This is a genomic window from Streptomyces sp. NPDC005811, from assembly GCF_040630405.1.
In the GTDB taxonomy this organism is placed as follows: Bacteria; Actinomycetota; Actinomycetes; order Streptomycetales; family Streptomycetaceae; genus Streptomyces.
The window spans coordinates 1-50,501 of record NZ_JBEXXK010000074.1; the positions used below are offsets into that span (position 1 = coordinate 1).

At 72.2% G+C, this 50,501-nt stretch carries 40 protein-coding genes and 1 pseudogene; 24 read left to right on the forward strand and 17 right to left on the reverse strand.

Annotated elements, in window-relative coordinates; all coding sequences use genetic code 11:
- Positions 1 to 161 (reverse strand): annotated as a pseudogene (locus tag ABZ490_RS46540) (glycine/betaine ABC transporter ATP-binding protein); the annotation flags it as partial.
- A 328-nt stretch (positions 162 to 489) separates the two neighbouring features.
- Between ABZ490_RS46540 and ABZ490_RS46545 the strand changes: the two are divergent.
- Entirely contained in the window at positions 490 to 978 is a 489-nt protein-coding gene (locus ABZ490_RS46545; protein ID WP_359005049.1) for a lamin tail domain-containing protein, read from the forward strand.
- Between the two features lie 62 nt (positions 979 to 1,040).
- On the opposite strand, the gene ABZ490_RS46550 is transcribed toward ABZ490_RS46545, so the two are convergent.
- Positions 1,041 to 2,075, reverse strand: a complete 1,035-nt coding sequence (locus tag ABZ490_RS46550; RefSeq protein ID WP_359005052.1) for a glycoside hydrolase family 5 protein — start codon at positions 2,073 to 2,075, stop codon at positions 1,041 to 1,043.
- Positions 2,076 to 2,575: 500 nt separating this feature from the next.
- Between ABZ490_RS46550 and ABZ490_RS46555 the strand changes: the two genes are divergently transcribed.
- The 3 genes from ABZ490_RS46555 to rsgA all read left to right on the forward strand — a co-directional run bounded on the left by ABZ490_RS46555 (position 2,576) and on the right by rsgA (position 6,925).
- On the forward strand, positions 2,576 to 4,051 hold the full coding sequence (locus ABZ490_RS46555) for a glycosyltransferase family 2 protein (protein WP_359005163.1): 1,476 nt from the start codon (positions 2,576 to 2,578) through the stop codon (positions 4,049 to 4,051).
- A 173-nt stretch (positions 4,052 to 4,224) separates the two neighbouring features.
- Positions 4,225 to 5,757 carry an APC family permease gene (locus ABZ490_RS46560; protein ID WP_359005055.1) on the forward strand — a complete coding sequence of 511 codons (1,533 nt, stop codon included), beginning with the start codon at positions 4,225 to 4,227 and terminating at the stop codon, positions 5,755 to 5,757.
- A gap of 58 nt (positions 5,758 to 5,815) precedes the next feature.
- Positions 5,816 to 6,925 carry a ribosome small subunit-dependent GTPase A gene (gene rsgA, locus ABZ490_RS46565; protein WP_359005058.1) on the forward strand — a complete coding sequence of 370 codons (1,110 nt, stop codon included), beginning with the start codon at positions 5,816 to 5,818 and terminating at the stop codon, positions 6,923 to 6,925.
- 21 nt (positions 6,926 to 6,946) lie between these two features.
- Here rsgA and ABZ490_RS46570 read toward each other — a convergent pair whose 3' ends face one another.
- Positions 6,947 to 7,591 carry a histidine phosphatase family protein gene (locus tag ABZ490_RS46570; protein ID WP_359005061.1) on the reverse strand — a complete coding sequence of 215 codons (645 nt, stop codon included), beginning with the start codon at positions 7,589 to 7,591 and terminating at the stop codon, positions 6,947 to 6,949.
- 37 nt (positions 7,592 to 7,628) lie between these two features.
- Positions 7,629 to 8,381, reverse strand: coding sequence for an SDR family oxidoreductase (locus ABZ490_RS46575; RefSeq protein ID WP_359005064.1), 753 nt, complete (start codon positions 8,379 to 8,381; stop codon positions 7,629 to 7,631).
- A 176-nt stretch (positions 8,382 to 8,557) separates the two neighbouring features.
- On the opposite strand from ABZ490_RS46575, the gene ABZ490_RS46580 reads away from it, so the two are divergent.
- From ABZ490_RS46580 to ABZ490_RS46600, 5 genes are read left to right on the forward strand one after another with little or no spacing between them, the layout of a single operon-like run.
- A complete protein-coding gene (locus ABZ490_RS46580; protein WP_359005067.1) occupies positions 8,558 to 9,874 on the forward strand; it encodes an aminotransferase class III-fold pyridoxal phosphate-dependent enzyme in 1,317 nt (438 codons plus the stop codon).
- Positions 9,871 to 11,370 (forward strand): class I adenylate-forming enzyme family protein, encoded by a 1,500-nt coding sequence (locus ABZ490_RS46585; RefSeq protein ID WP_359005070.1) that lies wholly within the window; start codon positions 9,871 to 9,873, stop codon positions 11,368 to 11,370. Before ABZ490_RS46580 ends, ABZ490_RS46585 begins: the two co-directional genes overlap by 4 nt.
- On the forward strand, positions 11,367 to 12,419 hold the full coding sequence (locus tag ABZ490_RS46590) for a ketoacyl-ACP synthase III family protein (protein ID WP_359005073.1): 1,053 nt from the start codon (positions 11,367 to 11,369) through the stop codon (positions 12,417 to 12,419). Before ABZ490_RS46585 ends, ABZ490_RS46590 begins: the two co-directional genes overlap by 4 nt.
- On the forward strand, positions 12,416 to 17,662 hold the full coding sequence (locus tag ABZ490_RS46595; protein ID WP_359005075.1) for a beta-ketoacyl synthase N-terminal-like domain-containing protein: 5,247 nt from the start codon (positions 12,416 to 12,418) through the stop codon (positions 17,660 to 17,662). The genes ABZ490_RS46590 and ABZ490_RS46595 overlap by 4 nt, the downstream gene beginning before the upstream one ends.
- Positions 17,649 to 18,392, forward strand: a complete 744-nt coding sequence (locus tag ABZ490_RS46600) for an alpha/beta hydrolase (protein WP_359005078.1) — start codon at positions 17,649 to 17,651, stop codon at positions 18,390 to 18,392. The genes ABZ490_RS46595 and ABZ490_RS46600 overlap by 14 nt, the downstream gene beginning before the upstream one ends.
- Here the strand turns inward: ABZ490_RS46600 and ABZ490_RS46605 are convergent.
- The 7 genes from ABZ490_RS46605 to ABZ490_RS46635 are packed head-to-tail and all read right to left on the reverse strand — an operon-like array spanning position 18,359 to position 28,028.
- Positions 18,359 to 19,327 carry a Gfo/Idh/MocA family oxidoreductase gene (locus ABZ490_RS46605; protein ID WP_359005081.1) on the reverse strand — a complete coding sequence of 323 codons (969 nt, stop codon included), beginning with the start codon at positions 19,325 to 19,327 and terminating at the stop codon, positions 18,359 to 18,361. The genes ABZ490_RS46600 and ABZ490_RS46605 overlap by 34 nt on opposite strands.
- Positions 19,328 to 19,331: 4 nt before the next feature.
- Positions 19,332 to 21,068: a radical SAM protein gene (locus ABZ490_RS46610; protein ID WP_359005084.1), complete on the reverse strand. Its 1,737-nt coding sequence runs from the start codon at positions 21,066 to 21,068 to the stop codon at positions 19,332 to 19,334.
- A 50-nt stretch (positions 21,069 to 21,118) separates the two neighbouring features.
- The gene (locus tag ABZ490_RS46615) at positions 21,119 to 22,846 is read right to left on the reverse strand and encodes a radical SAM protein (protein ID WP_359005087.1); all 1,728 of its coding nucleotides are present in this window, start codon (positions 22,844 to 22,846) and stop codon (positions 21,119 to 21,121) included.
- The gene (locus ABZ490_RS46620) at positions 22,839 to 24,521 is read right to left on the reverse strand and encodes a beta-ketoacyl synthase N-terminal-like domain-containing protein (protein WP_359005090.1); all 1,683 of its coding nucleotides are present in this window, start codon (positions 24,519 to 24,521) and stop codon (positions 22,839 to 22,841) included. Before ABZ490_RS46620 ends, ABZ490_RS46615 begins: the two co-directional genes overlap by 8 nt.
- The gene (locus tag ABZ490_RS46625) at positions 24,518 to 25,879 is read right to left on the reverse strand and encodes a glycosyltransferase (protein WP_359005093.1); all 1,362 of its coding nucleotides are present in this window, start codon (positions 25,877 to 25,879) and stop codon (positions 24,518 to 24,520) included. The genes ABZ490_RS46620 and ABZ490_RS46625 overlap by 4 nt, the downstream gene beginning before the upstream one ends.
- Entirely contained in the window at positions 25,876 to 26,151 is a 276-nt protein-coding gene (locus ABZ490_RS46630) for an acyl carrier protein (protein WP_359005096.1), read from the reverse strand. Before ABZ490_RS46630 ends, ABZ490_RS46625 begins: the two co-directional genes overlap by 4 nt.
- Positions 26,152 to 26,183: 32 nt before the next feature.
- A complete protein-coding gene (locus ABZ490_RS46635) occupies positions 26,184 to 28,028 on the reverse strand; it encodes a KedN5 family methylcobalamin-dependent radical SAM C-methyltransferase (protein WP_359005099.1) in 1,845 nt (614 codons plus the stop codon).
- Between the two features lie 544 nt (positions 28,029 to 28,572).
- Here ABZ490_RS46635 and ABZ490_RS46640 point away from each other — a divergent pair.
- The 3 genes from ABZ490_RS46640 to ABZ490_RS46650 are packed head-to-tail and all read left to right on the forward strand — an operon-like array spanning position 28,573 to position 30,743.
- Positions 28,573 to 29,544, forward strand: coding sequence for a PIG-L family deacetylase (locus ABZ490_RS46640; RefSeq protein ID WP_359005102.1), 972 nt, complete (start codon positions 28,573 to 28,575; stop codon positions 29,542 to 29,544).
- Positions 29,545 to 29,580: 36 nt separating this feature from the next.
- The gene (locus tag ABZ490_RS46645) at positions 29,581 to 30,216 is read left to right on the forward strand and encodes a hypothetical protein (RefSeq protein WP_359005104.1); all 636 of its coding nucleotides are present in this window, start codon (positions 29,581 to 29,583) and stop codon (positions 30,214 to 30,216) included.
- On the forward strand, positions 30,216 to 30,743 hold the full coding sequence (locus ABZ490_RS46650; protein WP_359005107.1) for a hypothetical protein: 528 nt from the start codon (positions 30,216 to 30,218) through the stop codon (positions 30,741 to 30,743). The genes ABZ490_RS46645 and ABZ490_RS46650 overlap by 1 nt, the downstream gene beginning before the upstream one ends.
- A 62-nt stretch (positions 30,744 to 30,805) precedes the next feature.
- Here the strand turns inward: ABZ490_RS46650 and ABZ490_RS46655 are convergent, their stop codons facing one another.
- Entirely contained in the window at positions 30,806 to 31,885 is a 1,080-nt protein-coding gene (locus ABZ490_RS46655) for a methyltransferase (protein WP_359005110.1), read from the reverse strand.
- Positions 31,885 to 32,964, reverse strand: a complete 1,080-nt coding sequence (locus ABZ490_RS46660; RefSeq protein ID WP_359005113.1) for a radical SAM protein — start codon at positions 32,962 to 32,964, stop codon at positions 31,885 to 31,887. Before ABZ490_RS46660 ends, ABZ490_RS46655 begins: the two co-directional genes overlap by 1 nt.
- Before the next feature lie 270 nt (positions 32,965 to 33,234).
- Between ABZ490_RS46660 and ABZ490_RS46665 the strand changes: the two genes are divergently transcribed.
- The 4 genes from ABZ490_RS46665 (at position 33,235) to ABZ490_RS46680 (ending at position 38,079) form a co-directional block, all read left to right on the forward strand.
- Positions 33,235 to 34,941: a carbamoyltransferase C-terminal domain-containing protein gene (locus ABZ490_RS46665; RefSeq protein ID WP_359005116.1), complete on the forward strand. Its 1,707-nt coding sequence runs from the start codon at positions 33,235 to 33,237 to the stop codon at positions 34,939 to 34,941.
- Positions 34,938 to 36,131 carry a DegT/DnrJ/EryC1/StrS family aminotransferase gene (locus tag ABZ490_RS46670; protein ID WP_359005119.1) on the forward strand — a complete coding sequence of 398 codons (1,194 nt, stop codon included), beginning with the start codon at positions 34,938 to 34,940 and terminating at the stop codon, positions 36,129 to 36,131. The genes ABZ490_RS46665 and ABZ490_RS46670 overlap by 4 nt, the downstream gene beginning before the upstream one ends.
- Positions 36,128 to 36,616, forward strand: coding sequence for a glutathione peroxidase (locus ABZ490_RS46675; RefSeq protein WP_359005122.1), 489 nt, complete (start codon positions 36,128 to 36,130; stop codon positions 36,614 to 36,616). Before ABZ490_RS46670 ends, ABZ490_RS46675 begins: the two co-directional genes overlap by 4 nt.
- A gap of 221 nt (positions 36,617 to 36,837) precedes the next feature.
- Positions 36,838 to 38,079 (forward strand): MFS transporter, encoded by a 1,242-nt coding sequence (locus ABZ490_RS46680; RefSeq protein ID WP_359005125.1) that lies wholly within the window; start codon positions 36,838 to 36,840, stop codon positions 38,077 to 38,079.
- Between the two features lie 65 nt (positions 38,080 to 38,144).
- Here the strand turns inward: ABZ490_RS46680 and ABZ490_RS46685 are convergent, their stop codons facing one another.
- Positions 38,145 to 39,053 (reverse strand): LysR family transcriptional regulator, encoded by a 909-nt coding sequence (locus ABZ490_RS46685; protein ID WP_359005128.1) that lies wholly within the window; start codon positions 39,051 to 39,053, stop codon positions 38,145 to 38,147.
- A 135-nt stretch (positions 39,054 to 39,188) separates the two neighbouring features.
- Between ABZ490_RS46685 and ABZ490_RS46690 the strand changes: the two genes are divergently transcribed.
- The 5 genes from ABZ490_RS46690 to ABZ490_RS46710 all read left to right on the forward strand — a co-directional run bounded on the left by ABZ490_RS46690 (position 39,189) and on the right by ABZ490_RS46710 (position 44,366).
- Entirely contained in the window at positions 39,189 to 40,193 is a 1,005-nt protein-coding gene (locus ABZ490_RS46690; RefSeq protein WP_359005131.1) for a fumarylacetoacetate hydrolase family protein, read from the forward strand.
- On the forward strand, positions 40,190 to 41,152 hold the full coding sequence (locus ABZ490_RS46695; RefSeq protein ID WP_359005134.1) for a cyclase family protein: 963 nt from the start codon (positions 40,190 to 40,192) through the stop codon (positions 41,150 to 41,152). Before ABZ490_RS46690 ends, ABZ490_RS46695 begins: the two co-directional genes overlap by 4 nt.
- 86 nt (positions 41,153 to 41,238) lie before the next feature.
- Positions 41,239 to 42,387: an FAD-dependent monooxygenase gene (locus ABZ490_RS46700; RefSeq protein ID WP_359005137.1), complete on the forward strand. Its 1,149-nt coding sequence runs from the start codon at positions 41,239 to 41,241 to the stop codon at positions 42,385 to 42,387.
- A complete protein-coding gene (locus ABZ490_RS46705) occupies positions 42,384 to 43,415 on the forward strand; it encodes an amidohydrolase family protein (RefSeq protein WP_359005140.1) in 1,032 nt (343 codons plus the stop codon). Before ABZ490_RS46700 ends, ABZ490_RS46705 begins: the two co-directional genes overlap by 4 nt.
- Before the next feature lie 12 nt (positions 43,416 to 43,427).
- Entirely contained in the window at positions 43,428 to 44,366 is a 939-nt protein-coding gene (locus ABZ490_RS46710) for a VOC family protein (RefSeq protein WP_359005143.1), read from the forward strand.
- Between the two features lie 10 nt (positions 44,367 to 44,376).
- On the opposite strand, the gene ABZ490_RS46715 is transcribed toward ABZ490_RS46710, so the two are convergent.
- The 3 genes from ABZ490_RS46715 to ABZ490_RS46725 all read right to left on the reverse strand — a co-directional run bounded on the left by ABZ490_RS46715 (position 44,377) and on the right by ABZ490_RS46725 (position 47,201).
- Positions 44,377 to 44,790 carry a DUF6069 family protein gene (locus tag ABZ490_RS46715; protein ID WP_359005145.1) on the reverse strand — a complete coding sequence of 138 codons (414 nt, stop codon included), beginning with the start codon at positions 44,788 to 44,790 and terminating at the stop codon, positions 44,377 to 44,379.
- Positions 44,791 to 44,971: 181 nt separating this feature from the next.
- A complete protein-coding gene (locus tag ABZ490_RS46720; RefSeq protein WP_359005148.1) occupies positions 44,972 to 46,075 on the reverse strand; it encodes an FAD-dependent oxidoreductase in 1,104 nt (367 codons plus the stop codon).
- 55 nt (positions 46,076 to 46,130) lie between these two features.
- Positions 46,131 to 47,201 (reverse strand): LacI family DNA-binding transcriptional regulator, encoded by a 1,071-nt coding sequence (locus tag ABZ490_RS46725; protein ID WP_359005151.1) that lies wholly within the window; start codon positions 47,199 to 47,201, stop codon positions 46,131 to 46,133.
- 245 nt (positions 47,202 to 47,446) lie between these two features.
- On the opposite strand from ABZ490_RS46725, the gene ABZ490_RS46730 reads away from it, so the two are divergent.
- From ABZ490_RS46730 to ABZ490_RS46740, 3 genes are all read left to right on the forward strand, one after another.
- Positions 47,447 to 48,397, forward strand: coding sequence for a TIM barrel protein (locus tag ABZ490_RS46730; RefSeq protein WP_359005154.1), 951 nt, complete (start codon positions 47,447 to 47,449; stop codon positions 48,395 to 48,397).
- 11 nt (positions 48,398 to 48,408) lie between these two features.
- On the forward strand, positions 48,409 to 49,836 hold the full coding sequence (locus ABZ490_RS46735) for a sugar porter family MFS transporter (RefSeq protein ID WP_359005157.1): 1,428 nt from the start codon (positions 48,409 to 48,411) through the stop codon (positions 49,834 to 49,836).
- An 18-nt stretch (positions 49,837 to 49,854) separates the two neighbouring features.
- Positions 49,855 to 50,501: Gfo/Idh/MocA family oxidoreductase (locus tag ABZ490_RS46740; RefSeq protein ID WP_359005160.1), on the forward strand; the 647-nt coding region annotated here is incomplete at its 3' end.

Sequence of the window (50,501 nt, forward strand, 5' to 3'; positions counted from 1 at the left end):
AGCTCACGCCGGGTCAGGCCGCACAGCTCCGCATCACCCGGCACCCGCTCGGCCTTCGGCCCGAACACCTTCCACAGATTGCGCACGGAGATGACCGGAGCGCCGTCGGCGTCTTCGGGCGCACCCCGCCGCTGGGGTACCTCGGTCTGTGTGGGGGTCACGATCGACCTCTTTTCGGCGTTCAGCCGCGGACCCAGTGCTGCGGCCGAGATGGATTCCACCTGTTGCGCATCGCGCATTGAATTGCTTGTGGTGGAACACCCTGGCCGCCCCGGGGACGGGCGTCAAGAGGTTGGCCGATGACGATTCGACACTGGGTCGATCAGGGTTTCCCTGTTGCGTATTACTGATCGCGGCGCGCAATGCGCAACTCACACCCGTCGGGGCTCTTCACGGAATGAACACGTACCACGCACACCCCGATCACATTCGGTATGCTCCACGCGCTCCAATCGCACCATTGAGGGGGGATTCCTCATGCCCACGCGCATGCGTCACGTTCTGGCGGCCGCGTCCCTGGCGGGCGCGCTCGCCGTGTCGACCGCCGGTCCGGCCCAGGCCACCGAGTACACGTCCGCACTGAAGCTCAAGGGCGTGCAGTACGACGCGCCCGGCGCCGACTCGAACCGCTGCTCCGGCGGCAACACCAAGGACGAGTACCTGACGATCAAGAACTACTCCCGGACCGCGACGGTCGATCTGCGGGGGTACGTCGTCAAGGACGCCACGGGCAACAAGTTCACCTTTCCCGCGAGCCACCGCCTCGAGCCGGGTGACTACGTGAAGCTGCGGGGCGGCCGGGGCACCGACTCCGACGCCGGCAACGTCGTCTACCGCCAGAACTGCAACTTCATCTGGAACAACGACAAGGACACCATCTACCTGGTGAAGCCCAGCGGCTCACGGGCCGACGTCCACTCCTACACCAAGCGCGCGAACGACGCGGACGGCAACGGCTACATCTCCTTCCACGGCTGACGCACGGGGGTCCCCGGAGCCGGGTCGGTGCGGCTCGGGGGACCCTTTCGCGGCGCGGGGGATCAGCCTCTGATCCGGTCGCGGACCCAGACGCCGTTGGGCGAGAGCGCGGCCGTGTCGAACTTGCCCGTGCTGCACGCGCCCTTCTTGAACACCGACAGGTCCTTGTGGTTGTCGGAGAGGCTCCAGTTCGTCCAGCTGATCTTCTTCTTGGCCATGAGGTCGACGAACTTCTGGGCCATCGGGTAGTCGGTGCCCCAGCCGTTCCAGGAGGCGACGGCCCACTCGGTGACGAAGATGGGAAGCTTGTCCGAGGCGCGGTCGAGCAGCTTCAGGAACTGCTCCCGCCCGGCCGTGGCGTAGAAGTGGTACGTGTACATGACGTTCTTGTCGCGTACGGGGTCGGCGATGATGGTCTTCTCGTTGGTCGCCTCGGCGGCGCCGAGCGTGGACCAGCCGCGCGTCGGGACGAGGATGACGCTGCCGGGGGTGCGGGAGCGGATCACCGGCATGATCTTGGCGGCGTAGTCCTTGATGACCGACCAGCTCACGCCGTGGGGCTCGTTGGCGATCTCGTAGATCACGTTGTTCTTGTTCTTGTGCTTCTCGGCGATCGCCTTGAAGAACGCACGGGCGTTGTCGAGGTCCTCGTGGGGATCGCCCGGGTGGATGGTGTGCCAGTCGACGATGACGTACATGCCGCGGGCGCTCGCCATGTCGACGAGTCTGCTCGCCAGCTCGGTGTATTTCTTCGGATCCGCGCGATAGGCGCCCTCGCGGGCGTACGTCGAGACCCGCAGGACGCTCGCCTTCCAGTCCTGGGCCACGGCGTCGAGCGCGGCACCGGTGAGGCACTGCGGATACCACTGGGTGCCGTGCGTGCTCATGCCGCGCAGCTGGACCGGCGAGCCGGACTCGCCGCACAACTGGGTGCCGCAGACATGGAGCTTGCCGTAGGTCTGCACCGGGGTCTTGGCCTTGGGTGCCGCTCCGGACCCGGCCGCGTGCGCCGGGTTCGCGGGGAGGAAACCGACCGCCGCCGCGAGGGCCAGCGAGGTCCAGGCGACGCGACGGGTCCGGGAATGCGTGGTGGGCATGGGTGCCTCCGGTTCCTGAAGAGTGGGGGACCAAAGGCAAATATGACGATAGGACAGCTGATAGGTGACGAACCGTCACCGCGATTCGTCCGCGCTCCCGTCAAGGTTCACCCGAGTGCAGAGAGCGTGTTCCACCGCACCCGCCGCGCCCGCAGGACCCCCGATCGCCGCGCCGCTCGCGGGGTGCCACTCCGGCGCATCCTTCCTTCGAGCGACCGGTGCAGCAATCAGCCCAGCGGAAGGCGCAGGTCACACCCTGCCTGGCTATCGGTTGGAGGTGACCGCCCCCCTTCGAGGAGCACGCCTTCGAGGAGCACGCCTTGAGCCTGGATTCCTTTGACCTGACCCTGGAGACCGACCGACGACAGTCCATCCCGCGGATAACCCCCCGGTCCGGGCAGCAAGCCGGCACCGTGCTGCCCCAGCCCCCGGACGACGAGGAGAAGTACTCCTATGCCCGACGTCGTCTCTGGGTGCTCACCGGCGCCTCGATCATCAGCATGGGCTGTCTCGTCTACAGCCAGTTCCGGCTGATCCAGTCCTCCCCCTGGCTGTTCGTCCTGCTGCCGTGCCTGGCCTTCAGCATCCTCTACTACCTGGCCTCGCTGCGGGTGAACGGCCTCACCCCCGACTTCGACCTGGCGGCCCACCGCGACCTGGTCCGGGACTGGCGCCCCGGGACCTATCCGACGGTCGCCGTCTTCCTCCCGGTGTGCGGAGAACCCGTCGACGTCCTGGAGAACACCTGGCGGCATGTGCGCCGGCTCGCCGACCGCTATCCGGGCCGGGCCACCGCCTATGTACTCGACGACTCCGCCTCGGCCGAGCTCGCCGCCATGGCGAAGGAGTTCGGCTTCGAGTACGGGAGCCGGCCCAACCGGGGCTGGTTCAAGAAGGCGGGCAATCTGCACTACGGGCTGGGCATCTCCGACGAGGAGTACGTCCTCATCCTCGACGCCGACTTCGCCCCGCGGGCGGATCTGCTGGAGGAACTCCTGCCGTACATGGACCACGACCCGAGGACCGGCATCGTCCAGTCACCGCAGTACTTCCGCGTGGCCCGGCGGCAGACCTGGATCGAGCGCGGCGCGGGCTCCGTGCAGGAGCTGTTCTACCGGGCCGTCCAGGTGTCCCGGCAGCGCCACGGCGGCGCCATCTGCGTGGGCAGCTGCGCGGTGTACCGGCGGACGGCCCTGGAGGCCAACGGCGGTACGACGCTGATCGAGCACTCGGAGGACGTGCACACGGGCTTCGACCTGGGGCGCCTGGGCTGGACGCTGCGCTATGTGCCGATCCCCCTCGCGACCGGCAACTGCCCCGACAACGTCAGCGCGTTCTACCACCAGCAGTACCGCTGGTGCTCGGGGTCCATGAGCCTGCTGGGCAGCCGGAAGTTCTGGAGCACCAAGCTCCGGCTCACCACCCGGCTCTGCTACTTCTCCGGCTTCCTCTACTACCTCCACACGGCGGTCTTCACGTTCGTGGCGCCCCTGCTGCCGATCGTGCTGCTGGTGGCCATGCCGGAGAAACTCCAGGTCGACTACATGCTGCTGGTGCTGCCCAGCATCGTCTACACCCTGCTGGTCTTCCCGTTGTGGCACCGCTGCCCCTACCGGATCGATGCCTGGGCCGTCCGGCTCCTGTACGGCTGGGCCCATCTGTTCGCCATCTGGGACATCGTCCGGGGCCGGCGCCAGTCCTGGCGGCCCACCGGCTCGGCGTCCGCGGGCCGCACCGCCAATCTGCGCTTCCACCTCGGCGTCCGGGTCTGGAACGGCGGTACGGCGGTGCTGTGGGTGGGCGCCGCCGCCTGGCGCATGATCACTCTGTACCCGCCGGACTTCGCCCTGGTCATGGCCTCCGGGCTGTTCTACGCCACGGTCGTCGGCCGGGTCCTCGTACCGCAACGATCCCCCCGGAAGGAACCCGTCACCACGGCCGCGCGCAGACGGCTGAGACCCGCGGCGGGCCACTGAGGCCCGCGCGACACCCGAACGAGGTCCTCGCAGCCCGGCCGACGCGGCTGCGGGGACCTCGTTCGCTCCGTAAGCAACAGGCAAGACTTGCGCGCGAACGCTTGTGGCCATTTGGGGCGACGGCTCATCATTGGCCGGATCCCGCCCGTACCACGAGCATCCAGGAGCCCCCGGTGGCCGCTGGCCAGATCCTCTCCGAGCCGGCCGGCGTGCCGGCGGCAGCCCAGGCCGAGCGGCGGAAACTGCGCAAGCACTTCGGCCGCTTCGACATCCTCTTCTTCCTCCTGTGCACCATCGTCGGCGTGGACACCATCGGCACGGTGGCCTCCTCCGGCGCCGAGGCCTTCACCTGGCTGATCGTGCTGGCCGTGGTGTTCTTCGTGCCGTCCGCGCTGCTGATCGCCGAGCTGGGCGCCGCGTTCCCCGACGAGGGCGGCCCCTACATCTGGACCAGCCGGGCCTTCGGGCGTCTGGCGGGCGCCGTCAACAACTTCCTCTACTGGATCACCAATCCGGTGTGGCTCGGCGGCACGCTGTCGGTGTCCGCGGTCACCGCCTTCACCGCCTTCTTCCACGACGGCAAGGACCTGAGCACCCCGGCCTTCTACGTCTTCACCCTCGCGTTCGTCTGGGTGGGCGTGCTCGCCGCGATCCTCTCCTTCGACGTCGGCAAGTGGATCCCCACCATCGGCGCCTGGAGCCGGTTCGTCCTGCTCGGCCTGTTCACCGTCACCGTCGTGCTCTACGGCGTCCGGCACGGCCTGCACGGCTTCGGACTCGGCGACTTCTCCCCGACGTACGCCGGATTCGTCGGCCTGGTCCCCGTCCTGATGTTCAACTACGTCGGCTTCGAGCTGCCGAACACCGCCGGCGAGGAGATGACGGACGCCCAGCGGGACGTGCCCTTCGCCATCTTCCGCAGCGCCCTCCTCGCGGTCCTGCTCTACGCGCTGCCGATCCTCGGCATCCTGCTCGTCCTGCCGGTCAAGGCCGTCACCGGCCTCGGCGGGTTCATCGACGCGATCCGCCAGGTCTTCACCGTCTACGGCGGCTCCGTCGCCGGCGACGGCACCGCCACGCTCAGCGGCGCGGGCAGCCTGCTCGGGGATCTCGCCGCGATCCTGTTCATCCTGACCGTGCTGTCCTCCGGCGTCACCTGGGTCATGGGCTCCGACCGCGCCCTCGCCGTCTCCGGCTACGACGGCGCGGCTCCCCGCTTCCTCGGCGTCATCTCCAGCCGGTTCGGCACCCCGGTACGGGTCAACATCCTCAGCGGACTGGTCTCCACCGTCGTCCTGGTCCTCGCCCACCAGCTCACCGGCGGCAGCGCCGCCAAGCTCTTCGGTGCCGTCCTCGGCCTCGCCGTCTCCACCACCCTGGTCAGCTACCTGGGCATCTTCCCGGCCCTGGCGGTCCTGCGCCGCAAGGCCCCCGACACCCCCCGCCCCTACCGAGCGCCCCTCCCCCGCACGATCAGCGCCGTGCTGACCCTGCTCGTGCTGTTCGCGAGCGTGCAGCTCATCGCCCCCGGCCTCGGCGACCACTGGTTCGGCCCGGCCTACGCCCCGGACGGCTGGACACACGCCGAACGCTGGCAGTACCTGCTGACCGAGGCCGTCCCGCTGGCCGGCTTCATGCTCCTCGGCGTCCTCTTCTGGGCCCTGGGCGCACCGACCCGCGCCGCGGCGGCCACCACCAGGACCTGACCCACCCGGCGCGGCAAGTCCCCGCCGTGCGGGACCGGTTGGCCGGTACACTGGTGGCTTGTCCTCCTCCCCCGGCACCCCGCATCCGCTCCTCCCGTACGGCTGGAGCGACGCCGTCGCGGCCGGCTTCGCCGCGGCGGGGGCGCACGGGCTGAGCCCCGGGCGGGTGGTGCGGGTCGATCGCGGGTCGTGCGAGGTGGTGACCGTCGACCGGAGCGGGCGGGCGGTATCGGTGCGGGCGGGTACCGGGGCGCCGGCGTCCGCCGATCCCACAGGGCATCCCTGCACCGGTGACTGGGTGACGGTCGACGGGGAGCAGCGCGTCGTACGGGCGGTGCTGCCGCGGCGTACGGCGTTCGTGCGGGCCGTCTCCTCGCAGCGGTCCGACGGACAGGTGCTGGCCGCCAACATCGACCAGGTGCTGATCGCGGTGTCGCTGGCGGACGAGCTGGACCTCGGGCGCGTCGAGCGGTTCCTGTCGCTGGCGTGGGAGAGCGGCGGGCAGCCGGTGGTGGTGCTGACCAAGGCCGATCTGGTGCCCGACGCGACGACCCTGTCGTATCTCGTGGAGGACACCGAGCGGGTCGCCCCCGGGGCGCGGGTGCTGCCGGTCAGCGCGGCCACCGGGCAGGGGATGGACCTGCTCGCGGACCTGGTCCGCGGCGGCGCGGCCGCGCTGCTCGGCATGTCCGGTGCCGGGAAGTCCACGCTGGCCAACGCGCTCACCGGGACGGACGCGCAGCGGGTGGACGCCACCCGGGACGCCGACGGCAAGGGGCGGCACACGACCACGACCCGTGATCTGCTGCCGCTGCCGGGCGGCGGGGTCCTCATCGACACCCCGGGGCTGCGCGGGGTGGGGCTGTGGGACGCGGACGGCGGTCTCGCGCAGGCCTTCACCGATGTCGAGGCCCTCGCCCGGGACTGCCGCTTCCACGACTGCTCGCACCGGACGGAACCCGGCTGCGCCGTGCTCGCCGCCGCCGACGACGGGACGCTGCCGCTGCGGCGGCTGGAGAACTACCACAAGCTGGTCCGGGAGAACGAGCGGATCGCCGCCCGCAGCGACGCGCGCCTGAGCGCGGAGCTGCTGCGGGACTGGAAGCGGAAGAAGGCGCTGGGCCGCCACATGATGGAGCGCAAGCGGGGGCCCCGGCAGGACGGTTGAGGCGGGCGCGGCCCGGCTTCGTCAGGCGTCGTCGAGGTGCCGGGCGTCGTCGAAGCGGCCCAGGGTCCACCGGGTGCCGTCGTGGACGAACTCGTTGATCGAGGTCACCGCCGGGGTGGCGTCGGTGAACAGGGTCTTCGGCACCCGGTCCAGCAGCGCGGACATCACCGCGACGATGAGACCGGCGTGGCAGACCACGACGGCGGTGCCGCCCCGGTGCCGGGACAGCAGCGCGTCGGCGGCGCGGCCGGCCCGGACCCGGAACTGGTTCCAGGTCTCCCCGCCGGGCGCGAAGGGCCGGTCGGGATCGGCCGTCATGTCGAACGAGCCGTGCCGGCGCAGGTGTTCCTCGACGGACAGTCCGTCGGCGTCCCCGAAGTCGAGTTCCCGCAGCTCCCGTTCGACGTCCGGCGTCCCGACGCGCAGGCCCCCGGCGAGGATGTCGGCGGTCTCCCGGGCCCTGCGGACGGGGCTGGTCAGGAGGGCGTGCGGCCGCAGCCGTTCCGCCGCCAGCCGGGCCGTCAGGCGGGCGGCCTGGTCCCGGCCCCGCTCGGTGAGTCCGCGGCAGTTCCGGGAGCCCGCGAGCAGCTTCTTCACGCTGGCGTGCGACTGCGCGTGGCGCACCAGCAGGACATGGGTGGAGGAGCCGTGGGAGCTGTGTTCCATGCGTGTCGTGGTCCTTCAATCGGCCTGCCCGAGCAGGTCAGTCGAGATCCCAGCCGCCGTCGACGGTCAGGCTCTGGCCCGTGATGAATCCGGCTTCCGGGGAAACCAGGAACGCCACGGCCGCCGCCACGTCCTCGGGGCGCCCATGCCGTTTGATGCATTGGCGGGCGAATTCCCGTTCGCGCCAGGCCGGGTAATCCGGATGAGTCCGTTGCTCCGCACTGAGTTCGATCGGCCCCGGTCTCACGGAATTCACTGTAATCCCATACGGGCCGAGTTCACGGGACAGGGCGCGCACGAATGCCTCGAGACCGCCTTTCGCGGCGATGTAGGGGGCGAGTTCCACGCGTCCGATCCGGGTGAGGACGGTGGATACGGCAACGATCCGGCCAGAGCCGCGCGCCACCAAATGCGGGGTGGCGGCCCGTGCGCAGGCGATATGCGCGAGGAGATTGATGTCGACGGCCGATCTGACCTCGTCCCAGGTGGTTTTCTGCCATGGCGCATATGTGTATGCGCCGGCATTGCAGACAAGGACGTCGAGTCTTTCCCGGTACCGCGCCATGACCTCTCCGAGCCGTTCCACTGTCTCCTCACGCGTGAGGTCCCCGGGCACGGTGGCGACCACGTCCGCACCCGCCGCCGTCACCCGCTCGACCGTCCTGACCAGGCCGGAGTCCTCGATCAGATGGGTCAGCACCAGGTCATGGGTGGCGGCCAGGCGTACGGCGACGGCGGCGCCGAGGCCCGAACCCGCCCCCGTGACCACGGCGACGCCCCGAGAAGACATCACATTCCCCCTCCGCAACGCGGCCTGATCACCCGTCCGATCCTGCCACCCAAGACTGGCCGATCACCCCCCGTGATCCGGCCATTCCGGCAACGGCCGCTGTCGGCCTCCAAAGCTCTGCGGCATTCTGTGGTTTCGGATCAGGCCGACGAAGCTGGAGGTTTTCAGTGGGTGCCATGGACGCCGAACGTCGGACGAATACTGATTACCTGAAAAGCATCAAGGAGGTCATCGCCGGGGGCGTCAGCAGCAGCATGCGCGCCACCGCGGTACCCGTCCCGCTCGTCGTACGGCGCGCCCACGGCTGTTCGATCCGGGATGTCGAGGACAGCGAGCTCGTGGACTTCAACATGGGCTACGGTCCCCATCTCTTCGGCTACGCGGACCCCGATGTCGCGGAGGCCGTGGCCGATCAGTTCACGCAAGGCCATATGACCGGTCTGCCGCATGCGCTGGACGCCGAGGCCGGCGGTCTCGTCGCCGAACTGGTGCCCGGTGTGGAGCAGGTCAGGTTCGCCAATTCCGGCACCGAGGCGGTCGCCTCCGTCCTGCGCCTCGCCCGTACCGTCACGGGCCGCTCCCTGGTCGTCACCTTCGAGGGGCACTACCACGGCTGGAGCGAGACCGTGCTGCGCGCCGGCAAGACCACGCTCCAGGTCGCCGGCACCCGGCCGACGGACGTCGTCCCCGGCGCGCCCGGGATGATCCCCGAGGCGCTCGCGCACACCGCGCAGCTGCCGTGGAACGACGCCGACGCCGTACGGGAGTTCTTCGCCCGGGACGGCGACCGCACGGCCGCCGTCATCCTGGAGCCGGTGCTGGCCAACGCCGGGGTGATCCCCCCGGCCCCGGGCTTCCTGGACCTGCTGCGCGACCTGACCGCGCGCAGCGGGGCGCTGCTCGTCTTCGACGAGGTGATCACCGGCTTCCGGGTCGCCCGCGGCGGCGCGCAGGAGAGGTACGGCGTCGAGCCCGACCTGACCGTGCTGTCCAAGGTGATGGGCGGCGGCTTCCCCGTCGCCGCGTTCGGCGGCCGCAAGGAGGCGATGCGGCTGCTCGCCACGAACGAGGCGCACCACGCCGGTGTCTACGCCGGGAACCACGCCGCCCTGCGCGCGGTCGTCGCCATGCTCACCAAGATCCGTTCCCGGCCGGGGCTGTACGACGAGCTGGAGGCGATCGGCGCCGACGCGGAGGCGGCGCTGCGCGAGGTGTTCGCCGCCGAGAAGCGGCCCGTGCACATCGGCCGGGTCGGCACCCTGATGTGCGTGGCGCTGCTGCGCAGGCCGCCCGAGCGGCACGGCACCCTGCGCGACCTCGCCGACGCCGTCGACTTCTCCCGGCACCGCCGCCTGCAGACCCTGGCCCAGCGCGAGGGCGTCTACTTCCACCCCAACGCGCTGGAACCGTGGTTCCTGAGCACCGCGCACACCGGCGAGGTGCTCGACAAGGCGGCGGGGGCGCTGCACCGCGCGCTGACCGAGCTCGGATGACGGCCGCACGCACGGAACTTCTGTCCCTGCTGCGCGAGCGGGCGGCCCGGCTCGGGGACACACCGCTGATCAGCGACGAGACCGGCAGCACCGGTGCGGGCGAGCTGGTCGAGCGGGTCGACGCGAAGGCGCGGGCGCTGCGGGCGGCGGGCGCGGGTCCCGGGGTCCTGGTGGGGACCCTGGGCGGGCCCGCGGCCGAGTTCGTCGGCGAGGTGTTCGCGATCCTGGCCACCGGCGCGGTCGCCGTGCCGCTCTCGCGCCGGCTGACCCCGTGGGAGCTGGGGCGGCTGCGCGAGCGCCTGCCGCTCGACCTCCTGTGGACCCCCCGGGACTCGGCATCGACGCTCCCCTTCCCGGCCGGGGACTGCGGGGCGCGCCGACTGACGGGCCACCGCGATCCGTCGCGCCGGTCGCCGGAGCCGGGGGAACTCCCGCGCCGGCCCGCGTTCGAGGCGGCGGCGACGGCCCAGCTCACCTCGGGCACCACCGGGCATCCGCGGGTCGCGCTGCGGTCCGCCGCCGCGCTGCTCGCCGAGGTGGAGAACTACCGTGCGGCCCTCGGACTGGGCCCGGACAGCAGGCTGTTGTGTCCGGTGCCGCTCCAGCACGCGTACGGCTTCGGGCTGTGCGCCCTCGCCGCGCCCCTGGCGGGCGCCCACGTCCGCTGTACCTCCCCGGACCGGCCACGCATGCTGCTGCGCGAGATCGCCGACGACGGGGTGACGCTGTTCGTCGGGGTGCCCCCGTTGCTGCGGCTGCTCGCCCGCTCCGCCCGCTCGCGGCCCCGGGAGGGGCGCGCGGTGGGGTACCTGTCCGCCGGGATGGCACTGGACGCGCACACCGCCGAACTGGTCGCGACCCGGCTCTCGGGGCACGTCGGCCAGGTCTACGGGACCACCGAGACCGGGCCGATCTGTGTGACCCGTCCGGCCCCGTGGCGCCCGGACGTCACCGGCCCCGGCGCGCCCCTGCCCGGGGTGCAGGTCCGGCTCTCCCCCGTCCCGGACCCCGGGGCGGCCGCCGGATCGGGACTGGTCACCGTCGTGTCGCGGTCGGCGATGTTCGGATACGCCGAGCGGGACACCGTCGACACGGCACCGCTGCGAGGCGGGTTCACCACGGGTGATCTGGCCCGCTGGGAGGAAGGGCGGCTCGTCCTCACCGGGCGGCTGTCCACCTGCATCAACGTCGCGGGCGTCAAGATCGGCCCGGAGGAGATCGAGGCCGTCCTCCTCGCCTTCCCGGAGGTGGCCTCCTGTCTCGTCTCCGGCGCCGACGACCCGGTCCTCGGGCAGCGGATCGTGGCGACGGTGACACCCGGGACGGTCGACCTGGAGAAGCTGGAGCGCTTCTGCCGGGAGCGGCTGTCGCCCTCCTGGGTCCCGCACACCTTCGCCTCCGTGGCGCACCTGCCCACCACCGAGACCGGGAAGGTCATCCGACCGAGGACCGGACCGCCGGGACAGCCCGGACGTCCGGACAGTAAGGACACGTGAGCGTGCGAACAGAGAACCTCTTCCTGGCAGGCACCGGCGCGTACATCCCGCCCCGGGCGAGCGTGGCCGAGGCGGTGCGGCGCGGGGCGTACGACAGGGAGCGGATGGACTCCTGCGGGTGGCGCAACATCGCCGTGTCCGACGGGGTCTCCGCGCCGGACATGGCGGTGGCGGCCGTACGGCAGGCGGTGCGCCGCTCGGGCCTCGGCCCGGAGGACATCGACCTCCTCGTCCACTCCTGCGCCTACCACCAGGGGCCCGACGGCTGGTCGGCGCCGCACTACATCCTGCGGTCCACCCTCGGCTCCACCGTGCCGGCGCTGACGGTGGAGCAGGGCTGCAACGCGTTCCTCGCCGCCCTGGAGATGGCCGCGCAGTACCTGCTCTGCGCGTCCTCGCGCACCGGGGCCGTGGTGAGCGCGGCGGACAACTTCGGCGCCCCGTCGGTCGACCGGTGGTACGCGCACCGGGACGCGGTGCTGGCCGACGCGGCGACGGCGGTGGTGCTGTCGAAGCAGTCCGGCTTCGCCGCGCTGCGCTCGGTGGAGTCGGTCTCCCTCCCGCACTTCGAGATCCTCAACCGCGGCCATGAGCCGATCTTCCCGCCGGCCGTCACCACCGGGCGGCCGCTCGACATGAACGAGCATCTGGAGGCGATGGTCGAGGAGTTGGGGCCGAAGGCCTCGGAGATCGTGCAGGAGTACGGGGCGAGCGGGACGAAGCTGGTCGAGCAGGTGACGGCCGAGGCGGGGATCGGCGTGGCGGACGTGTCACGGGTGCTCCATCTCGGCGCCGCCACGGCGGACTTCCTGGACAGTCATCTGCGGCCGATGGGGCTGGACGCCGCGCTGGGCGCCGTCGACTTCTTCCGTGACGTGGGGCACGCGGGCGCCACCGACGTGGGACTCCAGCTCAACCACCATGTGGAGGCCGGTGATCTGAGCGCGGGCGACCATCTGCTCCTGCTGAGCGCCGGACCCGGGCTGATGATCACCGCCGCGGTCGTCACCGTGCTGGAGACGCCGGGTTCCGAGGGGTGGGCCGCGTGACGCGGGCGGCGCGGGGCCACGTCCCCCCGGCGGCCGGGTCCGAGGAGCCCGTCGCGGTCGTCGGGCTGAGCTGCCGGTACCCGGGCGGCGCCGACTCCCCCGCCGCGTTCTGGGACCTCCTCGTCGAGGGCCGGGACGGCATCGGTGACGGAGCGGAGCGCTGGGCGCCGTACGCGCAGGCCGGGCCCGAGCAGGAGGCCGTCGTACGGGCCACCACGAGCCGGGGCGGTTTCCTCGACGACATCGCCGGTTTCGACGCGGAGTTCTTCGGGATCGCGCCGCGCGAGGCCGAGCTGATGGACCCGCAGCAGCGGCTGCTGCTCGAACTGGCCTGGGAGGCCCTGGAGGACGCGGGGATCCCGCCGCTGGGCCTCGGCGGCGGCGACTGCGGGGTCTTCGTCGGCGTCGGCTCGGACGACTACGGGCGGCGGCTGCTGGAGGACCTCCCCGGCATCGAGGCGTGGACCGGGATCGGCGCGGCGCTGTGCGCCACCGCGAACCGTGTCTCCCACAGCCTCGATCTGCGGGGCCCGAGCCTCGCCGTGGACACCGCCTGTTCGGCCTCGCTGGTCGGTGTCCATCTGGCCCGCCGCAGCCTGCTGTCCGGGGACTGCGACCTGGCGCTGGCGGCCGGGGTGAACCTCATGGTCGCGCCCGGGCTGTCGGTGACCCTGGACCGGGCGGGCGCCACCTCGCCGGACGGCCGCAGCAAACCCTTCGACGCCTCGGCGGACGGCTACGGCCGGGGTGAGGGCGCGGGCGTCCTCGTCCTGAAGCGGCTGGCGGACGCCGAGCGGGCGGGCGACCGGGTGCTGGCGGTGATCCGGGGCAGCGGGGTGAGCCAGGACGGGCGTACCGCCGGCATCATGGCGCCCAGCGGCGAGGCCCAGGCGGACCTGCTGCGCAGGACGTACGACCGGTGCGGGATCGCGCCCGCCGGGGTGGACTACGTGGAGGCGCACGGGACCGGCACCGTGGCCGGCGACCCGCTGGAGGCGGGGGCGCTCGCGGCGGTCCTCGGCGCGGGCCGGCCGGCGGACCGCCCCTGTCTGATCGGGTCGGTGAAGGGCAACATCGGGCATCTGGAGGCCGGTTCCGGGATCGCCGGGATGATCAAGACGATCCTCGCCCTCGTGCACGAGGAGATCCCGCCCAGTGGGCGGTTCTCCGTGCCCAGCCCGCGGATCCCGTGGGAGGAGTCGCGGCTGCGGGTGGCACGGGAGCGCACCCCGTGGCCACGCGGGGAGCGGCCACGGCGGGCGGGTGTCTCCAGCTTCGGCTACGGCGGCACGATCGCCCACGTGGTCCTGGAGGAGGCGCCGGCCCGGCCTGTGCCGTCCCCCGACGGGCACGACGGGCACGACGTGCAGGACGCGCCGCCCCGGCTGTTCCCGCTCTCCGGCCGGTCCGGGGCGGCCCTGCGGGAGGACGCGGCGCGGCTCGCCGACTGGCTGGGCGGGCCCGGCGCGGACGTGCCGCTCGGCTCTCTCGCGCGGGACCTCGGGGCGCGGCGCAGCCATCTGGAGCGCCGGGTCGCCGTCGTCGCCGCCGGTCCCGGGGAACTGGCGGACGGGCTGCGCCGGTTCGCGGCGGGCGAGTCGGCTCCCGGGGTCGTCGAGGGTCCCTCGGCGGGCGGGGGCGACGGAGTGGTGTGGGTGTTCTCCGGCACCGGCGCCCAGTGGCCCGGCATGGGCCGTGAACTGCTCGCCACGGAGCCCGTGTTCGCCGAGGCGATCGACCGCGTCGGGCCGGTGTTCGCCGAGGAGATCGGCGCCACGGCCCGGGAGCTGATCGAGAACGGGGACGTCGGCCGCGTCGACGTCGCGCAGACGATGATCTACGCGGTCCAGCTCGGCCTGGTCGCCGTCTGGCGGTCGCTCGGGTTCACGCCGTCGGCGGTCCTCGGCCACTCGATGGGGGAGATCGCGGCCGCCGTGACGGCCGGGATCCTGTCGCCGCAGGACGGTGCGCGGCTGGTGTGCCGGCGCAGTGTGCTGCTGCGGCGGGTGGCCGGTGCGGGCGGCATGCTGATGATCGGCCTGCCCGCCGGGGAGGCCGAGGCCCGGCTGGGCGGCGCCGAGGGGGTGGTCCCGGCGGTGTTCGCCTCGCCCACGTCGACCGTGGTGGCGGGCGGGAGGGCGGAGATCGACGCGCTCGCCGCGGAACTGGCGGCGGATGCGGCGCTGCTGGCGCGCCGGGTGGACAGCGACGTGGCCTTCCACAGCCCGCAGATGGACCCCCTGGCGAAGGAACTCGCGGAGGCCGCCGCCGACCTCGCCGTCCACGCGCCGCGCGTCCCCGTCTACGGCACCGCGTCGGCGGATCCCCGGGACCCGGCTCCCCGGGACGGCGCCTACTGGGCGGCCAATCTGCGCAACCCTGTGCGGTTCGCCGGGGCGGTGGCCGCGGCGGCCGAGGACGGGTTCCGGACCTTCCTGGAGGTGTCGGCCCATCCCGTGGTCCGGCACTCCGTGCAGGAGACCCTGGAGGCGGCCGGTGCCGACCGGCACTGTGTCGCCGGTTCGCTGCGCCGGGACGCCGGCGGGCGGGCCCAGCTGCTGGCGAACGCGGGGCTGCTGTACTGCGCGGGAGCGGCCGTGGACTGGCCCGCGGGCCCCTACGCACCGCCGCTGTCCCTGCCTCCCCGCAGCTGGCGACGGCACCGGCACTGGCGCGAACTGACGGTCCGCCGGCCCGACCGCGGCCGGCACGACAGCGCGGGCCGCACCCTGCTGGGGCCGCTCAGCACCCTGGCCGGAAGCACCCCGCTGGACCTGTGGCGCACCCGCGTCGACCTGGCGTCACGGCCGTATCCGGGCAGCCACACGATCCACGGCGTCGAGCTCGTCCCGGCGGCCGTCGTCCTCCAGACCTTCCTCGCCGCGGCGGGCCGCCCGGCTCTGTCGGAGGTGTCGTTCGAGCTGCCGCTGACGCTGGCCGCGGCACGGGACGTCGACGTGGTCGCCCAGGACGGTGTCGTACGACTGCTGTCCAGGGCCGCGGACACGGACGGGGACGGGGACGGTCGGCCGTGGCTGACCCACGCCCTGGCCCGCGCGTCCGACGAGCCGACGCCACCGGCCCTGCCCGCGGCCAGCGCCGGGCCCGGGACGCCGCTCGCCGCGGACCGGATCACCGCCGGGCTGGCCTCGGTGGGGGTGCCGTCGATGGCCTTCCCCTGGCGGGTGGACCGGCTGGAGCGGCTCGCCGGAGGGCTGCGCGCGGACGTCGTCGCGGCCGACGGACCGGACTCGGCGGCGCGGACCTGGGCCCCGCTGTTCGACGCCGCGCTGTCCATGGCGGCCGTCGCCTTCCCGGGCCCCGCCGCCCTGCGGGTGGTGGCCGGGGTGGAACGGGTGTGGACCACGGGCGAGCCTCCGGTCCGCGCGCGGATCGAGGCACTCGTGGCCGGGGGTGACGGACCGGTCACCGGCGCCGGGGGCACGGTGGACGTGCGGATCTCGGCGGAGGACGGACGGACCGCGGCCGTGCTGGCCGGGGTGCGGTACGCGGGCGCGGAGACGGAGTCCCGTCCCGGCGCGCCCGGACAGCTGCTGTTCCGGACGGACTGGCGGCCCCTCCCGCACGCCGGCCCCGCACTCCCCCGGACCCTGGTGGCGATCGGCGCGGACGGCGCGCTGGCCGCCGAACTGCGCACCACGGCCGACCAGTTGGGCGTCGCGTGGCTGCCGGCGGAGGATCCCGACGCGCTCGACGGGCTGCGCGGACGGGTGTCCGGGCCGGTGGACGTCCTGGTGCTGCCCTGCACGGAGCCGCTGCCGGCCGGGGATCTCGCCGTGCGGGAGGCGTGGCGGCTCGCGTGGGCGGCGCAGCGGCTCGGTGTGTGGCCGCCCGGTACGGCCCGGCTGTGGTCGCTGACCACGGGTGTGCGGGAGGCGGACCGGCTGGAGGCGGTGGCCCAGGCGTCCCGGTGGGGGCTCGGCCGGGTGGTCGGGGGCGAGCACCCCGGTCTGTGGGGCGGCACCCTCGATCTCGGTCCGCGGCCCACGCGGGAGGATCTGGTCACCGCGGTGCGGGTGATCGCCCGGAACCCGGGCGAGGACGTCGTCGCGGTCCGCGAGGGCGAGGCCTTCGTGAACCGGCTGGTCCCGGCCGGTCCGGGCGCCGGGCACGCGCCGCCCCGGTGCCGACCGGACGGCACCTATCTCGTCTCCGGGGGTCTGGGCGTCCTCGGGGGCGAGATCGCCCGCTGGCTGGTGGAGCGGGGCGCGCGCCGTCTCGTGCTGGCCGGACGGGGTGGTCTGCCGCCCCGGTCGCGGTGGGACACCGTGACGGATCCGGTCCGGGCCCGCGGTGTCGGGACCGTACGGGCGCTGGAGGCCCTCGGGGTGACCGTGCGGGTGGTGGCCCTGGATCTGGCCGACCCGGAGGCCGCGGCGGCCGCGCTGTCGCCGGACGCGCTGGGCCTGCCCCCGATCCGCGGGGTGGTGCACGCGGCGGGGGTCCTGCACGACCAGCTCGTCGACCGGCTGGACCCGGCGGCGCTGGCGGCGGTGCTGCGGCCCAAGGCCGGTGGCGCCCTGACCCTGCGCCGGCTGTTCCCGCCGGAGTCGCTGGACTTCCTGGTCCACTTCTCCTCGTGCGGCCAGTTCCTGGGCCTCACCGGTCAGGCGGCGTACGCCTCCGCCAACGCCTTCCTCGACGCGCTGGCCGTCCATGACCACGGCCGGGGGGCGGCCGGCAGTCTGAGTCTGGCGTGGACGTCCTGGCGGGGCCTGGGCATGGCGGACAACGCGGCGGTGGACGCCGAGCTGCGGGCCCACGGGATCGGGGACATCACGGCGGCCGAGGCCTTCGGCGCCTGGGACCTGGCCGGCCGGTCCGGGGCCGCCGCGCTGGCCGTGCTGCGGCCGGTGCCGCTGCCGCCCGGGGCGCGGCGCGGGGGCCCGCTGAGCGGGCTCGCCGACGACCCTGCCCCGGAGCCGGCCGGGCCCGCCGGGACGCCGGGGGCGGCGGGGGCGGCGGACCTGACCGAGGAGGCGCTGCGGGAGCTGCTGCACGAGCAGACGGTCTCCGTCATCGTCAGCGAGATGAAGCTGGACCCGGCGGAGCTGGACCCGGACCGCTCGCTACTGAAAACGGGGCTGGACTCGGTGATGGCGATCGTCATCCGGCGGCGCCTGGAACGGCTGCTGGAGCGCAGGCTGCCGGCCAATCTGGTCTGGCACCAGCAGACGGTCACGGCCATCGTGGACTACCTCGTGACCAGTGCGCGCGCCTGACGCCGCGGTGACGCTGGCCTGCCGGATCACCGGTGATCCGGCGGGGCGGCCGACCGTGCTGCTGCACGCGCTGGGCGACACCGGGCGCGGCTGGGACCGGGTGGTGTCCGCGCTGCGGCCCCTGGGGCGCCGGGTGTTCGTGCCGGACCAGCGCGGGCACGGTCTGAGCCCGAGGGTCCGTGCGGACGCGTACACCTTCGAGCTGATGTACCGGGACGTGACGGCGCTGCTGGACCGTCACCGGCTGGACGGCGTCGACCTGGTGGGGCATTCGATGGGCGGCCATGTCGCCTGGCTGGTCGCGCAGCGGCAGCCCTGGCGGGTGGGCCGGCTGGTGATCGAGGACACGCCTCCGCCGCCGCGCGACACGGCGGCGGAGGCGGAGCTGCGGGCCCGGTCCCGGGCGCACGGCGACCGGGCGCCCGTCGTCTCGCTCTACCGGGAGCTGCGCGCACTGCTGCGCACGGGTGGGCTGGACGGGGCCGCGGTGCGCCCGGTCATCGACGGCCTGCGGCGGGCGGATCCCGGCTGGTGGCGGCGGCTGTCCGAGGTCACCGCCGACACCCTGGTGATCAGCGGGGGCCTGTCCAGCCCGGTGCCCCGCTCCCTGCTGGCGGAGGTGGCCGCGGCGGTGCCCCGGGGGCGGCTGCTGGCGCTCGACGCGGGCCACCACGTGCATCGCGCGCGGCCGGAGCGCTACTGCGCCGAGGTCGCCCGGTTCCTCGGCTGACGGGCGTGCGCGTAGGCCGATGCGACGAGGAGCTGGAGCGCCAGGGCGTCCCGGGCGCCCACCTTGGCGTGCGGGCCGCCGGGCGCGCCCGTCACCCGGTCGAAGTACGCCGAGACGGCGGCGAGTTCGGGCCGGGCGCCGCCCTGCTCGACCGTGCCGTCCGGCCGGCGTAGTTCGCCCCGGCGCAGATCGAGGACGTGGTCGCCGTCGGGGGTGGTGACGGTGACCGACGTCTCCAGCCGGCGCGCGGCCCGGTCGATGTCCACCCGCGCGGGCAGGCCCCGGAAGGACAGGTCCAGCCGGACCCGCTCCTCGACGTCCGGCGTGTCCGTCTCGCAGGCCTCGACCTCGGCCGGGCCGAACACCGTCGTGAGCAGGTCGAGAGCGTGGGGCCCCAGGTCCAGGAGGGCACCGCCGCCGGCCCGGCGGGCGTCGCCGTACCAGGGGGTGCGGGCCCGCCAGACCCGGTTGCCGGGGGTGGCGAAGGTGAACGTGACGCGCCGCGCCACCGGCCGGACCGCCTCGGCGAACGCCCCGAGGAGCGGATGGAACCGGAAGGGCATGTTCACCCCCAGCAGTTCCTCGGCGGCGGGGTGGGCGGCGATCCGGCGCGCGTCGGCGACCGTCGCGGCGAGGGGTTTCTCGCACAGCACGGCGATGCCGGCGTCCAGCGCCGCCAGCACCGGGGCGGCATGGGCGTCGTTGGGGGTGCAGACGCTGATCAGGTCCGGCCGGGTCTCCTCGATCAGCCGGTCGACACGGGTGCCGGTCCATACGCCCGGCCGGTCCGCCGTCAGCTCCTCGGCCCGTCGTACGTCCGTGTCCACCACGCCCACCAGGTGCATCGCGTCGCGTGCGTCGGCGCAGGGCAGGTGGTAGCGCTCGAACACCCTGCCGCAGCCCACCGCCGCGAACCGGATCGGCTCGCCCGTCATCGCCTCAGCCCCTCACCTGGGCCAGGGCGTGCTCGCCGCACGCCCGCGCCGTCTCGACGACGAAGTCCGGGAAGGCCAGACCGAGATGCTCGCGGTCGTACGCGACGACCATGGCACGCAGTTCGGTCTCCAGCCGCTCGGCGAGCCCGGGCGGGTTCTCGTCGGCGAGCAGCAGCCCCGCGTTGAGGAAGGCCACGAGCAGCCCGGCGAGCCCCTGGTCCCAGTGGCGCAGCCGGCCCAGCAGGGGGCGCAGGGAGGCGGCGCCGGTGCCGCGCCGGGCGCGGACGGCGTCGGCGACGCTCTGGGCGAGGAAGGGGACCTCGTTCTCCTTGCGGTCGTTGATCTCGGAGGAGACCCTGCTCCAGGCCGTCCAGAGGTGCTCCACGCGCTCGTCCTCGACGCGGTAGTCGCGGCGGGCGTGCCGCAGGACCTCCCGGGCGGCGCCCTCCACGCCGGGGATGTCGGGCTCCTCGTACCGGGTGGCCTTGTCGTAGATCTCGGTGCCGCGCAGGGCGATGGCCCGGTTGATCAGGAAGAACGGGTTCTCGCTCTCGTGCACCCGGGCGGCCACGATGAACGCGAGGTTCTCCCAGAGCTCGTCCAGGGTCGTACCCGGTTCGATCATGATCCAGCCGGGTTCCAGCTCGATGTGTTCCTCCTTGAACAGGCGGGCGGCGTCGAAGTTGTACTCGACCGTGGTGCCCTTGCGGAAGCGCTTCATCATGCCGGGCGAGCCGGTCTCCATGCCGAGCAGCGCCAGGTCCATGCCGGCCCGGCGCAGGGTGCGCAGCGCCTCCCGGTCGATGAGGCCGGTGTCGACGCGGAACTCGCAGTGGAAGTTGATCTTCAGGTCGCGGCGCAGGACCTCCTCGGCGAAGCCGACGGCGTGGCTGTAGCCGTCCTGGAAGGCGCCGCCGAAGTTGTCGTCGTTGAACCACAGGAACCGGGTGCCGAACTCCCGTTGCAGATACTCGATCTCGTCGACCGCGTCCTCCACCGGCCGCACCCGCCAGGGGCCGTCGACCACTCCGGGCTGCCGGGGGGCGTAGCAGAAGGTGCACTTGGCGTGGCAGCCGCGACTGGTGTACGTCGAGGCGCGGGGCGTGGGGATGCCGTTCTTGCGGTGGTGCACGAGCAGGTCGCGGGCGGGCCAGGGTTCGTTCGCGAGGTCGGGGAGTTTCGGCGAGCCGCTGCTGCGGACCCGGCCGTCCTGCCAGAACCACAGCCCCGGCACCCCCCGCCAGTCCCGCCCCGCCGCCAGACACTCCATCAACCCCTCGACCGTCAACTCCCCCTCACCGAACGCCACACAGTCCGCCTCCGGAATACGCTCCGCGATCAACTTCGCGTTGTACGTGCAGAACGCCCCACCGATCGCCACGAACACCGAGGGATCCGCCTCCCGCACACACCGCAACAACCGCACCGCGTCCACGATGTGCAGGTCGTACATGATGCTGATCCCGACGAACCGCGGCCGCTCCCGCCGGATCAACTCCGTGATCGCCTCATCACTCGGATTGCGCCCGTGCAGATTCAACGCCCGCACCGCATACCCGCACGACCGCAGATGACCCGCGATGCACGCCACACCCAGGTTCTCCCGCACCCGCTTGTAGAACAGGCGCATCGCGGGGTCGAGGGACAGGTACTCCTCGTCGTTGATCATGACGTTCTGGTTGTTCAGACTCGCGGCGCCGGTGGGGATCTCCCGGGGGGTCAGCAGGACCACATCCGCCATGGCCGGTCTCCTCTCTCCTGTCGATGTGCCCATCCCGAGAACCGGGCGTGTCACCCGGCCATGGCCTGCTCCCCGCACAGCCTCCTGGTCTCCGCCACGAACACCGGATAGGGATCGCCGAGGACCCTCCGGTCGTAGGCGTCGACCAGGGCGCGCAGTTCGGTCTCCAGCCGCTCGGCGAGCCGGGGCGGGTTCTCGTCGGCGAGCAGCAGCCCGAGGTTGAGGAAGGCGACCAGCAGCTCCGCGAGGCCGTCGGCCCAGCCGCGCAGCCGGCTCAGCAGCGGCCGCAGGCCCGGTTCGCCGCGCGTCCTGCGGGCCCGGGTGGCGTCCACGATGAGCTGGGCGACGAAGGGCAGTTCCTCCTTGCGGTCGGCGACCTCCGCGCTGACCCTGCTCCAGGCCTCCCACACGTCCTCGACCCGCCGGTCCGGGATCCGGTACTCCCGGCGGGCCTCCAGCAGCACGGCCCGGGCCGGCCCCTCGACGTCCGGGAGCTCGGGCGGCATGGGGTCGGCGATCTTGTCGTACATCTCGGTGCCGCGCAGGGCGATGGCGCGGCTGATGAAGGAGAACGGGTTCTCGCTGACGGCGATGTCCGCGGCCACGATGAACTTCAGGTTCTCCCAGAGCTCGTCGAGGGTCGTGCCCGGCTCGACCATGATCCAGCCGGGCTCCAGCTCGATGCCCTCCTGCTTGAACAGCCGGGCGGCGTCGAAGTTGTACTCGACCATGGTCCCCTTGCGGAATCGTTTGGCCATGCTCGGCGCCCCGGTCTCCATGCCGAGCAGCGCGGAGGCCATACCGGCCCGGCGCAGGGTGCGCAGCGCCTCCCGGTCGACGAGACCGGTGTCGACCCGGAACTCGCAGTGGAAGGAGATCCTCAGGTCGCGCCGGAGGATCTCCTCGGCGAAGCCGACGGCGTGGTGGTAGCCGTCCTGGAAGGCGCCGCCGAAGTTGTCGTCGTTGAACCACAGGAACCGGGTGCCGAACTCCCGTTGCAGATACTCGATCTCGTCGACGACGTCGGCCGGTGAGCGGACCCGCCAGGCGTTGCCCGCCGTGACCCCGGGCGCCCTCGGGACATAGCAGAAGGTGCACTTGGCGTGGCAGCCGCGGCTGGTGTACGTCGACGCCACCGGGGTGGGGATGCCGTTCCGCCGGTGGTGGACCAGGAGGTCGCGGGCGGGCCACGCCTCCTTCGCGAGGTCGGGGAGTTTCGGCGAGCCGCTGCTGCGGACCCGGCCGTCCTGCCAGAACCACAGCCCCGGCACCCCCCGCCAGTCCCGCCCCGCCGCCAGACACTCCATCAACCCCTCGACCGTCAACTCCCCCTCACCGAACGCCACACAGTCCGCCTCCGGAATACGCTCCGCGATCAACTTCGCGTTGTACGTGCAGAACGCCCCACCGATCGCCACGAACACCGAGGGATCCGCCTCCCGCACACACCGCAACAACCGCACCGCGTCCACGATGTGCAGGTCGTACATGATGCTGATCCCGACGAACCGCGGCCGCTCCCGCCGGATCAACTCCGTGATCGCCTCATCACTCGGATTACGCCCGTGCAGATTCAACGCCCGCACCGCATACCCGCACGACCGCAGATGACCCGCGATGCACGCCACACCCAGGTTCTCCCGCACCTTCTCGTAGAAGAGGCGCATCGCGGGGTCGAGGCGGAGGTACTCGTCATCGTTGATCAGCACGTTCTGGTTGTTGACACTGGAGAATCCGGTGAGGATCTCGCGGGGTGTCATCAGCACCGCGTCAGCCATCCGTACTCCACTCCCCGCGCCCGGTCGTGTCGTCTGTCAGGAGCAGGGCGGCGTTGTTGCCGCCGAACCCGAAGTTGTTCACCAGCACGGAGCGCGTCCCGTCACCGGGCTCCGCATCGCGCAGCACCCGGACATGCCGTGCGTCGAGGGGCTTGCGCAGTCCGGGTGTGCCCGGCAGGACCTGCTCGCGCAGCGCCCGGACCGCCGCGACGACGCCGGGGAACACCGAGGCGTGCAGCAGATGACCGGCGGCGCCCTTGTACGAGCTGACCGGGACGCCCCGCCAGTCGTGCTCGGCGCCGACCTGGTCCAGGGCCAGCAGCTCGGCCTCGTCGCCCTGGCGGGTGCCGGGGGCGTGGCCGTGGACGAGGTCGACGGTGGTGCGCCCGGCCATGGCGAGGGCCTCGCGCACACAGGCGGCGCCGATGTGCGCGTCGAGCCGGCTCACGCCCTGGCCCGCGACCCGGCAGGAGATCCCTGCGACAGTCGCCCGCGGGGTGTGTCCCCGGGCCGCTGCACGCCCGGCGGTCTCCAGCACGATCGCCCCGGCGCCCTCCCCGACGGTGACTCCGGAGCGGTCCTCGTCGAAGGGGCGCGCGACGGTCGTGCTCGTGGCACGCAGGGTGTCGAGGCAGGCGTAGTCGTAGGTGTTGAGGGACGACACCCCGGTGACGACGGCCAGGTCGGCCAGCCCGCACAGCAGCCACTCGCGGGCCAGGGCCAGCCCGAAGGCGCCCGACGCGCAGGCGTGCGCCATCAGCACCGCGTCGCGTGCGGGGACGCCGAGGCCGTCGCCGTCCCAGTCGGGCTCCAGGGCGATCTCCTCGATCCGGGGCGCCCCGGCGACCTGCGGGAGGTGCGGGACCACACCGGCGAGGACCAGCAGGGTGCGGGGCGGCGGCTCGGCGACACCGGCCTCCCGCAGGGCCTCGGCGCGGGCGCGGTCCAGCAGCGCCCGCCGTACGGGCTGCCCGGGCGGCGGCTCGACCGGGGTCTGGCAGACGGTCCGGCCGCGGAAGCGGGACGCGTCGAAACGGGTCGGGTCGGAGAGGGCCCGGTGGCCGGCCAGCAGATTCCGCCAGAACGCCTCGCCGCCCTCGCCGAAGGCGGTGACCAGGCCGGTGCCGGAGACGACCACCGAGGTGTCCTTCGTCCGGACCGGTCCGGGGGCGGCGGCCACGGGGACCGCCGTGACCCGGTAGCCGTCGCCGTGCGGATCGCGCAGGAGTTCACAGACGACCATCGCCCGGTGCAGGCCCGCCGCGACCGTGCCCCAGGCCCAGCGCCAGGCCTGGAAGGCCGCCGCGCGGGGGCTGATCAGGACATGGCCCCGTCCGTCCCAGTCGCCGGCCGCGGCCAGTTCCTGGAGGAGCTGAGCCGGTTCCGGGGTCATGGCCTCGGTCGGCCGCAGTCTGCGGCCGCCGGCCTCCGCCTCCACGCACCGGGTGACGTACCGGGAGGTGGCCGCGACACAGTAGTCGGTGGCCGCCAGGACCACGGGCGCGGTGTCGCGCACGGCGGCGGGGAGGCGGTCCAGCGCGGCGGTCAGCACCTCGACGAAGGCGGGGGTGAGGGAGGCGCGGGCGGGGAGGACGACGAGGTCCGGGCGCAGCTCGTCCGGCGGGAGCGGCGCGGTGCCCCCCACGATCACGGCACTCACCGTCGGCCCGTTCATGACGCCACCGTCCCGTTCGAGGACGAACCGGCCGACGGGAGACCGACAGGAGGAAGGCCGGAAGGAGGAAGACCGGCCCGCGGAAGACCAACCGGAGGAACACCGGCCGGAGGAAGACCAGCACGCGGAAGACCAGCCGGAGAAAGACCGGTCGGAGGAACACCGGCCGGAGGAAGACCAACACGCGAGAGACCGGTCGGAGACGGACCGGCCGGAGACGGACCGGTCGGAGGAAGACCAGCGCGCGGGAAGCCAGCCGGAGGAAGACCAGCACGCGGAAGACCAACCGGAGGAACACCGGCCGGAGGAAGACCAACACGCGAGAGACCAGCCGGAGACGGGCCGGTCGGAGGAAGACCAGCGCGTGGGAAGCCAGCCGGAGGAAGACCGGTCGGAGGAGCACCGGTTGGAGGAAGTCCAGCGCGTGGGAGGCCGGTCGGAGGGAGAGCGTTCGGCCGGGGACCCGTCGGTGGGGCGAGGCGCGCGGCGAGTTCGTCGAGGGGGAGGCGGCCGGTCAGGTAGGTGCCCACGTCGGCCAGCCGGGGGTCGCCGTGCCGGTCGGCGACGCGTCGCCAGAAGCGGGGCAGCAGGTCGCCGGTGTCCCGGCGGGCGGTCGGGAGGTGGTACGAGACCGGGTCGAGGAGGTCGAAGGCGGCGCCCGAGGCCGCGAGCCGCAGCCCCAGTTCGAGGTCTTCCCCGCCCCACAGGTCGCCGTAGTGCTCGTCGAAGCCGCCGACCCGGTCGAAGAGCGCGCGCCGGACGCTGGTGGCGGTGCCGATGCAGCCGAGCCAGCGCAGCGCGGCGTGACCGGGCGGACGGATCACCTTGCGGGCGGTGCGCTCGATGAAGGAGCGGCGCGGCCCGAGGAGGGGGACGGCCGCGTCGAGGCCGGCGAGGGTCGCGGGCTCGATGCGCCGCCCCCGCGCACCGACGAGGGCCGGCCGCAGCGGGTGCGGGTCGGGGGTCAGGGCGAAGGCGGAGAGATCGGTGACGGCGCTGTGCAGCACGGCCGCCTCCGTGTCCGCGTGGGCCGCGAGGTGTGCCTCCAGCAGCCCGGGGCCGGCCACGGTGTCGTCGTCGAGGAACAGCAGGAGCGCGCCGCGCGCCGACCGTGCCCCGGTGTTGCGGGCGTGGGCGACGCCGCGCCCGCCCGTGGCGGCGGTACGGACCGGCAGCCCCGGCGGGAGCGCCGACAGCACCTCGGCGACGGCGCCGGGGCGCGGGGCGTCGTCGACCAGGACGACCTCGAACCGCTCCCGGCCCAGGGTCTGGCGTCCCAGGGCCGTGAGCGTGAGCAGCAGGCGCGTGGTCCGGTCACGGGTCGGCACGACGACACTGACCGCTATGTCACCGCTCACGTCAGGGAGGGGCTCTCGCCGGTCCTCTGGTCCAGGATGTACGTGGCGAGGCCCTCGATGGAGAAGAGGGTCTCCTCCGTCAGGTCCTCGTCCTCGAACACGACATCGAACTTCTCCTCGAGGATCAGCAGGTACTCGAGGGCGTCCAGGGAGCTGAACCCGTACTGGTCGACGAGGCTGGCGTCGCCCTCCCCCGGCGGCTGCCGGTGCTCGCCCTTGGTCATGCCCGCCGCTATCTCGTGGAGGTCCCGAATGAGCCCGGCGCGGTCCATCGTCAATGTCTCCCGTGAGGTGGGGTGCTGGGTCAGGCCTGGCTGAACTGCTGCTCCAGCTGCTGCTCCGTCAGCCCGCGGAAGCGGTCCATGCGGAAGTAGTGCTGGAGGTCACCGCCGAACTCGGTGCGGTAGTAGAAGTCCGCGGTGTGGCGCTCGGGTCGGGTGCTGACGCTCTCGCCGCGCCGCAGTGCGGCGATCAGCCGGGGCACGGGGTGGGTGAACTCCGTGTCGCTGCGCAGGTACCAGCGTTCGCCGTGCCGGGTGACGACCGGGAGGTCCTCCTCGGGTCCCGAGCCGTCGGGCAGCGGGCGCACGGGCTGGCACATCAGGTCGTAGCGGAACACCTCGTCCAGGAGCGGCAGCAGTTCCTCGGACAGGCCGGGGCGCAGGGCCTCCTCCCACCACCGCCGCAGCAGCCGTTTGGTGAGCAGCCGCCAGACGTTGGGGTCGACGTTCTCGCTGGCGGAGCTGGTGGGCCGGGCCAGCGCGTGCAGCTCCCGGGCCTCGGGGTCCTCGCTCTTCTCGATCCAGTCGGAGAAGCTGAGGATGACGCGGGACTGGGGGACGTCGGCGAGTTCGCGCAGGGCGACCCAGATGTTGTGCAGCCACAGACTGCGGGCCAGGACCCGGTTCCAGCAGATGAAGCGGAGCATGCGCTCGTTGTCCGCGAGGGTCATCGTGCGGTGGGCGAGCACATAGTCGAAGTCGTCCTGCTCGCCGCGCACGGTCACCATTCCGTGCTGTTCCTTCTTGTCGTGGTATTCGGTGTTCGGCAGCAGCATCAGCGGGTGGACGGCGATGAACGGGGTGTGCCGGGCGGCCCGGTCGTAGCCGTCGAGGAATGAGGTGACGGTCTCGCCCGGCGCTCCCCAGATCAGCTCCAGATACGGGGTGATGCCATGGTCGGTGAGCCAGGCGACGAGGCTTTCCCAGTCGTTCAGCCTCATGTTCCTGCGGCGCATCAGATCCAGCACGGAATCGTCCATGGTCTGGAGCGCCAGGATGAACGCGCTGTGCATCCCGGACTGCTTCATCTTTTCCATGATGCGGTAGAAACCGGGGGACTTGTTCTTGGCCCAGGAGGTTTCCAGCCGCCTCGGGAAGCCGTATTTCCGGCGCACCCGGAGAAGATCGTCGAGGAATTCCTCGTCCTGGCGCAGGAGCCCGAAATTGGAGTCGGCGAGCATGAGGATTTCCGCGCCGCGCCGGCCGAGCACGTCCAGTTCCGCGCGCAGCCGTTCACGGGAGAACGCCCGCATCTTCTGTCCGGTGGCGCCTCCCCAATAACAGAAGGCGCACTTGTACGGGCAGCCCCGGTTGGTCTCCATCAGGGCGTAGTCGTAGAGGAAGCGGCCCTGCCGGTCGACGAGCGGGACCGCCCCGGTGAGGATCGGCGAGGGCAGGATCTCCAGGTCCTGGATGCGTTCGCGCTCGGGGGTGGTGACGAGGTCTCCCCCGGCCTCCCGGAAGGAGATGCCGGCGATCTCATGGAGCCCGTCGCGGCCGGCGCCGTCCAGGTAACCGTTCATCAGGTCCCGGAAGACCAGCTCCCCTTCGCCGTTCACCACCACGTCGACCTGCGGGAACGTCCGGAAGACCCGCTCGCCCTGGTGGGCGACGTGGTTGCCGCCGAAGACGACCCAGCCGTTCGGGTTGAGCTGCTTGAAGGTCTCGGCGAGGGCGCCGAAGGCCCGGAAGTTCCAGCCGAGGACCGAGAAGCAGAGGATGTCGGGGCAGCCGTCCCGCACGAGATCGCGGGCCATGGCGTTGAGGCCGGCGTCGCCGGGGTAGTTCCGGAGGGAGATGTCCGTGCGCCGTCGAATGCGTTCGTCGGCCTCGGCGTAGGCCTTCAGGTAGCCGATCGCCAGCGGCATGGAGACCGCCGAATTCCCCCATACCCCTTGCTGGACCAGTAGTACACGCGTCGCCATTCCCTGCCTCGTCCTCTAATCGATCCGACAGGCCAAATCGCCCTTCGAGGCTACAGGAGAAGATCCCCGGTGCAATGGGGCCGCGGCAACCCGGCCGAAGTCATGGCCAATCGTTCCACCCCTGTTCGGCCAGGCCGGGTGTCTTGCCGAAGGCCACCGGCCGGGCCCGGCGCGGCACCGCGGAACGCCTCCCGGTGCAGGGTGGTTGACGTGGGAAATCAGTGGGTGACAGCCGCCGCGCCCGCAGCGTCGGGCGCGGAGTGCGGGGTGCCGGGTGATCAGGCCCACGGGTCGGAATGAATGACCGGAAACCTATCGCCCCGCGGCATGCCGAAAAAATGATCAGAGCAACGCGGGCGGAATACTTTCGGCCACCGGTCCCTCATTTTCTGCCGCTCTGGAACGCACCCTGTTCGGGCCTGGGGGTGATCGGTATGCTCCCGCCTTATTACGGCTGTCATTCCTCACCGCCCGGGCTCGGAGATACATGACAGAGATTCCTGACACGTGGTGCCCGATCACTCTGCCGCATGTCGAGACGATCGACGGCCGGCTGTGTTTCCTCGGGCACGAGGTGGACGCCGACGCCGCGCTGCTCTCCCGCTGCGACGGCGGACACCCCCTGACCGCCTTCACCCCGGCGGAGCGCGAGCGCCTCGCGCGCTGGCGGCGGCTCGGACTGCTCCTGGTGGCCCCGCCGGCCGCTCCCCCGGATCCCCTGGCGCCGGTCGTCGTGTCCCCGCACCCGGACGACGCCGCGCTGGCGCTCGGTGGCACGGTGGCCCGGCGCGGCGGCCGGTTCCTCGACGTGTTCAGCGTGGAGACCTGGACCAAGGACCCGTACTACGCCGTACGCCCGGAGCTGACCCGGCGTCTGCTGCTCGCCGAGGAGGCGGTCGCCACCCGGGTGCTGGGCGCACGGATGGAGCTTCTCGGCTTCGTCGACGCCGCCGACCGCGAGCTCAGACGGGAGGCGTTCTTCACCGACCCGGCCTGGTCCGACGGCTTCGCGCGCGAGGAGCCGGAGCTGTTCGAGGCGGTCACCGCGCGGCTGGCCACCGCGCTCGCGGGCGCCGGCCTGGTCTGCGCGCCGCTCGGCGTCGGCGGTCATGTCGATCACCTCGCCTGCCGGGAGGCGGTGCTGGAGCTGGCGCGCGACGGCCGGCTCGGCGGGGCGCGGCTCGTCTTCTACGAGGACCAGCCGTACGCGTTGTTCTCCTCGGCGGAGGAGACCGCGCGCAAGCTGGGCGCCCGGCTGGCCGGGGCGGGGCTCGGGGACCTGCGTCCCGAACTGTGGCCGGTGGACGCGACGGCGGCGCTCACCAAGTCCGAGGCGCTGGGCGCCTATCGCATCCAGGTGCGCCGGGGCATCGTCCGGCGGATCCACCGGCACGGCACCCGCCTGGCGGAGGGTACGCGCACGCCGGGTGCCGAGCGGATCTGGCGGCTGCGCGGCTGACCGGCCCTCCCAAGAGAACTCCGTGAAGGGTTTCCCATGCATGCACTGGCTCAGTCCCTGGCCCCGGCGGACCTGGAGGTCCTCGCGGACGCCTGCGCCGAGGTCGGTCTCACCCTGGCCGTGACCGATCCCGGGGCGGGCCACGCGGCGCCGCCCGGCGCCCAGTTGGTCGCCTTCCACCGGGTCGCCGCCGCCGGGCCCGACGATCTCCCGGTGGAGGAGCTGAAACGCAGGGGCGGTTACACGGTCGCCGTCCTGGACCGGATATCGGCGACCGAGGTCCTCGCGGCGGTCTCGCGCGGCTACAGCTTCACGCTGGCCAGCCCGTTGCGGCGGGAACGGCTGGTGGAGACCCTCGGCTACCTCAGGAACGTCACACCGCCCGAGAACACCCAGGTGCTCACCCTCGACGGCCGGGGCACGCTCAGCTCGCCCGCGAAGTCGGCGCCGGTGACCGACGCGGAGGCGGGGCTGCTGCGGCTGCTGGCGGGGCGGCCGGGCCAGATCGTCCCGCGCGAGGAACTCGGCCGGGCGACCGGCGGGGAGGACGTGAACAAGGTGACGTCGGTGCTGAAGCAGAAGTTCCTGGACATCGACTCCGGGGCGAAGCTGCTGAAGATCCCCCACCTGGGCTTCCGCCTGGTGGGCACGGTCCGCGAGGACGCGCACTGATGCGCGTCGTGGTGATCACGGGGGCGCCCGGGGTCGGCAAGACCAGGCTGGGGCATCAGCTGGTGACGCGGTACGGCGTCCCGGCCGCCGCGATGGACTGCGACCCCATCGTCCATCCCTGGGACGGGGGCGAGGAGTTGTACGACCTGATGGCGGCGAGCCTGCGCGCCGCGCTGCCGGTGTACCGGGCGTGGGGGGCGCGGGTCGTGGTCGTCACCGGGGTGGTCCTCGCGGGCCGGGCCTACGAGCGTTTCCACCGGGTGTTCGGGGAGCTCGGGGCGGACCCGGTCTACTACGGGCTGCGGGCCGACGCGGACGCGCTGGCCGCCCGGATCGAGAGCGACGCGGGCGGGAAGCTGTTCGTCGAGGGCCGGCTGGCGGAACGGCACCTGGACGGGGAGGTGCCCGACGTTCCCGGCATCCGCCTGGTCGACACCACCCGCCTGTCCCTGCTGGAGGCGACGGACGCGGTGGCCGCCCTGGAACGCGCCGACCTGGGCCCGCGGTGGCTCGGCCCGGCGGCCTGACGGGCCGGGGCGGTCCGCGCACGCCCCGGCGTTCCCGGGTCGGCCACCGGACCCATCAGTGCTCAGCGGAAGCGGCCCACTTCCAGGCCCTCGCCCATCTGGCGTGCCGAGAGGACGAAGCCGTAGTAGTGGGTGGCGCCGATGCTGGTGACATAGGCGCGGACCTCGTCGCCGAGGGGCCCGGTGAGCTGCTGCTGGGCGTCGCGCGGGGCGAAGGCCGGCCAGCGCGGGGGTGTCGAGGGGCGCAGCAGCAGCCGGCCGGAGAGGTTCAGCCGGAGCAGTTCGGCCTCGAGTTCATGGACGAAGAACGGGCCGTGCTCGTCGCCGTAGGCCGCGGCCTGGAGCAGTGCCTCGCCGCCGTCGGTGAGGAGGCCGGGCACCTGGCGCAGGAGTTCCCAGAAGAACTCCAGTCCGTCCAGGCCGGCTTCGCCGGCGAGCCAGCCGAGCGAGCCGCGGCGCAGCGGCAGACAGGGCGGGTTGGAGACGACGAGGTCGAACCGGGAGCCGAGGGAGAGGGACATGATGTCGGCCTCGGTGGCGGTCAGCCGGCCGGCCAGGCCGTTGAGGTGGGCGTTGAGGGTCGTGGCCGCGGTGCACTCCGGGTTGACGTCGACCGACAGGACCTCGGCACCGCCCCGGGCGGCGGACAGCCCGAGGATGCCGGTGCCGCAGCCGAGGTCCAGGGCCGAGCGGATCCCGCTGCGCGCGGCGACGAGCCGGGAGAGGGTGATCGAGTCGGTGCCGACCCAGGGCGCGTACGACCCGGTGTCCCGTCCCGCCGCCCGCCAGGCGGCCAGCAGGACCAGGCCGTCCCCGCGGACCAGGCAGTAGTCGGCCGACAGTTTCCCGGCGTCCTCGCCGAGCACCCGGGCCCGCAGCAGCAGATCGAGCAGCGGCCCGGGGACCTCCGCGCGGGCCTCGGACTCGGCGACCTGGTCGCCGAAGACGAACAGGGAGGACAGCACCGACTCGGCGGACAGGCTGGTGGAGATCGCCGCGAGGCTCTCGGCGTCCCGCCAGGGCGCCAGTTCACCGAGCCAGTCCCCGGCGAGGGTGAGCAGATCGTGCTGCGGAAGGGTGCGCAGCCGCTCCGGTCCGGCCGCCGCGATCTCTTCGGCGGACATCCCGTCCAGGGAAATCATCACGTCTCCTCATCACCTCGATGGGCCGGCTCGAAAACCGGTGCGAACGCTGATTTCAGCTCCCGCAGCCGCTCCAGGGCGCGCGGGCCGGCGTACGGGGCACAGCGCGCGATTTCCTCCTCGGTGATTCCGCCGAAGAGATAGAGATTGACCACGTCGATGGGCCCGGTGCAGCTCTTGCAGTACGGAAAACGGGGCCGGGGCTGCATGAACATGTCGTAGTGCTGATGTTTTCCGAACTGCTCGGGTATGAGGTCGGGATTCTCCTTGATGTTTCCCATGGGTTTGAGCCAGGCGTACGGGCAGCAGGAGACGTCTCCCTGGCCGAAAAGCTGGACCATGGTGGCCGTGGCGTAACAGCGCAGGGTACGGACACCGGTGCGCAGTTGATTCCCGATGTGTTCCACGAACGCGCGCGGCGGAAGGACCGCGGAGAGTTCGTCGTAGCGTTCCAGCAACGGCGCGAAATGGTCGCCGAGCGGCGGTGCGTGCGTCGTCCTGGTCTCCCCGCGCACGGGAAAGAAGTAGAGCATCACTCCGCGCCCGTAACGCTCCGCCAGGAACGCGGCGAACTCGGCCTGCCCGGTGGCGTTCAGATCGGTGATGACCGACTGGATCTCGATGGGGATGCCGAGTTCCACGGCGTGGTCCAGATGGCGCATGATGACGTCGAACAGCCGGTGCTGCTTGGGCGGCAGCCGATGGCCGTTCATCTCCAGCGTGTGCCCGTCGAGGGACAGGCAGAGCTGGACGTTGCCCAGCTCGGCGAGGGCCTGGAGCCGATGCGGCGTCAGGAACGCGCCGTTGGTGATGACCTGCACGACCTCGTACTTCTCGCTGCATTCCGCGACGAACTCGGTGGAGCCCTTCAGCCAGAAGAACTCACCGCCGCTCAGCCGCATGATCGGGCTGTCGACATGCCGGTGATAGGTGTCGAGGATCTCGTGCCAGTCGGCGCGCCGGTCGGTGGTCAGCCGCAGTCTCGCGTCGGGTACCTGCATGAGGAGATTGAAGTCCTCGGTGAGGCAGTAGGAACACCTCATCTGGCACAGCTGTTCCTCTATCACCATGTCATTCATGAGGAGCTTGAGACGGTTCCGGCCGTCGCGATGCGCGAACATCGTCTCGCGATAATCACGTTTCAGGGCCATGCCTTATCACCGCATCCAGGTCGTCCGGCGCATGACTCTTTCGTTGACCGCGAGTCTACGTCCTTCGTCCGGGTCGCGACCCGATGCGTCCGGAGGATGGCTCATATGCGTCTGACGACGGGCCAGTTGGCACGGGGTAGCGTTATGCCGACGTACTCGCCAAATCAGTGTGCCGGAACTGACAGTAAGGACGGCAGTATGCTCGCTCTGGGACTGGGCGGTTCCAACCACGACTTCTCGGCCTGCCTCGTCGAGAACGGTGAGATCGCCGTCGGCATTGAAGAGGAACGGCTGACTCGGCGCAAATACGCGGTCAATGTGAATTCTCTGGCGAACCAGTGCTGGCGTTACTGTCTGACCGCGCGCGGGGTCCGGCTCGGCCAAGTGGAGGCGATCGTCGCCGACGACACCCTGCTGCCGAGCTGCTACTTCCCCTTCCGCAGCCGTACGACGCTGATCCGGCACCATCTGGCGCACGCCGCCAGCGCCTTCCACCCCTCGCCCTTCCCGGAGGCGGCGATCCTGGTGGTCGACGGGGCGGGCAGCCTGTTCGACGGGCAGGGTGTCGAGACGCTGACGATGTCGGTGGGCAGCGGCACGGAGATCACCGAGATCTCCAAGGTGTTCGGCACCAACTGGAGCACCGACGGGCTGCGCGACACGCGGGTCTACCAGGCCGGCGACAGCGACCACTCGCTGGGCTTCCTGTACAAGGCGGTCAGCAGGGCCATCGGTTTCACCCTCTACGAGGAGGGCCGCTGGTACCTGACCGAGGACGGCAAGACGATGGGCCTCGCGCCCTACGGCACCGACCGCTGGCGCGGCGAGTTCCACCGCCATCTCGACCTGCTGCCGGAGGGCCGGTACACCCTGCATCTGAAGGACGGCGGACTGCTGGACTTCGTCGAGCACGCGCTGGACGGCTTCGAGGGCGACGAGCGGTTCGCCCGGGGCGCCGATCTCGCCTGGGCGGCGCAGGACCTGCTGGAGACCGCCGTCCTGCACGCCGCGCGCTGGCTGCACCGGGAGACCGGGCTGACCAGGCTGTGTCTGGCGGGCGGGGTCGCCCTCAACTCGGTGGCGAACGGCAAGATCCTGCGGGACACCCCGTTCACCGAGATCTACGCCCAGCCCGCCGCGGGTGACAACGGCTGCGCGGTCGGCTGCGCCTACTACGGCCACCATGTCCTCGGCGGGCATCCCCGCCCCCGGGCGCCGAAGGCCCGCGGGGCGGCGCCGCGTCCGCAGACCCACACCTACCTGGGCCGCTCGTACGGCACCGAGGAGATCCGGGCCGCGCTGGACGCCTCGGGCCTGCCCCACCGGCGGGTGGCGCGGCCGGCCCGGATCGCGGCCGAACTCCTGCCGCAGGGCGCGCTCATCGGCTGGTTCACCGGAGGATCCGAGTTCGGGCCGCGGGCCCTCGGCCACCGCAGCATCCTGGCCGATCCGCGCCGCGCGGAGATGAAGGACATCCTCAACAGCAAGGTCAAGCACCGGGAGGCGTTCCGGCCGTTCGCCCCCGCCGTGCTCGCCGAGCGGGCCGCGGACTACTTCGAGCTCGACATCGAGTCGCCGTACATGCTGATCGTCGCACCGGTCCAGGAGGACAGGCGGCGGGAGATACCGGCCGTCACCCATGTCGACGGGACGGCCAGGGTGCAGACGGTGACCGCGGCGGCGAACGGCCCCTTCCACGAACTGGTGGCCCGGTTCGGCGAGATCACCTCGGTGCCCGTCGTGCTCAACACCTCCTTCAACGACCGCGGGGAGCCGATCGTGGAGACCCCGGAGCAGGCGCTCGCGTTCTTCGGGCCGAGCCAGCTCGACTATCTCTTCCTGGAGGACTTCCTGGTCGCCCACAGCGTCACGGACCTGGACGCGGTGACCGAGGAGACCGGGTGAGCGACGGGCCCGGGATGCGGTACGAGACCTGGCGGGCGCTCGCGCTGTGGGGGGAGGCAGAGGAGACCGCCGCCCTGGAGGTGATCCGGTCCCGGTCGCCGTTCCGCTACTACGGGCCGGCCCTCGCGCATCGCACCGACGCGTTCGAGGCCGCGTTCTCCGAGGTGGCGGGGGTCCCGCACACGGTCGCGGTGTCCTCCGGCACCGCCGCGCTCACCGCCGCGCTGATCGGTCTCGGGATCCCGGCGGGCGCGGAGGTGATCGTGCCCGCCGTGACCTTCGTCGCCAGTGTCGGCGCGGTGGTCGGCGCCCGGGGCGTCCCGGTCTTCGCCGAGGTCGACGACTCGCTCACCCTGGACCCGGCGCGGCTGGAGGAGCGGATCACCGGGCGGACCTGGGGGGTGATGCCGGTCCATCTGCACCACGCCGCCGCCGACATGGATCCGATCACCGAGGTCGCGCGCCGACACGGGCTGCGGGTCGTCGAGGACGCGGCGCAGGCCGCCGGGGTCCGCTACCGGGGCCGGCCGGTCGGCGGTCTCGGCGACGCGGGCGCCTTCAGTTTCCAGCTCGACAAGAACATCACCGCGGGCGAGGGCGGCGCGGTCACCACGTCCGACGCCGACGTCCACGACCGGGTGGCCCGCTATCAGGACCAGGGCGGCCAGTTCACCACCGCCAAGGGCGCGACGCGCGGCACCGCCGACGCCCCGCCGTTCATCGGCACCAATCTGCGCATGACCGAGCTGACCGCGGCCGTGCTCGGCGCCCAGCTGCCCCGGCTGCTCCCGATGTGCCGGCGGCTGCGGGACGTGGCGCGCCGGGTGCGGGCCGGGACCGCCGATCTGCCGGTGCGCTGGCGCAGACTGCCCGACGAGGAGGGCTCGGGCGGCGATCTCACCCTGTTCCTCGGCTCGCGTCTGGCGGCCCGCACGGCCGTCGCCGGCCTCAACGCCGCCGGGATCCCGGCGCACACGCTGTACCAGGGCCAGCCGGTCACGGCCAACCGGGCGGTGCGCGAAGGACGTACGCCCTGGGGCGTGGAGTGGGAAAGGCCGCCGCGGCTCAGGACCAGCGAGGCGCTGCTCGGCCGCTCCGTGACCATCGCGCTGGGCGCGGCGATGACCGACGACGACGTGGACGCCGTCATCGCCGCCGTCCGCAAGTCCTGCCAGGAGACAGCGACATGAGCCTGTACGACATCCCCGTCCGCACCCTCGCCGGGGAACCCGGTGATCTGAGCACGTACCGGGGGACGGCCCTGCTCGTGGTGAACGTGGCCTCGCGGTGCGGTCGCACCCCGCAGTACGCGGCGCTGGAGGAGCTGCACCGGCGCTACGGCCCGCGCGGTTTCGCCGTCCTCGGCTTCCCCTGCAACCAGTTCGGGCAGCAGGAGCCGGGCACCCCCGAGGAGATCCGGGAGTTCTGCTCCACCGCGTACGACGTCACCTTCCCCCTCTTCGAGAAGGTGGACGTCAACGGCGTACGGCGGCATCCGCTGTACGCGCTGCTCACCGCCGCGCCCGACGAGCGGGGCGTGGCCGGGGACGTCGAGTGGAACTTCGAGAAGTTCCTGGTGTCGCCCGAGGGCGCGGTGGCGCACCGGATCCGCTCCCGGGAGAAGCCGGACTCCCCCGGGGTCGTGGAGCGCATCGAGGCCCTGCTGCCGGCCTGAGCATGAGCACGGTGGCCCGTCATCCAGGGCATGGATGACGCCGATACGGGATTCGGATCACGCGGAGGATGGCGGCGGGGACGGGCGACGCCCATAGTCGTCCCTACCCGCACGCCGCTGTCCGGACCAGCCGCCGGTGTGCGGCCGTCCGCAGCATGCCGTGCTTCCCGGCGCCTCCGCCCCAGGCATGCCCGCTCCCGTACACCGTCCCTGGAGTCGCCATGCCCGGTTCCGCCCCGCCGTCGTCGCCCGCCGCGGTCGACGACACCGCTCCCCCGCCCGTCCCCGTCTCGGGCCCGGCCCATCTGCTGCGGGTGACCCTGCTGATGGCGGGCAGCTGTCTGCCGATCCTCGGGGCGGTGCTGATCGCCCCGGTGCTGCCGAAGATGCAGGACCACTTCGCCTCGGTGCCGGGGGCGGAGGCGCTGGTGCCGCTGGCGCTGACCGTGCCGGCGCTGGCGCTGGCGCTGCTGGCCCCGTTCGCCGGGGTGATCGTGGACCGGCTGGGCCGCAAACGGCTGCTGGTCGTGGCGACCGTCCTGTACGCCGCGTTCGGCACCGCGCCGCTCTGGCTGGACTCGCTCGGCGCCATCATCGCCAGCCGCGCCCTGGTCGGGGTCGCCGAGGCCGCCATCATGACCTGCTGCACGACCCTGATCGGCGACTACTACACCGGCCGGCGGCGGGTGAAGTACCTCGCCCTCCAGACCATGTGCGCCTCCGCCTCGGCCACCGTGTTCTTCGTGCTGGGCGGGGCCGCCGGGTCGGCGGGCTGGCGGGTGCCGTTCTGGGTGTACGCCGTCAGCCTGCTCCTCGCCCCGCTGATGGCCTCCGCCCTGCCCGGCGGGACGGCCCGTGCGGAGACCGGTGCGGACGAGGGGGCCGCGGCCGGGGAACCGGCGCGGCGCGGCTTCCCCTGGCGGCAGCTGGCGGGTGTCTGCGCGCTCACCTTCTTCGGCGCGATGGTCTTCTACACCGTCCCGGTGGAGATGTCATACCTGCTCGACGACCTCGGGGTGGAGAACTCCGGGGTGATCGGGCTGGCCACCGCGGCCGCGAGCGCGGCCACGGTGGGCGGGGCGGTCGCCTTCGCCCGGCTGAAGCGCTCCCCCGAGCCGATGCTGCCGGCCGTGTTCGCGGTCTGCGCGGCCGGCTTCGGCGTGATGTTCCTCGCCGGGAGCGCGCCGGTGCTGGTCGTCGGCGCGGTGGTCAACTGCGTGGGCACCGGCATGCTGCTGCCCGCCCTGCTCACCAGCGCCATGTCCCGGCTGGCCTTCGCGGACCGGGGCCGCGGCACCGGGCTGTGGACGGCGGCGTTCTTCGGCGGCGAGTTCGTCTGCCCGCTGGTCCTGCTCGCCCTGAAGGCGGCCGTCGGCAGCCTGGCGGGCGCGGTGGGCCTACTGGGCCTGGCATCGGCCCTGGTGGCGGCAGCACTCCAACTGACCCGAGGGCGAACCCCCTAGGGGCGCTGGGCTGTATCGACATGCGGCTCCGCCGCGTGGGCGCGACCGGCCGCGACGCACACCGCTCACTCCTCGGCCAGCGTCGCCCCCACCTCCGCGCACTTCTCGCGCAGCCAGATATGCGCGGCGTCCTGCGCGTGGACCGGATGCCACCACAGCGCCTCCTGCACCGGAACCGCCTCGAACGGACAGGGCAGGACCCGCACCGCCGCCGCGCGGACCGCCTTGCGGGCCAGGCGCTCCTGGATCATCGCGACCCGGCGGGTGCCCTCGACCATGTGGGGCAGCAGCTGGAACGTCTGCACGGAGACCTCCACCCGGGGGCTGATGCCGAGCATGCTCAGCTGCCGGGCGACCGGCGCGTCGTAGGGCCGCTGGTAGACCGCCCACGGCAGGCGGGCCAGGTGGTCGAGGGTGAGCTCGTGGCCGACGTCGGGGTGGTCGTCGGCGACCAGGCAGAGCCAGCGGTCCTGGTGGAGGTCGACGGCCGGGAAGCCGTCGATGACACCGTGCGGCAGCAGCAGCCCGTCGACGGTGCTGAGCGTGGTCGCGGTGTTCTCGACGACCCCGGGCGCCGGATGCTGGAAGGTGAACCGGATCCCGGGCGCCTCCTCGTGCACGGACCGGGCCAGCGCCGCGCCGAACACGGCCGCGCCGTAGTCCGAGGCGAGCAGGGTGAACTCCCGGTTCTCCGCGGCCGGTTCGAAGTCGGCCTGGCTGGAGAACACCCGCTCCAGCAGATCGCACGCGGTCGCGCTGCGGTCCCTGAGGGCGGCTCCGAGCGGGGTCAGCTCGTAGGCGTTACCGGTGCGGGCGAGCAATTCGTCGTCGAAATGGCGCCGCAGCCGCGCCAGCGCCGCGCTCATCGCGGGCTGGCTCAGCCCGATGCGCTCACCGGCCCGGGTCACGTTGCGCTCCTCCAGCAGGGCGCGCAGGGCGACGACCAGGTTGAGATCGAGTCGGGACAGGTTCACCGGGGGCACCACCTAGGGAGCGAAGAGCCATTTGCCGAGCCATCCATGCCGTGGATGTGGCAGATCCACAGGATTGATTTCCGTGATCTGCCGATCAGGGTCAGAGTAGACCGCACCCCAGCAGGAGGAAATCTCATGGCAACGTTCGCGCAACCTGCCGGCCCGTTCGCGCTCGGCACGTTCTCCGTCCGGCAGGCCGCGGAAGACACCTCGGACGGGCCGGCCTTCCCCGGTCTCCTGGCCCAAGGACGGGTCCTGGACCTGAGCCGGGCGCTCGCCTTCGCGCCGACCGCGCTGCGCGCCGTGGTGGAGCGCTGGGAGGAGACCCTCCCGGTCCTGCGCGCCCTCGCGGACGACGGCACCCGGGACTGGCGGCCCCTGGAGGGCCTGCGGGTGCACGCGCCGCTGGAGCCCCGGCAGATCTTCCAGTCCGGCGCGAACTACCGGCAGCACGTGATCGACCTGGAGGTCGCCCACCGCTCCCCCGACGACCCGCGCACGGTGGAGGAGGCCCGCGCGGAGATCGCCGCGGTCATGGACCGCCGGGCCGCCGAGGACCTGCCGTACGTCTTCATCGGTCTGCCCAGCACCGTCACCGGCCCGTTCGACGACGTGGTGCTGCCCTCGTGGGCGGAGCAGCCGGACTGGGAGCTGGAGCTGGCGGCCGTGATCTCCCGGCCCGCCCACCGGGTCTCCGTCGAGGAGTCCCTCGAGTACGTCGCCGGGTACACGATCGCCAACGATCTCACCGACCGGGCGACCGTGTTCCGCCGGGACATGAAGGCCATCGGCACGGACTGGCTGCGCTGCAAGAACGCCCCCGGCTTCACCCCGCTGGGCCCCTGGCTCGTCCCGGCCGAGTCGCTCGCCGACCCCGGCGACCTGCGGGTGACGCTGAAGCTGAACGGCGAGGTCATGCAGGACGAGTCCACCAAGGACATGCTCTTCGGGGTGGCGCGGCTGGTGTCGTACATCTCGCAGACCGCGCGGCTGCTGCCCGGCGACCTGGTGCTGACCGGGTCCCCCGCGGGCAACGGCATCCACTGGGGCCGGCTGCTGCGCGACGGCGACGTCATGGACGGTTCGATCACCGGGCTCGGCGCCCAGCGCACCCGCTGTGTCGCGGAGGGGACGGCATGAGCCCGGACCGTCACGACCCCGAGGGCGCGATCGCCGAAGCCGCCAAGGCATGCTCGAACTGGGGCCGCTGGGGCGAGGACGACGTCCTCGGCACCCTGAACTTCCTCGACGCGGCCAAGCGCCGCGAGGGCGCCGCCCTGGTCCGCCGGGGGGTCAGCTTCTCGCTGGCGCAGTCCTTCGACATGAACGGCCCGCAGAAGGGCTGGCGCCGGCGCACCAACCCCGTCCACACCATGCTGGACACCGGCACCGACGCGGCCCTCGGCAACCAGGGCTTCCCGCACGGCATCGGCGGCGCCGACGACGTGATCGCGATGCCGCTCCAGTGCTCCACGCAGTGGGACGGGCTCGGGCACATCTTCGACCACGGCAAGGCGTGGAACGGGCGGGCCGCCGAGAAGGTCGTCACCTCCGACGGCGACCTCGTCACCGGCATCGAGCACATGGCGCCGTACGCCGCCGGCCGCGGGGTGCTGCTCGACGTGGGCCGGGTCGTCGGCACCGACGGAGAGCTGCCCGACGGGTTCCCGGTCACCGAGGAGCATCTGACCGCGACCGCCGAGGCCCACGGGGTGACCGTCGGGCGCGGCGACCTCGTCCTCGTACGGACCGGGCAGCTCGCCCGGGCGCGGCGCGAGGGCTGGGGCGACTACGCGGGCGGCCCGGCACCCGGGCTGTCGTTCACCTCGGCCGGCTGGCTGCACCGCACCGAGATCGCCGCCATCGCCACCGACACCTGGGGCTTCGAGGTCCGCCCGAACGAGTTCGCGCACGCCTTCCAGCCCCTGCACCAGGTCGCCATCCCCCACATCGGTCTGCTGATCGGCGAGATGTGGGACCTCGACGCGCTCGCCGCGGACTGCGCCGAGGACGGCGTGTACGCGTTCTGGCTGACCGCGGCGCCACTGCCGATCACCGGAGCCGTGGGCTCCCCGCTCAACCCGATCGCCGTCAAGTAACGCACGCCGCCGCGCCCCGAAGCGGCGCGTGGCTCCATCGACGTGCGGCCGCGCCGCGCGGCCCGACCCCGGGAGGTATCCCCGACATGGCTGACAGCCTGACGCGTAGTGTCCTCGTCATCGGCGGAGGCACCTCCGGCAACGCCCTGACCGTGCTGTTGCGCCGGGCCGGGATCGCCGTCGACCTGATCGAGGCGAGCCCGGACTGGAAGGCCGCCGCGGGCTCCGGCATCACCCTCCAGGGCAACGCCCTGCGGGTGCTGCGCGAGGTCGGGGTGCTGGAGGACGTCGAGAAGGACGGGTACGCCGCCGAGGGCGTCGCCGTCCTCGCCCCCGACGGCACCGTGCTCCACGCCCACGAGGAACTCCGCACCGGCGGCGACGACCTGCCCGCCCACATCGGGATGCAGCGGCCCCGGCTCCAGCAGCTCCTGATCGGCATGGTGGGTGCCTCGGGCGCCGACGTCCGCCTCGGCACCACGGCCACCGCGTTCGCCCAGGACGACGGGGGCGTGGACGTCACCTTCTCCTACGGCACGGCCCGCCGCTACGCCCTGGTGGTCGGCGCCGACGGCCTCGGCTCCGCCACCCGCGCCATGATCGGGGTGCCCGACCGGCCCGAGCCGACCGGCATGGGCATCTGGCGTGCCCCCGCGCCCCGCCCGGCCGGGGTCCGCCGCACCGAGATGATCTACGGCGGCCGCTGTTTCATCGCCGGGTACTGTCCGACCGGCGAGGACACGGTCTACACGTATCTCGTCGAGCCGGCCCGGGACCGGGCCACGCTGGACCCGGCCGGACTCGCCGACGAGATGCGGGCGCTCTGCGAGAACTACGGCGGCGCCTGGCCGGAGCTGCGGGCCGCGTTCACCGATCCCTCGGTCGTCAACTACACCTGGTTCGACCGGCTGCTGGTGGAGGGCCCCTGGCACCGCGGCCGGGTGGTGCTGGCCGGCGACGCCGCCCACTGCTGCCCGCCCACCTTCGCCCAGGGTGCCGCGATGTCCCTGGAGGACGTCCAGGTCCTCGCCGAGCTGCTGACCGGCCTCGACCGCTGGGACGCCGGCGCCCTCGACCGGGTCCTCACCGACTACCACGCCCGCCGGCTGCCCCGGGTGCGCAGAGTCGTCGACGCCTCCGTCCAGCTCGCCCAGTGGCTGCTGGAGGGGCGGCGCGACGCCGATGTCCCCGGGCTGATGCGCCGTACCCTGACCGCCCTCAAGGAACTCCCGTGACCGTGACCGAGCCCCAGTCGCCGCCCACCATCGACGTCCACGCCCATCTCCTGCTGCCCGACATAGAGCAGGCCGTCGCCGGGCAGGCCGGTCTCGCCGAGGCCCGCGATCTCGACGCGAGCCGCAACGGCCCGGCCGCCCTCGCCGTCAACGGCCCGATGGTCGGCGCACGCATCCCCCGGCTGACGGAGGTCGCGGTACGGCTGGCCGCGATGGACGCGCAGGGCGTGGACATCCAGCTGGTGAGCCCCTCGCCGTCCCACTACCACTACTGGGCCGACCCGCAACTGGCCGCACTCGTCTGCCGGTTGGCCAACGAGGGAACCGCCGCGCACTGCGCCAAGGCCCCCGACCGGCTGTACGGCCTCGGTCTCGTCCCGCTCCAGCACCCCGGCCTCGCACCGGCCCTGCTCGACCACGCGCTGGCGCAGGGCCTGCGGGGCGTGGAGATCTCCTCGCACGCCCCCGGCCCGGGCGGGACGCGGGAGGTCGAGCTGTCCGACCCCCGGCTGGAGCCGTTCTGGGCCCGCGCGGAGGAGACCGGCGCCCTGGTCTTCCTGCACCCGTTCGGCTGCACGCTCGACAAGCGGCTGGACCGGTGGTACCTGTCCAACACCGTCGGCCAGCCCACCGAGAACGCGGTCGCGCTGTCGCACCTGATCTTCTCCGGCGTCCTGGACCGCCACCCCCGGCTGCGGCTGATCGCTGCGCACGGCGGGGGCTATCTGCCCACCCACATCGGGCGTTCCGACCACGCCTGGCGGGCCCGCCCCGACGCACGGGGCTGCGCCCGTGAACCGAGCAGCTACCTGGAGCGGATCCACTTCGACTCACTCGTCCACGACCCGCACGTGCTGCGGCAGTTGCTCCTGACCGTGGGGCCGCGGCGGGTCCTGCTCGGCTCCGACTTCCCCTTCGACATGGGCACCGAGGACCCGGTCGGCGCACTGCGCGCCGCGGATCTGCCCGACGACGACTTCCACGCGGTGCGGGGCGGCAACGCCGCCGCCCTGCTCACCCTCTCCTGAGAAGGATCCCCCATGGGCAACCGCCTGCTCACCCATCTGCGGCACGTCGACCTGGCCGTGCCCGACTACGACAAGCAGCTCGACTTCTACGCCGGCGTCTGGGGCCTGACCAAGGTCGCCGAGGACTCCGGGATCTCCTTCCTGGCCGCCGAGGGCAGCCCCGAACAGTATGTCGTCCGGCTGCGCAAGTCCGAGGAGAAGCGCCTCGACCTCGTCTCGTACGGCGCGGCGAGCGCGGCGGACGTGGACACGCTCGCCGAGCAACTCCTGGCGGGCGGAGTGCAGTTGATCTCCCAGCCGGGGAAGGTCGACACCCCCGGCGGCGGCTACGGCTTCCGCTTCTTCGACGTCGACGGCCGCACTCTCGAAGTCTCGGCGGACGTCGAGGTCCGGCGGCACCGCAGGATCGAGGAGAAGGAGGCGATCCCGGTGAAGCTCTCCCACGTCGTCCTCAACTCCCCGGACCTCGACCGGACCCGCCGGTGGTACGAGACCCACCTCGGCTTCCGGCTCTCCGACACGCTCAGCTCGCCGCACATGGGCGAGGTCATGCACTTCATGCGGATCAGCAACCAGCACCACTCCATGGCCCTCGCCAAGGGCCCGCACACCTCCCTGCACCACGTCTCCTTCGAGATGCGCGGCCTCGACGAGTACATGCGCGGGTCCGGCCGGGTGATGCGGGCCGGGTTCCAGAAGATCTGGGGCCCGGGCCGGCACATGGCGGGCGACAACACCTTCACCTACTTCCTCGACCCGCACGGCAACACCGTCGAGTACACGACGGAGCTGGAGCTGCTGGACGAGGACACCTGGCACCCGCACGTCTACGACTTCTCGCAGCCCGAGGTCACCGACCAGTGGGGCACGGCGAACCCGATGAACGAGTTCGTGGCGAAGGAGTCGTTCAACGACGTCGACCCGGGTGTCTTCGTGGCTCCGCCGGTCTGATCCCCGTGGATCAGGACAGCGGCATCACCTTGCGGTAGGCGAACACCGCGACCGCCGCGACCGCGACGTGCATCAGGAGCAGCGCCGTCACACCGATGGCCCCGCCCGCGCCGAAGAGCAGGAAGTCCGGGACGAACGACACGACCACGAGGGCCGGGACCAGCCACCGGACCAGGGCCGCGGGGTCCTTGGACACCTTGCGGACGACGGCCCAGCCGAGGGCGCCGGCCACGGTCCCGACGGCGGTCAGGAAGATGTAGGACCCGGGCTTGAGCGGCTGGAAGTCGTCCGGGGCGCCCAGGGCCAGGGCGGCGAGGGCCAGCACCGCGTCCACGACGGACGCGACCACGACGGCGGCGATCACCCCTCCCACGACGACGAGCGGACCTCGGCGGACGGCGACGGCTTCAGAAGCGACAGACATGGGGGCTCCACGGGGGGGACGGATCCTGCGGATCTCGATACGCTTGAACTCTCAAGCACATCCTCACCCTCCCCCAATGTGTTTGAAATTTCAAGCCCGAGTGGAAGGAAACGCCCTCGTGGAACGAGGCGTGGGCAAGCACTCGCCCACGAGGGCGTGGGGGTACGAAAGGGTGCCGGCGTCAGGCCGCCGTGTAGCCCAGCTGGCGCCGCATGAACGGGGTCATCAGGGTCTTCGCCTTGGCCATGGTGGTGGTCCGGGTGCCCAGCACCGCGGTCTCACCGCCCGGCACGGGCAGGACGGTCACCCCGTCGGACGAGCCGAACGGCACGATGAGCGGGGTGCGGTGGACCCCGCGGTAGGAGCGCGTCCTGCCGTGCCGGCCCGGACTGCGCAGATACGCGCCGATGTTGTGGGCGGCGGTCTCCGCCTGGGAGAGCGCGGCCGGGGTGACCTTCAGCTCGCCCACGTCGTTCACGTCACCGACCGCGAACACGTCCGGCCGTCCCACCACCCGGAGCATGCCGTCGACCTTGACGTGCCCGGTGCCGTTGAGCCAGTCCCCGTGCCCGGCCAGCCGCAGCCAGAGCGTGTTGGGGGTGGTGCCGGTCGCCCAGAAGGAGAGGTCGGCGACGAGGACAGCGCCGCGGCTGTCGCGGTAGGTGGCGAAGTCGTTGCCCGGGGACATGAAGGAGTCGAGCCGCACCTCCACCCCATGGGACTCCAGCCAGGCCCGGGCCCTGCGGCCGGCACGGGCGCTGCCCGTGGAGGTCAGCAGTTCCGCCCCCGAGTGGGCGAGGGTGACCCGGGCGTCGGGCCGGGCCAGCCTGATCTCGGCGCTGAGCTCGACCCCGGAGGGCCCGCCGCCCACGACCAGGACGTGCTCGGCACCGGCGATCTTCCGCTGGTGCTGGCCGAACACCCTGGCCGCCTCCTCCGCCGTCCCGCCGCTGAAACGGGCCGGTTCGGGGTAGTCGGCACCGGTGGCGATCACCAGGACGTCGTACGGCAGCCGCTCCCCCGCGGCGAGGACGACCTCCCGCCCGACGGGGTCGATCCGGACCGCCTTGCCCACGACCAGCCGGCCGTGGCGCAGCAGCCGGTCGTACGGGATGAAGGGGGTCACCGTCCATTCCGGGCGCACACCGGCGCGCAGGGAGGCGATACGGTGGAAGAAGACCTCCTTGCGGTCCACGAGCGTGACGTTCGCCGTCGCGTCCAGGCGTTTCGCCAGGCGGACGCCCGCGTAACCGCCGCCTATCACCACTACGTTGCCGTCTCGCACAACGAGTCTCCTGTGCTGGGTGGGGGGATTGAGCGCGAGCGTATCCCCTTGAAACCTAAAGCACTTGGGGAGTTGGTGAAGGTTCCGTGAAGAGGTGTCCGGCCGCCGCGCCTTCAGGCCGCCACCCTGGCACCCGCACCGGCACCGGCCCACTGGTCCCCCGCACCACTAGCTGAGGATCCAACACCGCCTCACGTGACGGCAGTTGGGGACTCTCCAGCCGCTCCATGGCGAACCGCACCGCGTACTCCGCCAGCAGCGCCGCGTCCTGCCGGACGATGGTCAGGCCGATGGGCATGAGGTGGGAGAGGTGGCTGTCGTCGTAGCCCACGACGGACAAGTCCCGCGGCACCTCCACCCCGGCCCGGGTCAGGGACATCAACACCCCCATCGCACAACGGTCGTTGCCCGCCAGCACCGCCGTCGGCAGGGGCACCCCGCGGTCACGCTCCCCGAGCAGCAGCAGCCCGGTCTCGATACCCGACTGCTCGGTGTGCTCACCGGGAATCACCCGGGCCTCGGACTCCAGCCCGTGCCGGCGCATCGCCGACCGGTAGGCCCGCCGCCGCTCGGCGGAACCGGGCCCCCGCCCGCCGTCGATGTGCACGATCCGCCGATGTCCCAGCTCCACGAGATGATCCATCGCCTGCCGTACACCCTCCCCCTCGGCGGAGTGCACGAAGTCCGCGCACGCCCGCGGCGACCGCCGGCCCACCGAGACGGTGGGCACCCTGCGCCCCAGTTCGTCGAGGTCGAGGGCCTCCGCCTCGGAGCCGAGCACGATCAGCGCCTCGCAGCGGTGCCCGAGCAGCGCCTCCACGGCCTTGGCCTCGCTGCGCCCCTCGGCGGCGGCGGAGAGCAGCACGTCGTAGCCGAACCGTTCGGCCTCCGGATAGATCCCCTGGATGAGGTCCTTGTGGAAGATCTGCTGGACGGCGAACATCACCCCGAGAGTGCGGCTGCGCCCGCGGGCGAGCAGCCGGGCCGCACTGTCGGGCCGGTAGCCGATCTCGTCGGCCACCTTCAGCACCCGCTCACGGGTCTCCTCGCTCGCGCCCGGCTGGTTGCGGAACACGATCGACACCAGCGCCCGCGAGACCCCCGCCTTCGCGGCGACGTCCGCCATCGTGGGCCGCTGCCTGCCCGCAGCATCCACGAAATCCCCCGGCAACAAGCTATTGACATGACATTTGGACAGGGGTCATCGTACTCGCACTAGAGCGCGCTAGTAGAGCGCGACAGACAACATCCGCTTCTACACCCTCCCCAAGGTCATCACCACCCGCTGGCCCCAGCCCACCCAGCACATCACCGCCGGATTCACCTTCCCCACCAGCAACTGACCTGCTCCCCTCCTCCGAAGGACATGCCATGGCAACGGCGCCATCCCCCCTCCGCACCACCGTGGGCAACCTCTGCCTCGGCTCCGCTCCCGACTCCTGGGGCATCTGGTTCCCCGAGGACGAGCACCAGGTCCCGTACACCCGTTTCCTCGACGAGCTGAAGCAGGCCGGCTACGAATGGTTCGAGCTCGGTCCGTACGGCTACCTTCCCACCGACCCCCAGCGTCTCAAGCAGGAGCTGGACGCGCGCGGGCTGAGGGTCTCCGGCGGTACCGCCTTCGGCGCGCTGCACAGGCCCGAGGCCTGGGACGAGATGCTCGCCCATGTCCGGCAGGTCGCCACGCTGACCCGGGCCGCGGGCGCGCACCACCTCGTGCTCATCCCGCCGATGTACCGGGACGAGAAGACCGGTGCGTTCACCGAGTCGCCCGAACTGACCGCCGTGCAGTGGGCGGGCTTCGGTCGGGCCGCGGACCGGCTGGGCAAGCTGCTGCTCGACGAGTACGACGTGCGGCTGGTCGTCCACCCGCACGCGGACAGCCACATCCAGACGCAGCCCGAGATCGAGCGGCTGCTCAACGAGTCCGACTCCCGTTACACCAACCTGTGCCTGGACACCGGGCACGTGGCCTACGGCGGCGGTGACAACCTCGATCTGATCCGCCGGTTCGGCGAGCGCGTCGGATATGTGCACATCAAGCAGATGGACCCGGCCGTGCTCGCCCAGGTCGCCGCCGAGGATCTGCCGTTCGGTGAGGCGGTCAAGCGTGGCGTGTGCGTGTCGCCGCCCGCCGGGGTGCCGAACCCGGCCGAGGTCGTGGCCGAACTGGGCCTGCTGGAAGCCGAGTTGTTCGTGATCGTCGAGCAGGACCTGTACCCGTGCGCGCCCGAGGTGCCGCTGCCCATCGCGGTCAGCACCCGTGAGCACCTCGCCGGCTGCGGCCTGAGCGGGACCCGACGCCCAAACCTCGACCGCTAGGAGGACGGCCCATGGACGTCAGGGACGACGCGCTTCAGGCCCCCGCCCTCACCATCGACGCCCCCTCGCCCGCCGTGTCGCGGCGGCTGCGGGTCATCACGGTCGTCGCCACCTTCGGCGGACTCCTCTTCGGCTACGACACCGGTGTCATCAACGGCGCCCTGCCCTACATGACCGACGACCTCGGTCTGACACCGGTCACCGAGGGCATGGTCACCAGTTCCCTGCTGCTCGGCGCCGCGCTCGGCGCGGTGACCGGCGGGCGGCTGTCGGACGCGCGCGGCAGGCGCCGTACGATCCTCACCCTCGCGGTGCTGTTCTTCGTCGGCGCGCTGGGCTGCACGCTCGCGCCCACGACGGCCGTCATGGTCGTGGCCCGGTTCGTGCTGGGCCTCGCGGTCGGCGGCGCGTCGGTGACGGTGCCGGTGTATCTCGCCGAGGTGTCGCCCGCCGAGCGGCGCGGCGCGCTGGTCACCCGCAATGAACTGATGATCGTCAGCGGGCAGTTGCTGGCCTTCACCTCCAACGCGGTCATCGCGAACGTCGGCGGTGAGTCCGGCGGGGTGTGGCGGTGGATGCTGGTGATCGCCACGGTCCCGGCCGTGGTGCTGTGGTTCGGCATGCTGGTCATGCCGGAGAGCCCGCGCTGGCTGGCCTCGCAGAGCCGTTTCCCGGAGGCTCTGGAGGTGCTGAAGCAGGTCCGTTCGCAGCAGCGGGCCGAGGCCGAGCTGAGCGAGGTGTCCGCGCTCGCCGTCAAGGACGAGCAGGAGAAGCTGGGCGGCTGGCAGGACATCAAGTCCGTGCCCTGGGTGCGGAAGTTGATGTTCGTCGGCTTCGGGATCGCGATCGTGCAGCAGATCACCGGCGTCAACACGATCATGTACTACGGCACGCAGATCCTCACCGACGCCGGTTTCGCCTCGGACAGCGCGCTGACCGCGAACATCGCCAACGGTGTGATCTCGGTGCTGGCCACCTTCCTCGGGATCTGGCTGCTCGGGCGGGTCAACCGTCGTCCGATGCTGATGGTCGGTCAGATCGGCACCACGGCGGCCCTGTTGTTCATCGGGGTGTTCTCGCTGGTGCTGCCCGCCGGGGACGGCCGGGCCTATGCGGTGCTCGCGATGACGGTCACGTTCCTCGCGTTCCAGCAGGGCGCGATCTCGCCGGTGACCTGGCTGATGCTGTCGGAGCTCTTCCCGATGCGGATGCGCGGCTTCGGCATGGGTGTCGCGGCCGTGGTGCTGTGGCTGACCAACTTCGTGATCGGGCTGGTCTTCCCGTCCCTGGTCGACGGGATCGGGATCTCCTCCACCTTCTTCCTGTTCGTCGTGGCGGGCGGCTTCTCGCTCGCCTTCGTCAAGCGCTACGTCCCCGAGACCAAGGGGCGCACGCTCGAAACCCTCGAAGCCGAACTCCGGGCGCGCTTCTCCTCCTGACCCCTTGAAGGGATGACCATGACCGTACGTGTAGGAGTGATCGGCGCCGGCTGGATCGGCAAGGAACACATCCGTCGGCTCACCGAGACCGTGACCGGTGCCCGGGTGACCGCGGTCACCGACATCGACGCGGCCCGGGCCACCGAGGCCGCCGCACCGGCAGGCGCCCGGGTGCTGCCCGACGGCGCTGCCGTCGTCACGGCGGACGACGTGGACGCCGTTCTCGTGACCTCGTGGGGCCCCACCCACGCCGAGCACGTGCTCGACGCGATCGCCGCCGGGAAGCCCGTGTTCTGCGAGAAGCCCCTCGCCACCACCGCCGAGGACTGCCTGAAGATCATCGACGCCGAGACCGCCCACGGCCGCCGCCTCGTCCAGGTCGGCTTCATGCGCCGCTACGACACCGGCTACCGCCAGATGAAGCAGGTCATCGACTCCGGCCGGATCGGCCGGCCGCTCATCGTGCACTGCGCCCACCGCAATCCGACCGTCCCGGAGTCGTACACCTCCGCGATGGCCGCGCTGGACACGGCGGTGCACGAGGTGGACGTGCTGCGCTGGCTGCTCGATGACGAGATCGTCTCCGCCCAGGTGGTCACGCCGCGCTCGACGAGCAAGCGGTTCGCGCACCTCAAGGACCCGCAGATCATGCTCTTCGAGACCGC

What these genes read in the sequence shown, in the direction of transcription:
- ABZ490_RS46695 (WP_359005134.1), top strand. Translation starts at nt 40,190, where the DNA reads ATGAGCCCGGACCGTCACGACCCCGAGGGCGCGATCGCCGAAGCCGCC.
- ABZ490_RS46615 (WP_359005087.1), bottom strand. Translation starts at nt 22,846, where the DNA reads ATGGCTGACGCGGTGCTGATGACACCCCGCGAGATCCTCACCGGATTC.
- ABZ490_RS46580 (WP_359005067.1), top strand. Translation starts at nt 8,558, where the DNA reads ATGGACGCCGAACGTCGGACGAATACTGATTACCTGAAAAGCATCAAG.
- ABZ490_RS46555 (WP_359005163.1), top strand. Translation starts at nt 2,576, where the DNA reads ATGGGCTGTCTCGTCTACAGCCAGTTCCGGCTGATCCAGTCCTCCCCC.
- ABZ490_RS46660 (WP_359005113.1), bottom strand. Translation starts at nt 32,964, where the DNA reads ATGAATGACATGGTGATAGAGGAACAGCTGTGCCAGATGAGGTGTTCC.
- ABZ490_RS46665 (WP_359005116.1), top strand. Translation starts at nt 33,235, where the DNA reads ATGCTCGCTCTGGGACTGGGCGGTTCCAACCACGACTTCTCGGCCTGC.
- ABZ490_RS46585 (WP_359005070.1), top strand. Translation starts at nt 9,871, where the DNA reads ATGACGGCCGCACGCACGGAACTTCTGTCCCTGCTGCGCGAGCGGGCG.
- ABZ490_RS46545 (WP_359005049.1), top strand. Translation starts at nt 490, where the DNA reads ATGCGTCACGTTCTGGCGGCCGCGTCCCTGGCGGGCGCGCTCGCCGTG.
- ABZ490_RS46710 (WP_359005143.1), top strand. Translation starts at nt 43,428, where the DNA reads ATGGGCAACCGCCTGCTCACCCATCTGCGGCACGTCGACCTGGCCGTG.
- ABZ490_RS46620 (WP_359005090.1), bottom strand. Translation starts at nt 24,521, where the DNA reads ATGAACGGGCCGACGGTGAGTGCCGTGATCGTGGGGGGCACCGCGCCG.
- ABZ490_RS46725 (WP_359005151.1), bottom strand. Translation starts at nt 47,201, where the DNA reads ATGGCGGACGTCGCCGCGAAGGCGGGGGTCTCGCGGGCGCTGGTGTCG.
- ABZ490_RS46655 (WP_359005110.1), bottom strand. Translation starts at nt 31,885, where the DNA reads ATGATTTCCCTGGACGGGATGTCCGCCGAAGAGATCGCGGCGGCCGGA.
- ABZ490_RS46715 (WP_359005145.1), bottom strand. Translation starts at nt 44,790, where the DNA reads ATGTCTGTCGCTTCTGAAGCCGTCGCCGTCCGCCGAGGTCCGCTCGTC.
- ABZ490_RS46635 (WP_359005099.1), bottom strand. Translation starts at nt 28,028, where the DNA reads ATGCCGCTGGCGATCGGCTACCTGAAGGCCTACGCCGAGGCCGACGAA.
- ABZ490_RS46640 (WP_359005102.1), top strand. Translation starts at nt 28,573, where the DNA reads ATGACAGAGATTCCTGACACGTGGTGCCCGATCACTCTGCCGCATGTC.
- ABZ490_RS46645 (WP_359005104.1), top strand. Translation starts at nt 29,581, where the DNA reads ATGCATGCACTGGCTCAGTCCCTGGCCCCGGCGGACCTGGAGGTCCTC.
- ABZ490_RS46570 (WP_359005061.1), bottom strand. Translation starts at nt 7,591, where the DNA reads ATGGAACACAGCTCCCACGGCTCCTCCACCCATGTCCTGCTGGTGCGC.
- ABZ490_RS46575 (WP_359005064.1), bottom strand. Translation starts at nt 8,381, where the DNA reads ATGTCTTCTCGGGGCGTCGCCGTGGTCACGGGGGCGGGTTCGGGCCTC.
- ABZ490_RS46700 (WP_359005137.1), top strand. Translation starts at nt 41,239, where the DNA reads ATGGCTGACAGCCTGACGCGTAGTGTCCTCGTCATCGGCGGAGGCACC.
- ABZ490_RS46630 (WP_359005096.1), bottom strand. Translation starts at nt 26,151, where the DNA reads ATGGACCGCGCCGGGCTCATTCGGGACCTCCACGAGATAGCGGCGGGC.
- ABZ490_RS46550 (WP_359005052.1), bottom strand. Translation starts at nt 2,075, where the DNA reads ATGCCCACCACGCATTCCCGGACCCGTCGCGTCGCCTGGACCTCGCTG.
- ABZ490_RS46690 (WP_359005131.1), top strand. Translation starts at nt 39,189, where the DNA reads ATGGCAACGTTCGCGCAACCTGCCGGCCCGTTCGCGCTCGGCACGTTC.
- ABZ490_RS46605 (WP_359005081.1), bottom strand. Translation starts at nt 19,327, where the DNA reads ATGACGGGCGAGCCGATCCGGTTCGCGGCGGTGGGCTGCGGCAGGGTG.
- ABZ490_RS46675 (WP_359005122.1), top strand. Translation starts at nt 36,128, where the DNA reads ATGAGCCTGTACGACATCCCCGTCCGCACCCTCGCCGGGGAACCCGGT.
- ABZ490_RS46680 (WP_359005125.1), top strand. Translation starts at nt 36,838, where the DNA reads ATGCCCGGTTCCGCCCCGCCGTCGTCGCCCGCCGCGGTCGACGACACC.
- ABZ490_RS46610 (WP_359005084.1), bottom strand. Translation starts at nt 21,068, where the DNA reads ATGGCGGATGTGGTCCTGCTGACCCCCCGGGAGATCCCCACCGGCGCC.
- ABZ490_RS46650 (WP_359005107.1), top strand. Translation starts at nt 30,216, where the DNA reads ATGCGCGTCGTGGTGATCACGGGGGCGCCCGGGGTCGGCAAGACCAGG.
- ABZ490_RS46730 (WP_359005154.1), top strand. Translation starts at nt 47,447, where the DNA reads ATGGCAACGGCGCCATCCCCCCTCCGCACCACCGTGGGCAACCTCTGC.
- ABZ490_RS46735 (WP_359005157.1), top strand. Translation starts at nt 48,409, where the DNA reads ATGGACGTCAGGGACGACGCGCTTCAGGCCCCCGCCCTCACCATCGAC.